At 71.1% G+C, this 56,725-nt stretch carries 50 protein-coding genes and 3 tRNA genes (2 of these 53 only partly in view); 30 read left to right on the top strand and 23 right to left on the bottom strand.

Features of this window, described 5'->3' with window-relative positions; all coding sequences use genetic code 11:
• Both rnpA and rpmH read right to left on the bottom strand, forming a co-directional pair.
• Positions 1–262, bottom strand: partial view of a ribonuclease P protein component gene (rnpA, locus tag ACIBA9_RS23990; RefSeq protein WP_362149836.1) — the 5' portion only. It extends 110 nt beyond the left edge of the window; 262 of the gene's 372 nt are visible here — the first part of the coding sequence; the start codon lies at positions 260–262; its stop codon lies off the left edge, out of view.
• 21 nt (positions 263–283) lie between these two features.
• Positions 284–421 (bottom strand): 50S ribosomal protein L34, encoded by a 138-nt coding sequence (rpmH, locus tag ACIBA9_RS23985; RefSeq protein ID WP_003975051.1) that lies wholly within the window; start codon positions 419–421, stop codon positions 284–286.
• A gap of 373 nt (positions 422–794) precedes the next feature.
• Here rpmH and dnaA point away from each other — a divergent pair, with 373 nt between their 5' ends.
• The 10 genes from dnaA (at position 795) to ACIBA9_RS23935 (ending at position 14,402) form a co-directional block, all read left to right on the top strand.
• Positions 795–2,735, top strand: a complete 1,941-nt coding sequence (gene dnaA / locus ACIBA9_RS23980; RefSeq protein ID WP_399365986.1) for a chromosomal replication initiator protein DnaA — start codon at positions 795–797, stop codon at positions 2,733–2,735.
• Positions 2,736–3,709: 974 nt separating this feature from the next.
• Positions 3,710–4,840, top strand: coding sequence for a DNA polymerase III subunit beta (gene dnaN, locus ACIBA9_RS23975; protein WP_362149838.1), 1,131 nt, complete (start codon positions 3,710–3,712; stop codon positions 4,838–4,840).
• A 188-nt stretch (positions 4,841–5,028) separates the two neighbouring features.
• Positions 5,029–5,904 carry a phosphogluconate dehydrogenase (NAD(+)-dependent, decarboxylating) gene (gene gnd / locus ACIBA9_RS23970; RefSeq protein ID WP_399365984.1) on the top strand — a complete coding sequence of 292 codons (876 nt, stop codon included), beginning with the start codon at positions 5,029–5,031 and terminating at the stop codon, positions 5,902–5,904.
• A gap of 73 nt (positions 5,905–5,977) precedes the next feature.
• Complete coding sequence (recF, locus tag ACIBA9_RS23965) at positions 5,978–7,099, top strand: DNA replication/repair protein RecF (RefSeq protein ID WP_393902186.1); 1,122 nt, start codon at positions 5,978–5,980, stop codon at positions 7,097–7,099.
• Positions 7,096–7,680, top strand: coding sequence for a DUF721 domain-containing protein (locus ACIBA9_RS23960; RefSeq protein WP_399365981.1), 585 nt, complete (start codon positions 7,096–7,098; stop codon positions 7,678–7,680). The genes recF and ACIBA9_RS23960 overlap by 4 nt, the downstream gene beginning before the upstream one ends.
• Positions 7,681–8,067: 387 nt before the next feature.
• Positions 8,068–10,149, top strand: a complete 2,082-nt coding sequence (gyrB, locus tag ACIBA9_RS23955; RefSeq protein WP_399366037.1) for a DNA topoisomerase (ATP-hydrolyzing) subunit B — start codon at positions 8,068–8,070, stop codon at positions 10,147–10,149.
• Between the two features lie 42 nt (positions 10,150–10,191).
• A complete protein-coding gene (gyrA, locus tag ACIBA9_RS23950) occupies positions 10,192–12,786 on the top strand; it encodes a DNA gyrase subunit A (RefSeq protein WP_399365979.1) in 2,595 nt (864 codons plus the stop codon).
• A gap of 18 nt (positions 12,787–12,804) precedes the next feature.
• The gene (locus tag ACIBA9_RS23945) at positions 12,805–13,527 is read left to right on the top strand and encodes a DUF3566 domain-containing protein (protein ID WP_399365977.1); all 723 of its coding nucleotides are present in this window, start codon (positions 12,805–12,807) and stop codon (positions 13,525–13,527) included.
• A 112-nt stretch (positions 13,528–13,639) separates the two neighbouring features.
• Positions 13,640–13,716 (top strand) — tRNA-Ile (locus ACIBA9_RS23940).
• A gap of 332 nt (positions 13,717–14,048) precedes the next feature.
• On the top strand, positions 14,049–14,402 hold the full coding sequence (locus ACIBA9_RS23935; protein ID WP_399365975.1) for a hypothetical protein: 354 nt from the start codon (positions 14,049–14,051) through the stop codon (positions 14,400–14,402).
• Positions 14,403–14,579: 177 nt separating this feature from the next.
• Here ACIBA9_RS23935 and ACIBA9_RS23930 read toward each other — a convergent pair whose 3' ends face one another.
• A complete protein-coding gene (locus ACIBA9_RS23930) occupies positions 14,580–18,809 on the bottom strand; it encodes an AAA family ATPase (RefSeq protein ID WP_399365973.1) in 4,230 nt (1,409 codons plus the stop codon).
• 464 nt (positions 18,810–19,273) lie between these two features.
• The gene (locus tag ACIBA9_RS23925) at positions 19,274–19,789 is read right to left on the bottom strand and encodes a hypothetical protein (protein ID WP_399365971.1); all 516 of its coding nucleotides are present in this window, start codon (positions 19,787–19,789) and stop codon (positions 19,274–19,276) included.
• A 233-nt stretch (positions 19,790–20,022) separates the two neighbouring features.
• On the opposite strand from ACIBA9_RS23925, the gene ACIBA9_RS23920 reads away from it, so the two are divergent.
• On the top strand, positions 20,023–20,487 hold the full coding sequence (locus tag ACIBA9_RS23920; protein WP_399365969.1) for a hypothetical protein: 465 nt from the start codon (positions 20,023–20,025) through the stop codon (positions 20,485–20,487).
• Between the two features lie 119 nt (positions 20,488–20,606).
• Entirely contained in the window at positions 20,607–20,795 is a 189-nt protein-coding gene (locus tag ACIBA9_RS23915; protein WP_362149850.1) for a ferredoxin, read from the top strand.
• Between the two features lie 6 nt (positions 20,796–20,801).
• Here ACIBA9_RS23915 and ACIBA9_RS23910 read toward each other — a convergent pair whose 3' ends face one another.
• The gene (locus ACIBA9_RS23910) at positions 20,802–21,563 is read right to left on the bottom strand and encodes a glycosyltransferase family 2 protein (protein WP_399365967.1); all 762 of its coding nucleotides are present in this window, start codon (positions 21,561–21,563) and stop codon (positions 20,802–20,804) included.
• A 224-nt stretch (positions 21,564–21,787) separates the two neighbouring features.
• Positions 21,788–22,138, bottom strand: coding sequence for a DUF6344 domain-containing protein (locus tag ACIBA9_RS23905; RefSeq protein WP_399365965.1), 351 nt, complete (start codon positions 22,136–22,138; stop codon positions 21,788–21,790).
• Positions 22,139–22,486: 348 nt separating this feature from the next.
• Here ACIBA9_RS23905 and ACIBA9_RS23900 point away from each other — a divergent pair, with 348 nt between their 5' ends.
• Together ACIBA9_RS23900 and ACIBA9_RS23895 are read left to right on the top strand one after the other, a co-directional pair.
• Complete coding sequence (locus ACIBA9_RS23900; protein ID WP_003999697.1) at positions 22,487–22,615, top strand: DLW-39 family protein; 129 nt, start codon at positions 22,487–22,489, stop codon at positions 22,613–22,615.
• Between the two features lie 470 nt (positions 22,616–23,085).
• Entirely contained in the window at positions 23,086–24,462 is a 1,377-nt protein-coding gene (locus ACIBA9_RS23895) for a hypothetical protein (protein ID WP_399365963.1), read from the top strand.
• Here the strand turns inward: ACIBA9_RS23895 and ACIBA9_RS23890 are convergent.
• Complete coding sequence (locus ACIBA9_RS23890) at positions 24,426–25,880, bottom strand: protein kinase (RefSeq protein WP_399365961.1); 1,455 nt, start codon at positions 25,878–25,880, stop codon at positions 24,426–24,428. The genes ACIBA9_RS23895 and ACIBA9_RS23890 overlap by 37 nt on opposite strands.
• Positions 25,881–26,083: 203 nt before the next feature.
• Positions 26,084–26,632: a DNA-binding protein gene (locus ACIBA9_RS23885; protein ID WP_362149855.1), complete on the bottom strand. Its 549-nt coding sequence runs from the start codon at positions 26,630–26,632 to the stop codon at positions 26,084–26,086.
• A gap of 183 nt (positions 26,633–26,815) precedes the next feature.
• On the opposite strand from ACIBA9_RS23885, the gene ACIBA9_RS23880 reads away from it, so the two are divergent.
• Positions 26,816–26,888: transfer RNA gene (locus ACIBA9_RS23880), tRNA-Ala, on the top strand.
• A gap of 311 nt (positions 26,889–27,199) precedes the next feature.
• Here ACIBA9_RS23880 and ACIBA9_RS23875 read toward each other — a convergent pair.
• The gene (locus ACIBA9_RS23875) at positions 27,200–27,904 is read right to left on the bottom strand and encodes a DUF5324 family protein (protein WP_399365959.1); all 705 of its coding nucleotides are present in this window, start codon (positions 27,902–27,904) and stop codon (positions 27,200–27,202) included.
• A gap of 273 nt (positions 27,905–28,177) precedes the next feature.
• Between ACIBA9_RS23875 and ACIBA9_RS23870 the strand changes: the two genes are divergently transcribed.
• The gene (locus tag ACIBA9_RS23870) at positions 28,178–28,708 is read left to right on the top strand and encodes a peptidylprolyl isomerase (protein WP_362149857.1); all 531 of its coding nucleotides are present in this window, start codon (positions 28,178–28,180) and stop codon (positions 28,706–28,708) included.
• A gap of 116 nt (positions 28,709–28,824) precedes the next feature.
• Positions 28,825–29,715 (top strand): rhomboid family intramembrane serine protease, encoded by an 891-nt coding sequence (locus tag ACIBA9_RS23865; protein ID WP_399366035.1) that lies wholly within the window; start codon positions 28,825–28,827, stop codon positions 29,713–29,715.
• 244 nt (positions 29,716–29,959) lie between these two features.
• Here the strand turns inward: ACIBA9_RS23865 and crgA are convergent, their stop codons facing one another.
• Positions 29,960–30,214 carry a cell division protein CrgA gene (gene crgA, locus ACIBA9_RS23860; protein ID WP_362149858.1) on the bottom strand — a complete coding sequence of 85 codons (255 nt, stop codon included), beginning with the start codon at positions 30,212–30,214 and terminating at the stop codon, positions 29,960–29,962.
• 153 nt (positions 30,215–30,367) lie between these two features.
• Here crgA and ACIBA9_RS23855 point away from each other — a divergent pair, with 153 nt between their 5' ends.
• The 6 genes from ACIBA9_RS23855 to ACIBA9_RS23830 all read left to right on the top strand — a co-directional run bounded on the left by ACIBA9_RS23855 (position 30,368) and on the right by ACIBA9_RS23830 (position 34,709).
• Positions 30,368–31,162 (top strand): DUF881 domain-containing protein, encoded by a 795-nt coding sequence (locus tag ACIBA9_RS23855; protein WP_399365957.1) that lies wholly within the window; start codon positions 30,368–30,370, stop codon positions 31,160–31,162.
• A 38-nt stretch (positions 31,163–31,200) separates the two neighbouring features.
• The gene (locus tag ACIBA9_RS23850) at positions 31,201–31,890 is read left to right on the top strand and encodes a class E sortase (RefSeq protein ID WP_399365955.1); all 690 of its coding nucleotides are present in this window, start codon (positions 31,201–31,203) and stop codon (positions 31,888–31,890) included.
• Between the two features lie 62 nt (positions 31,891–31,952).
• The gene (locus ACIBA9_RS23845; RefSeq protein WP_362149861.1) at positions 31,953–32,114 is read left to right on the top strand and encodes a hypothetical protein; all 162 of its coding nucleotides are present in this window, start codon (positions 31,953–31,955) and stop codon (positions 32,112–32,114) included.
• Positions 32,111–32,749: an aminodeoxychorismate/anthranilate synthase component II gene (locus ACIBA9_RS23840; RefSeq protein ID WP_362149862.1), complete on the top strand. Its 639-nt coding sequence runs from the start codon at positions 32,111–32,113 to the stop codon at positions 32,747–32,749. Before ACIBA9_RS23845 ends, ACIBA9_RS23840 begins: the two co-directional genes overlap by 4 nt.
• Complete coding sequence (locus ACIBA9_RS23835) at positions 32,746–33,930, top strand: class E sortase (protein WP_399365952.1); 1,185 nt, start codon at positions 32,746–32,748, stop codon at positions 33,928–33,930. Before ACIBA9_RS23840 ends, ACIBA9_RS23835 begins: the two co-directional genes overlap by 4 nt.
• A 26-nt stretch (positions 33,931–33,956) precedes the next feature.
• Positions 33,957–34,709, top strand: a complete 753-nt coding sequence (locus tag ACIBA9_RS23830) for a class E sortase (protein ID WP_393902515.1) — start codon at positions 33,957–33,959, stop codon at positions 34,707–34,709.
• Positions 34,710–34,779: 70 nt separating this feature from the next.
• On the opposite strand, the gene pknB is transcribed toward ACIBA9_RS23830, so the two are convergent.
• The 6 genes from pknB to ACIBA9_RS23800 all read right to left on the bottom strand — a co-directional run bounded on the left by pknB (position 34,780) and on the right by ACIBA9_RS23800 (position 43,468).
• The gene (pknB, locus tag ACIBA9_RS23825; protein ID WP_399365950.1) at positions 34,780–36,795 is read right to left on the bottom strand and encodes a Stk1 family PASTA domain-containing Ser/Thr kinase; all 2,016 of its coding nucleotides are present in this window, start codon (positions 36,793–36,795) and stop codon (positions 34,780–34,782) included.
• Between the two features lie 214 nt (positions 36,796–37,009).
• Entirely contained in the window at positions 37,010–38,485 is a 1,476-nt protein-coding gene (locus ACIBA9_RS23820; RefSeq protein WP_399365948.1) for a peptidoglycan D,D-transpeptidase FtsI family protein, read from the bottom strand.
• A 375-nt stretch (positions 38,486–38,860) separates the two neighbouring features.
• Positions 38,861–40,333, bottom strand: a complete 1,473-nt coding sequence (locus tag ACIBA9_RS23815) for an FtsW/RodA/SpoVE family cell cycle protein (RefSeq protein ID WP_399365946.1) — start codon at positions 40,331–40,333, stop codon at positions 38,861–38,863.
• Positions 40,334–40,360: 27 nt separating this feature from the next.
• On the bottom strand, positions 40,361–41,905 hold the full coding sequence (locus ACIBA9_RS23810) for a Stp1/IreP family PP2C-type Ser/Thr phosphatase (RefSeq protein ID WP_399366033.1): 1,545 nt from the start codon (positions 41,903–41,905) through the stop codon (positions 40,361–40,363).
• A 140-nt stretch (positions 41,906–42,045) separates the two neighbouring features.
• Positions 42,046–42,576: an FHA domain-containing protein gene (locus tag ACIBA9_RS23805; protein ID WP_393899364.1), complete on the bottom strand. Its 531-nt coding sequence runs from the start codon at positions 42,574–42,576 to the stop codon at positions 42,046–42,048.
• Positions 42,577–42,586: 10 nt separating this feature from the next.
• Positions 42,587–43,468 (bottom strand): DUF3662 and FHA domain-containing protein, encoded by an 882-nt coding sequence (locus ACIBA9_RS23800; RefSeq protein WP_362149869.1) that lies wholly within the window; start codon positions 43,466–43,468, stop codon positions 42,587–42,589.
• A 435-nt stretch (positions 43,469–43,903) separates the two neighbouring features.
• Between ACIBA9_RS23800 and ACIBA9_RS23795 the strand changes: the two genes are divergently transcribed.
• From ACIBA9_RS23795 to ACIBA9_RS23780, 4 genes are all read left to right on the top strand, one after another.
• Positions 43,904–43,987 (top strand) — tRNA-Leu (locus ACIBA9_RS23795).
• Positions 43,988–44,263: 276 nt separating this feature from the next.
• A complete protein-coding gene (locus ACIBA9_RS23790; RefSeq protein WP_399366031.1) occupies positions 44,264–45,751 on the top strand; it encodes a DUF2252 domain-containing protein in 1,488 nt (495 codons plus the stop codon).
• Positions 45,752–45,800: 49 nt separating this feature from the next.
• On the top strand, positions 45,801–46,634 hold the full coding sequence (locus ACIBA9_RS23785) for a hypothetical protein (RefSeq protein ID WP_393899464.1): 834 nt from the start codon (positions 45,801–45,803) through the stop codon (positions 46,632–46,634).
• Positions 46,635–46,683: 49 nt separating this feature from the next.
• Positions 46,684–47,013, top strand: a complete 330-nt coding sequence (locus ACIBA9_RS23780; protein ID WP_362150456.1) for a rhodanese-like domain-containing protein — start codon at positions 46,684–46,686, stop codon at positions 47,011–47,013.
• 20 nt (positions 47,014–47,033) lie between these two features.
• Here the strand turns inward: ACIBA9_RS23780 and ACIBA9_RS23775 are convergent, their stop codons facing one another.
• The 6 genes from ACIBA9_RS23775 to paaA form a co-directional block, all read right to left on the bottom strand.
• Positions 47,034–48,176 carry an acyl-CoA dehydrogenase family protein gene (locus ACIBA9_RS23775; protein ID WP_399365943.1) on the bottom strand — a complete coding sequence of 381 codons (1,143 nt, stop codon included), beginning with the start codon at positions 48,174–48,176 and terminating at the stop codon, positions 47,034–47,036.
• Positions 48,177–48,281: 105 nt separating this feature from the next.
• Entirely contained in the window at positions 48,282–49,346 is a 1,065-nt protein-coding gene (locus ACIBA9_RS23770; RefSeq protein ID WP_362149871.1) for a 2Fe-2S iron-sulfur cluster-binding protein, read from the bottom strand.
• Positions 49,346–49,888 carry a 1,2-phenylacetyl-CoA epoxidase subunit PaaD gene (paaD, locus tag ACIBA9_RS23765; protein WP_399365941.1) on the bottom strand — a complete coding sequence of 181 codons (543 nt, stop codon included), beginning with the start codon at positions 49,886–49,888 and terminating at the stop codon, positions 49,346–49,348. The genes ACIBA9_RS23770 and paaD overlap by 1 nt, the downstream gene beginning before the upstream one ends.
• The gene (paaC, locus tag ACIBA9_RS23760) at positions 49,882–50,598 is read right to left on the bottom strand and encodes a 1,2-phenylacetyl-CoA epoxidase subunit PaaC (RefSeq protein WP_399365939.1); all 717 of its coding nucleotides are present in this window, start codon (positions 50,596–50,598) and stop codon (positions 49,882–49,884) included. The genes paaD and paaC overlap by 7 nt, the downstream gene beginning before the upstream one ends.
• The gene (gene paaB / locus ACIBA9_RS23755) at positions 50,595–50,882 is read right to left on the bottom strand and encodes a 1,2-phenylacetyl-CoA epoxidase subunit PaaB (RefSeq protein ID WP_085565664.1); all 288 of its coding nucleotides are present in this window, start codon (positions 50,880–50,882) and stop codon (positions 50,595–50,597) included. Before paaB ends, paaC begins: the two co-directional genes overlap by 4 nt.
• Positions 50,879–51,895, bottom strand: coding sequence for a 1,2-phenylacetyl-CoA epoxidase subunit PaaA (paaA, locus tag ACIBA9_RS23750; RefSeq protein WP_399365936.1), 1,017 nt, complete (start codon positions 51,893–51,895; stop codon positions 50,879–50,881). Before paaA ends, paaB begins: the two co-directional genes overlap by 4 nt.
• Before the next feature lie 684 nt (positions 51,896–52,579).
• Here paaA and ACIBA9_RS23745 point away from each other — a divergent pair.
• Genes ACIBA9_RS23745 through ACIBA9_RS23735 form a run of 3 tightly spaced genes read left to right on the top strand, consistent with a single transcriptional unit; the run spans position 52,580 to position 55,435 of the window.
• Positions 52,580–53,464, top strand: coding sequence for a DUF5819 family protein (locus ACIBA9_RS23745; RefSeq protein ID WP_399365934.1), 885 nt, complete (start codon positions 52,580–52,582; stop codon positions 53,462–53,464).
• On the top strand, positions 53,461–54,669 hold the full coding sequence (locus tag ACIBA9_RS23740) for an HTTM domain-containing protein (protein WP_399365932.1): 1,209 nt from the start codon (positions 53,461–53,463) through the stop codon (positions 54,667–54,669). Before ACIBA9_RS23745 ends, ACIBA9_RS23740 begins: the two co-directional genes overlap by 4 nt.
• Positions 54,670–54,679: 10 nt before the next feature.
• A complete protein-coding gene (locus tag ACIBA9_RS23735) occupies positions 54,680–55,435 on the top strand; it encodes a TrmH family RNA methyltransferase (RefSeq protein ID WP_399365930.1) in 756 nt (251 codons plus the stop codon).
• Positions 55,436–55,517: 82 nt separating this feature from the next.
• Here the strand turns inward: ACIBA9_RS23735 and paaN are convergent, their stop codons facing one another.
• Positions 55,518–56,725, bottom strand: partial view of a phenylacetic acid degradation protein PaaN gene (gene paaN, locus ACIBA9_RS23730; RefSeq protein WP_399365928.1) — the 3' portion only. Its footprint extends 484 nt past the window's final position; the window shows 1,208 of its 1,692 coding nt (coding positions 485–1,692); the start codon falls outside the window, past its right edge; its stop codon occupies positions 55,518–55,520.

Genomic DNA, 56,725 nt, shown 5'->3' with positions numbered 1-56,725 from the left:
TACCGGGGGTAAAGAGGGCGACCCGGTCCCGCATCAGATGACGCAGTCTGCGCTTCACTTTGTTGCGCACGACCGCTCCACCCACAGCCTTGCTCACGACGAAACCCGCACGCGTCGGGGGAGCGCTCTCCCCAGGCGCGTGCGGGTCCGTGGAACCGCTACGAAGGTGGACGACGAGGGTCGGACGGCCTGCCCGACGACCTCGTCGCACCGCGGTCGCGAAGTCCTCGCGCCGCCTCAGCCGGTTCTCGGTGGGCAGCACGACGTCATGACCTGATCGGGATCAGGCGGACAGACGGGCGCGACCCTTGCTACGGCGGGTCGCCAGAATCGCGCGGCCGGCACGGGTACGCATACGCAGCCGGAAGCCGTGGGTCTTGGCGCGACGACGGTTGTTCGGCTGGAAGGTGCGCTTGCTCACTCGGGGGCTCCAGAAAGAATCGGTGGTGGCGGGGTGCCGTCCTGGCTGTCACCGTGCGCCCACGAGTAGCTCGCTCACGCCCGAGTGCACCGCTTCCCGATCACCTGGAAGTGACCTGTGCCCATCGGAGGCAGGCGGCAGCAGCCATCGACAACTCGACCTGGTCACGGTACGCGGGGCTACGCCATCCGGTCAAACCGGGGGTCGCCGGGAGACACTGTCCACAGGCTGGGGACAACAACTTGAACCCTACCCGCCGCGCTGACTACCGTGGCTGAACTCCGATTCGTTCCCTTATCCCCGCCCGACCCGATTTTCATCCCGACCCGTCCCCGAACCACACGTTCGTGGGACCTTCGAGAGAGCGTGCCCTGTGGCTGACGTACCTGCCGATCTTGCCGCAGTGTGGCCACGAGTACTGGAGCAGCTCCTCGGTGAGGGCCGCGGACAGGGCTTCGAGGCGAAGGACGAGCGGTGGATCCGCCGCTGTCAGCCGCTGGCGCTGGTCGCGGACACCGCCCTGCTCGCCGTACCGAACGAATTCGCGAAGAGTGTGCTGGAGGGACGCCTGGCGCCGGTCGTCAGCGAGACCCTGAGCCGCGAGTGCGGACGGCCGATCCGCATCGCGATCACCGTCGACGACTCCGCGGGCGAGCCGGCGCCCCCCGCGCAGCAGGCACCGCAGGCACCCCAGCCGCGCTACGAGGAGCCGGAACTGCCGTCCGGGCCGTACGAGGGCTACGGCCGGCACCGCGCCGGCGACCAGCAGCCGGGCGCCGAGCCCCCGTCCCGGGGCGAGCAGCCGCCCACCGCGCGCCCCGCGTACCCCTCCGAGTACCAGCGCCCCGAGCCGGGCGCCTGGCCGCGTCCGGCGCAGGACGAGTACGGCTGGCAGCAGCCGCGGCTCGGCTTCCCCGAACGCGACCCGTACGCCTCGCCGTCCTCCCAGGACTACGGCTCGGACTCCTACGGCTCGTCGTCCCAGGACTACCGCCCGCAGGGCCGGAACCGCCCGTCCTACGAGCAGCAGCGCGGTAAGTACGACCGCCCGCGCGCGGGCTACGAATCCTCCCGGCCGGACTACGACTCGGACCATTCCGAGTACGAGCCGCCCCGGGCCGAGTACGACCAGCGCGACCCGGTCCGCCGGGAGCTGCCCGAGCAGCCGGCGGGCGGCGGCTCCGCCCACCGCGCGGGCCCCGGCCGCCAGGACGGATCCGGGACGGGAGGGTCCGGGCAGCAGTCCGCGCAGCCGGCTCCGGCGGGCGGCCCGGGGGAGCCGACGGCGCGTCTGAACCCCAAGTACCTCTTCGACACGTTCGTCATCGGCGCCTCCAACCGGTTCGCGCACGCGGCCGCGGTGGCCGTCGCCGAGGCGCCCGCGAAGGCGTACAACCCCCTGTTCATCTACGGGGAGTCGGGTCTCGGCAAGACGCATCTGCTGCACGCCATCGGGCACTACGCGCGCAGCCTCTACCCCGGCACGCGCGTGCGGTACGTCAGCTCGGAGGAGTTCACCAACGAGTTCATCAACTCCATCCGCGACGGCAAGGGCGACAGCTTCCGCAAGCGCTACCGCGAGATGGACATCCTGCTCGTCGACGACATCCAGTTCCTGGCGGACAAGGAGTCGACGCAGGAGGAGTTCTTCCACACCTTCAACACGCTCCACAACGCCAACAAGCAGATCGTGCTGTCCAGCGACCGGCCGCCCAAGCAGCTGGTCACGCTGGAGGACCGGCTGCGCAACCGCTTCGAGTGGGGCCTGATCACCGACGTCCAGCCGCCCGAGCTGGAGACGCGCATCGCGATCCTGCGCAAGAAGGCGGTGCAGGAGCAGCTCAACGCCCCGCCGGAGGTGCTGGAGTTCATCGCCTCCCGAATCTCGCGGAACATCCGTGAGCTGGAGGGCGCGCTGATCCGGGTGACGGCGTTCGCCTCACTCAACCGGCAGCCGGTGGACCTGGGGCTGACCGAGATCGTGCTGAAGGACCTGATCCCCGGCGGCGAGGACAGCGCACCCGAGATCACCGCCACGGCGATCATGGCGGCCACCGCGGACTACTTCGGGCTGACGGTGGAGGACCTCTGCGGCACCTCGCGCGGGCGCGCGCTGGTCACCGCCCGGCAGATCGCCATGTACCTGTGCCGTGAGCTGACCGATCTGTCCCTGCCGAAGATCGGCGCGCAGTTCGGCGGCCGCGACCACACGACCGTCATGCACGCCGACCGCAAGATCCGCGCGCTGATGGCCGAGCGGCGGTCGATCTACAACCAGGTGACCGAGCTGACGAACCGCATCAAGAACGGCTGACGCCGGCCGCAGGTCAGCGCCGAGGCGCCCCGGGACCCCGTCCCGAGGGCGCCTCTCGGCGTTCCGGCGGGCTCCCGCCGGGCGCCCGCCGCCCTGTCCGCCCGGTCCCGACCCACCCCGGCCGGGGTGGGTCGAAGGCGCTCCCACAGCCCTTCCCACAGCCCTGTGGAGGGCGCCGCGGGGTCGGTGGAGGGTTTCCCGTTCGCCACCGAGTGTTCGATTACGTGCCGGGTTACGGCCACTCTCCACAGATTCGGCGACTTTCTTCCGTCCACATCCTGGGGACCGCGAAGTTGTCCCGAACCGTATCCACAGGGAACCTGTTCATATGACGTCCGCCCAGCTCAGCTGCCTGTGGATTCGTGGACGAACGCTCTCCACAGCCTGTGGACGAAGCGGCCGTCCACAGGCTGTGCGCGAAGTTGTCCACCGGTGACCCACAGGCTGGGGGCTGTTGTCCCCAGCGATCTCCAGCTTCTCCACATGGCTGTCCACTGTTCGGCAACCCGGCGCACCCTCTCACCGCGTCGAGTGAAAGGCGTCACACGAAGGTGCCGGCTTGGGGTGTGGGAAACGTGGGTAAACCTGGGGACGCAGCTGGGGAGAACTGCCCTTGGGCTGTGGGCGAGGTGTGCAGAACTTTCTGTTCTCCACAGACACCCCGAGTTGTCCACCGCCTCCGCCCACAGGGCCAGTGGATAAAATTTGGGCTCTGAGCTGGGAAAACGAGGTTATCCACGGTATCCACAGGCCCTACTACTACTCCCGACTAGAGAGAGCTGGGAAACCGTTTCGAAGCGGGGCCTGTGCACAACTCGCCGTCTCGAGCCCGGCTGCCCCTCGGAGCGACTTGACCCCGACGGGCACCTACTGTCAGTGCCGTGCGTCAGACTGGTCCCCGGTGTCCTGCCCTCCGCAGTGGGCGGTGACACCGAGTCGGAGGACTCGGTAGCAACAGCAGGAGGCGGCTTACGGTGAAGATCCGGGTGGAACGCGACGTACTCGCGGAGGCAGTGGCGTGGGCAGCACGCAGCCTCCCGGCCCGTCCGCCGGCGCCTGTCCTCGCCGGCCTGCTGCTGAAGGCCGAGGACGGCCAGCTGAGCCTGTCGAGCTTCGACTACGAGGTCTCCGCGCGGGTCGGCGTCGACGCCGAGGTCGACGAGGAGGGCACCGTCCTGGTCTCCGGCCGGCTGCTCGCCGACATCTCCCGCGCCCTGCCCAACCGGCCCGTGGAGATTTCCACAGACGGTGTACGGGCGACGGTGGTCTGCGGTTCCTCCCGCTTCACCCTGCACACCCTGCCTGTGGAGGAGTACCCGGCGCTGCCGCAGATGCCGGGCGCGACCGGCACCGTTCCCGGCGAGGTCTTCGCGTCGGCCGTCTCCCAGGTGGCCATCGCCGCGGGGCGCGACGACACGCTGCCGGTGCTCACCGGTGTGCGCATCGAGATCGAGGGCGACACCGTCACCCTGGCCTCCACCGACCGCTACCGCTTCGCGGTCCGCGAGTTCCTGTGGAAGCCGGAGAACCCGGACGTCTCCGCGGTCGCCCTGGTGCCCGCCAAGACGCTCCAGGACACCGCCAAGGCCCTGACGAGCGGTGACAGCGTCATCCTCGCGCTGTCCGGCTCCGGCGGCGGCGAGGGCCTGATCGGTTTCGAGGGCGCGGGCCGGCGCACGACCACGCGGCTGCTCGAGGGCGACCTCCCGAAGTACCGCACGCTGTTCCCGACCGAGTTCAACTCCGTCGCCGTGATCGAGACCGCTCCGTTCGTCGAGGCCGTCAAGCGTGTGGCCCTGGTCGCCGAGCGCAACACTCCGGTGCGGCTGAGTTTCGAGCAGGGCGTGCTGATCCTGGAGGCGGGCTCCAGCGATGACGCACAGGCTGTGGAAAGGGTCGACGCCCAGCTGGAGGGCGACGACATCTCGATCGCCTTCAACCCGACGTTCCTGCTGGACGGCCTCAGCGCGATCGACTCCCCGGTGGCGCAGCTGTCGTTCACGACGTCCACCAAGCCCGCGCTGCTCAGCGGGAAGCCGGCGGTGGACGCCGAGGCGGACGACGCGTACAAGTACCTGATCATGCCGGTGCGGCTGAGCGGCTGATCGTCCGCCACAGCGTCGGGCGGAGGGTCGGACTGCCGTCGCCCGGTGCTGTGCCGAGGGAAATCCGCAGGTCAAGGGGGCTACGTATGAGCGCGTATGCCCACAGCTGTGCGGGAGAGGGCGGGTCTAGGCTCGCCTGGGCACACCGGTGCCTCTCACGTCTCACAGCGACCTAAGGAACACAACTGATGGAGCTCGGTCTCGTCGGCCTCGGCAAGATGGGCGGCAACATGCGCGAGCGGATCCGCCGCGCGGGCCACACCGTCATCGGATACGACCGCAACGCGGACCTCGCGGACGTCCACAGCCTCGAAGAGCTGGTGGGCCGGCTCAGCGGTCCGCGCGTCGTCTGGGTGATGGTCCCGGCCGGCGAGCCCACTCAGGCGACCGTGGACGCGCTCGGCGAGCTGCTGGAGCCCGGTGACGTGGTCGTGGACGGCGGCAACTCCCGCTGGACGGACGACGAGAAGCACGCCGAGCAGCTGGCCGCCAAGGGCATAGGTTTCGTCGACTGCGGTGTCTCCGGCGGCGTCTGGGGCCTGGAGAACGGGTACGCGCTGATGTACGGCGGCGACGCCGAGGACGTCGCCAAGGTGCAGCCCGTCTTCGACGCGCTGAAGCCGGAGGGCGACTTCGGCGCGGTGCACGCCGGCAAGGTCGGCGCGGGCCACTTCGCGAAGATGGTCCACAACGGCATCGAGTACGCGATGATGCAGGCTTACGCCGAGGGCTGGGAGCTGCTGGAGAAGGTCGACTCCGTGGAGAACGTCCGCGAGGTCTTCCGCTCCTGGCAGGAGGGCACCGTCATCCGCTCCTGGCTGCTGGACCTGGCGGTGAACGCCCTCGACGAGGACGAGCACCTGGCGGACCTGCGCGGTTACGCACAGGACTCCGGCGAGGGACGCTGGACCGTGGAGGCCGCGATCGACAACGCGGTGCCGCTGCCGGCGATCACCGCGTCGCTGTTCGCGCGGTTCGCCTCCCGCCAGGACGACTCGCCGCAGATGAAGATGATCGCCGCGCTGCGCAACCAGTTCGGCGGGCACGCCGTAGAGAAGAAGTAGTCCACGGATCCACCGGGTCGCCCCCCGCGATCCACAGCCCATCACCACCCTGGGGAAGGCCGGCGAAACGACCATGCACGTCACGCATCTTTCGCTGGCCGACTTCCGCTCCTACGCCCGGGCCGAGGTCCCGCTCGACCCGGGCGTCACCGCCTTCGTCGGCCCCAACGGCCAGGGCAAGACCAACCTGGTCGAGGCCGTCGGCTACCTGGCGACCCTGGGCAGCCACCGAGTCGCCTCCGACGCCCCGCTGGTCCGGATGGGCGCCGAGCGGGCGGTGATCCGGGCGCAGGTCCGGCAGGGCGAGCGGCAGCAGCTGATCGAGCTGGAGCTGAACCCGGGCAAGGCCAACCGCGCCCGCGTGAACCGGTCCTCCCAGGTCAGGCCCAAGGACGTGCTCGGCATCGTGCGGACCGTGCTGTTCGCGCCCGAGGATCTCGCGCTGGTCAAGGGCGACCCCGGTGAGCGGCGGCGGTTCCTGGACGAGCTGATCACCGCGCGCTCCCCGCGCATGGCGGGCGTGCGCTCCGACTACGAACGCGTGCTCAAGCAGCGCAACACCCTCCTGAAGACGGCGGCGCTCGCGCGCCGGCACGGCGGCAGGTCCATGGACCTGTCCACGCTCGACGTGTGGGACCAGCACCTCGCGCGCGTGGGCGCCGAACTGCTCGCCCGCCGGCTGGACCTGATCGCCGCGCTGCAGCCGCTGGCCGACAAGGCCTACGAGCAACTGGCCCCCGGCGGCGGACCGGTCGCGCTGGAGTACAAGCCGTCCGCGCCCGGCGAGGCCCACACGCGCGAGGACCTGCACGCGCAGCTGACGGAGGCGTTGGCACAGGCGCGCAAGCAGGAGATCGAGCGGGGCGTCACGCTCGTGGGGCCGCACCGGGACGACCTGGTGCTCAGGCTCGGTCAGCTGCCCGCCAAGGGCTACGCCTCGCACGGCGAGTCCTGGTCCTACGCCCTCGCGCTGCGCCTGGCCGCCTACGACCTGCTGCGCGCCGAGGGCAACGAGCCGGTGCTGATCCTGGACGACGTCTTCGCCGAACTGGACGCCCGCCGCCGGGAGCGGCTGGCCGAGCTGGTCGCGCCGGGCGAGCAGGTACTGGTCACCGCCGCGGTGCACGAGGACGTCCCCCCGGTGCTGGCCGGGGCGCGGTACGCCGTCGCCGACGGGACGGTGGAGCGCGTATGACCGCCCCCGAACCCGGCCCGGGCCGGAAGGCGCCCGCCGGCCGCGAGGAGTCCGCGGGCAGGGAGAAGTCCGCCGCCCCGGAGCCCTCCGGTGTCGACCTCGCGCGCGTGGCGTTGCGCGCCGCGAAGGAACAGGCACGCGCGCGAGGGGACGCGGCGCGGCAGAAGAAGCAGGCGCGGCGCGGTGGCGGTCTGCGCTCCGGCGCGCGCGCCGACGGACGCGACCCCATGGCGCTCGGGTCCGCGATCAACCGTCTGATCAACGAGCGCGGCTGGGAGACCCCGGCGGCGGTCGGCGGGGTGATGGGCCGCTGGCCGCAGATCGTCGGCGAGGACCTGGCCAAGCACTGCGTGCCGCAGCGCTACGACGAGGACGAGCGCGTGCTGACCGTGCAGTGCGACTCCACGGCCTGGGCGACCCAGCTGCGCGTGCTCGCCCCCACGTTGGTGGCCCGGCTCAACGAGGATCTCGGGCACGGCACCGTGCGGCTGATCAAGGTGCTCAATCCCGGCGGTCCGGCCCGCCGCTACGGCCCTCTGCGGGCCCCCGGGAGCACCGGTCCCGGCGATACGTACGGGTGACGTACCTCACGTCGCGCAGCTGCCCGGGCGAGCCGGCGTACCCCCGGAGCGCGGGCGCGGCACGCTCCCGGATCGCGTCGGGAAGGCCATCCGACCCCCCGGTAGCCAAGGGTTGACGGCTCGAGGCGCTGAGTGCCGCTGTGAGCCGCTTGGAGCCCCCATCCGTATATCGGGACCCGGCCGAGACCGGTTGAGGGCGGCACATGAGGACTCAGGTACCCGCAAACCCCCATCGATGTCAGCGCTACCGGTAGACTGGAAGCCAATCCCGCCCCAATGTGGGGACCGCCCGGGAAAAGCTGAGCAACGCTGATCAAGGCTTACCACCGCAACATGCCGCAGCCGCTCCGGCAGCCTCCCCCCGAGGGGACCCCCCGGAGGCGGCTCGTGCTGTGCCAGAAAGGGCGCTTCGTGGCCGATTCCGGCAACCCCAACGAGAACATCCCGTCCACCGACGCCGGCGTCGGCGATGAGGCCAGCAGCACCCCCGCCGTGGCCTCCGCCTACGACGCCAGCGCCATCACCGTGCTCGAAGGGCTGGACGCGGTCCGCAAGCGGCCCGGCATGTACATCGGCTCCACCGGCGAGCGCGGTCTGCACCACCTGGTGTACGAGGTCGTCGACAACTCGGTCGACGAGGCGCTGGCCGGCCACGCGGACACCATCGACGTGACGATCCTGCCCGACGGCGGGGTGCGCGTCGTCGACAACGGCCGTGGCATCCCGGTGGGCATCGTGCCCTCGGAGGGCAAGCCGGCCCTCGAGGTCGTGCTGACCGTCCTGCACGCGGGCGGCAAGTTCGGCGGCGGCGGCTACGCCGTCTCGGGCGGTCTGCACGGCGTGGGCGTCTCCGTCGTGAACGCCCTGTCGTCCAGGGTCTCCGTCGAGGTCAGGACCGACGGCCACCGCTGGACGCAGGACTATAAGATGGGCGTCCCGACCGCGCCGCTGGCGCAGCACGAGGCGATCGAGGAGACCGGCACCTCGGTCACCTTCTGGGCCGACCCGGAGATCTTCGAGACCACCGAGTACTCCTTCGAGACGCTGTCGCGGCGCTTCCAGGAGATGGCGTTCCTCAACAAGGGCCTGACGATCAAGCTCACCGACGAGCGGGAGTCGGCCAAGGCCACCGCCGGGGCGGACGAGGCGGGTGCGGACGAGAAGGACGAGGTCAAGACCGTCACGTACCACTACGAGGGCGGCATCGTCGACTTCGTGAAGTACCTCAACTCCCGCAAGGGCGAGGCGGTGCACCCCACCGTCATCGACCTGGAGGCGGAGGACAGGGACAAGAGCCTGTCCCTCGAGGTCGCGATGCAGTGGAACAGCGGCTACAGCGAGGGCGTGTACTCCTTCGCGAACATCATCCACACGCACGAGGGCGGTACCCACGAAGAGGGCTTCCGCGCCGCGCTGACCTCGCTGATCAACAAGTACGCGCGTGACAAGAAGCTGCTGCGTGAGAAGGACGACAACCTCACCGGTGACGACATCCGCGAGGGCCTGACCGCGATCATCTCGGTCAAGCTGAGCGAGCCGCAGTTCGAGGGCCAGACCAAGACCAAGCTGGGCAACACGGAGGCCAAGACCTTCGTGCAGCGCGCGGTCTACGAGCACCTCAACGACTGGCTGGACCGCAACCCGGTCGAGGCCGCGGACATCATCCGCAAGGGCATCCAGGCGGCCACCGCGCGCGTGGCGGCCCGCAAGGCCCGCGACCTCACCCGCCGCAAGGGCCTGCTGGAGTCGGCTTCCCTGCCGGGCAAGCTGTCCGACTGCCAGTCGAACGACCCCACCAAGTGCGAGATCTTCATCGTCGAGGGTGACTCCGCCGGCGGCTCGGCCAAGTCCGGCCGCAACCCGCAGTACCAGGCGATCCTCCCGATCCGCGGCAAGATCCTCAACGTCGAGAAGGCCAGGATCGACAAGATCCTGCAGAACCAGGAGATCCAGGCGCTGATCTCCGCCTTCGGCACGGGTGTGCACGAGGACTTCGACATCGAGAAGCTCCGTTATCACAAGATCATCCTCATGGCGGATGCCGACGTCGACGGTCAGCACATCAGCACCCTGCTGCTGACCTTCCTGTTCCGCTTCATGCGGCCGCTGGTCGAGGCCGGGCACGTGTACCTCTCCCGCCCGCCGCTCTACAAGATCAAGTGGGGCCGCGACGACATCGAGTACGCGTACTCGGACCGCGAGCGCGACGCACTGATCGAGATGGGCCGCCAGCGCGGCAAGCGCGTCCGCGAGGACTCGATCCAGCGCTTCAAGGGTCTCGGCGAGATGAACGCCGAGGAACTGCGCGTGACCACCATGGACCAGGAGCACCGGGTCCTCGGCCAGGTCACGCTCGACGACGCCGCCCAGGCCGACGACCTGTTCTCGGTCCTGATGGGCGAGGACGTCGAGGCCCGCCGCGCGTTCATCCAGCGCAACGCCAAGGACGTCCGCTTCCTCGACATCTGAGTCGGTCTCAGCTGACCGCACCAGGAAGGATCTTGACCAGCAATGGCCGACGAGAACACCCCCGTGACGCCTGAAGAGGGCGGCGAACTCGCGATGCGCGTCGAGCCCGTCGGGCTCGAGACGGAGATGCAGCGCTCGTACCTGGACTACGCGATGTCCGTCATCGTGTCCCGCGCGCTGCCCGACGTCCGCGACGGACTCAAGCCCGTCCACCGCCGCGTCCTGTACGCGATGTACGACGGCGGCTACCGCCCCGAGCGCGGCTTCTACAAGTGCGCCCGTGTCGTCGGTGACGTGATGGGCAACTACCACCCGCACGGCGACTCCTCGATCTACGACGCCCTGGTGCGCCTCGCCCAGCCGTGGTCGATGCGGATGCCGCTGGTGGACTCCAACGGCAACTTCGGCTCTCCGGGCAACGACCCGGCGGCGGCGATGCGCTACACCGAGTGCAAGCTCGCGCCGCTGTCGATGGAAATGGTCCGCGACATCGACGAGGAGACCGTCGACTTCACGGACAACTACGACGGCCGCTCCCAGGAGCCGACCGTCCTGCCGGCCCGCTTCCCCAACCTGCTGATCAACGGCTCCGCCGGCATCGCGGTCGGCATGGCGACCAACATCCCGCCGCACAACCTGCGCGAGGTCGCGGCCGGCGCCCAGTGGAGCCTGGAGAACCCCGACGCCTCGCACGAGGAGCTGCTGGACGCGCTCATGGAGCGCATCAAGGGCCCCGACTTCCCGACCGGGGCGCTCGTCGTCGGCCGCAAGGGCATCGAGGAGGCGTACCGCACCGGGCGCGGCTCCATCACGATGCGCGCGGTGGTCGAGGTGGAGGAGATCCAGGGCCGCCAGTGCCTGGTCGTCACCGAGCTGCCGTACCAGGTGAACCCCGACAACCTGGCGCAGAAGATCGCCGACCTGGTGAAGGACGGCAAGGTCGGCGGCATCGCCGACGTCCGTGACGAGACCTCGTCGCGCACCGGCCAGCGCCTGGTGATCGTCCTCAAGCGGGACGCGGTCGCCAAGGTCGTCCTGAACAACCTGTACAAGCACACCGACCTGCAGACGAACTTCGGCGCCAACATGCTGGCGCTCGTCGACGGCGTGCCGCGCACCCTCTCCCTGGACGCGTTCATCCGCCACTGGGTGACGCACCAGATCGAGGTCATCGTCCGTCGGACGAAGTTCCGGCTGCGCAAGGCCGAGGAGCGCGCCCACATCCTGCGCGGTCTGCTGAAGGCCCTGGACGCCATCGACGAGGTCATCGCCCTGATCCGGCGCAGTGACACCGTCGAGATCGCGCGCGGCGGCCTGATGGACCTCCTGGAGATCGACGAGATCCAGGCCAACGCCATCCTCGAGATGCAGCTGCGCCGTCTGGCCGCCCTGGAGCGCCAGAAGATCGTCCAGGAGCACGACGAGCTCCAGGCGAAGATCAGCGAGTACAACCGGATCCTGGCCTCCCCCGAGCGCCAGCGCGGGATCGTCAGCGAGGAGCTGGCCGCGATCGTCGAGAAGTACGGCGACGACCGCAAGACCAAGCTGATCCCGTACGAGGGCGACATGTCCATCGAGGACCTGATCGCCGAAGAGGACATCGTCGTCACCGTCACGCGCGGCGGCTACGTCAAGCGCACCAAGACGGACGACTACCGGGCGCAGAAGCGTGGCGGCAAGGGCGTGCGCGGGACGAAGCTGAAGGAAGACGACATCGTCGACCACTTCTTCGTCTCCACCACGCACCACTGGCTGCTGTTCTTCACCAACAAGGGCCGGGTCTACCGGGCCAAGGCGTACGAGCTGCCCGAGGCCGGCCGGGAGGCGCGCGGCCAGCACGTGGCGAACCTGCTCGCCTTCCAGCCGGACGAGGCGATCGCCGAGATCCTCGCGATCCGCGACTACGAGGCCGTGCCGTACCTGGTGCTGGCCACCAAGTCCGGTCTGGTCAAGAAGACGCCACTGAAGGATTACGATTCGCCCCGCTCCGGCGGTGTCATCGCGATCAATCTGCGCGAGCGCGAGGACGGATCCGACGACGAGCTGATCGGCGCCGAACTCGTCTCGGCCGACGACGACCTGCTGCTGGTCAGCAGGAAGGCGCAGTCGATCCGGTTCACCGCTTCGGACGACACGCTGCGTCCGATGGGCCGCGCCACCTCCGGCGTCAAGGGGATGAGTTTCCGCGAGGGCGACGAGCTCCTCTCGATGAATGTCGTCCGACCGGGTACGTTCGTGTTCACCGCGACGGACGGCGGGTACGCCAAGCGGACCGCCGTCGACGAGTACCGCGTCCAGGGCCGCGGCGGCCTCGGTATCAAGGCCGCCAAGATCGTGGAGGACCGTGGCTCGCTCGTCGGCGCGCTGATTGTCGAGGAACACGACGAAATCCTCGCCATCACCCTGTCCGGCGGTGTGATTCGTACGCGAGTCAGCGAGGTCAGGGAGACGGGCCGTGACACCATGGGCGTTCAACTGATCAACCTGGGCAAGCGCGATGCCGTCGTCGGTATCGCACGTAACGCCGAGGCGGGACGCGAGGCGGAGGAAGTCGACGGCGACGTGGCCGTGGACGAGACCGCCGAGGATGCCGCGACCACCGGCACGGACGAGGGTGAGGCGCCCTCGGCCGAGTAGCACGAGGAGTGAGTCATCGTGAGCGGAGCCACGGGCGCCGGATCGGCCGGTACCTCCAGGGGTACGGAATCGGACGGCGGCGGCCGTGGCTCCGCCGCACGTGCGGAGAGTGCGAACGACCCGCACACGACCAATCTGAAGCCGGTGAAGGCCTCCGCGGCGGACGCCGCCGGCCCGCGGGAAACCCAGGGGGGAACTGTGACGGACACCCGAGGCCCGGCCGCGGCCGGCGAGACCCGGCCGGCGTCCGCGCTGCCCGGAGAGCGGCGCCCGGAGCAGGCCGCGGGGCCGTACCACCCGCCGCAGGCCTATCCGGCCCAGGCCGCCGGAGCGGTGCGCAGGCCGCGTACCGGGGCGCGCACCACGCCCCGGACCCGCAAGGCGCGGCTGCGGGTGGCCAAGGCCGATCCGTGGTCGGTGATGAAGGTCAGCTTCCTGCTCTCCATCGCGCTCGGCATCTGCACGATCGTCGCCTCGGCGGTGCTGTGGATGGTCATGGACGCGATGGGCGTCTTCTCCTCCGTGGGCGGCACGATCTCCGAGGCGACCGGCTCCAACGAGGCGAACGGCTTCGACCTCCAGGCCTTCCTGTCGCTCCCCCACGTCCTGATGTTCACGACGGTCATCGCGGTCATCGACGTGGTTCTGGCGACGGCGCTGGCGACGCTCGGCGCGTTCGTCTACAACCTCTCCGCGGGCTTCGTGGGCGGCATCGAGCTGACCCTCGCGGAGGACGAGTGAGGGACCGCGTGGGCCGGAGCCGACAGCCCCCCGACAACCGATTTTGGGACTGCCGTGGTCGTGCGCTAATCTTCAGGAGTCAGCGCGCGGGACATACACCGCACGGCGCGGCGGGGCTATAGCTCAGTTGGTTAGAGCGCATCCCTGATAAGGATGAGGCCACAGGTTCAAATCCTGTTAGCCCCACCAGCGAGAAGACCCCCGGTCCATCAGGACCGGGGGTCTTTTGACACCCATGGTTGACACCGACACCCACACCGACAGCGACGGTCGGCCGATGAGCGGATCTTCCAGAGGCTCGGCGAGCACGCCGATCTGGCCTCCTCCAGGGATCCGCGATGCGTTTGTCACCATTTAGGTCAATAAGATTCCTGCTTCACGGTGTGTCGACCGCACGATGAGGAAGGCGGCCCGCTCCGGGCCCCCAAAGTTGCCCGAGAGTTGCGTAGTTCGACGCAGAAAGCAGGTCAGTCATGCGCGCTGGACACCGCTTCAGTCCGTTTCGCCGCTACAGAGGTGTGGTGGCCGCCGGCCTCACCGCCCTGCCGGCTCTCCTCGCCCTGAGCACCGGTACGCCCGCTCAGGCGGCCACTTCCGATCACCAGAAGGACACCAAGCCGGTGGTCCGCTACACGCAGGTGTCCAACACCCAGACCTGTAACCCCGACGGCTTGTGCACCTTCACCGCCACCTGCCCCTCCGGGACGGTGGTCACCGGCGGCGGCGTCTCCGAAACTCCGCTGGTCAGCAGCGGTGTGTACCTCATGGAGTCCGAGCCGACCAGCAACCGCACCTGGCGAGGCACCATCCGCAACGCCAGCTCGTTCCCCGTCACGGTCACCGTCACGGCCATCTGCGCCCGCATCCCCGCCTGACTCGATCGGACGTGCTGCTGATCGATGAGTCCCGCTGAAGTGACGTAGCGCCGCGGAGCATGGAAAGGCCCGACCGCTGGCGACGGGGGATGCACCAGCGATCGGGCTATGGCCAAGGGTAACAAGGTTGGGGGGTCCGTGGGGCCAAGTCGTCGGGGAAACGCACAGGTTGGCCGATCATCGTCCGCAGGGCGGGTCGTAGGAGAGGCGCGGGAGGTACTCGTGCCACCTCTGCGCGGTCAGCACGCCCCGGGTGACCGAACAGATGTGCCGGATCGCCGCGTCCGCGTCCAGCCGCCACAGGCGAACCGTGTCGGCGCCGCTGGAGACCCCGATGACATGGCTGTTGGGGCTGAAGGTCAGGAAGTTGCCCGTCTTGGCGTTGGGGCTCATCGACTGGCCGATCGCCCTCGCCCCGGCCGGGTCGGCGACGTTCCACAGGCGGACGGTGTTGTCGCTGCCACCGCTGGCCAGGGTGCGGCCGCCCGAGCTGAACGTCAGTGACGTCACCGCCTCGCTGTGCCCGGTGAGCGGTGCGCCCAGCGCCCTCGCCCCGGCCGGGTCGGCGACGTTCCACAGGCGGACCGTGTCGTCGTCGCTGCCGCTGGCCAGGGTGCGGCCGTCCGGACTGTAGGCGAGCGCGTTCACCGGACCGGAGTGCTTGTCGAGCGGTGCGCCGACCCGGCTCGGGTGGGCCGGATCCGCCACGTTCCACAGCCGGATCGAGCTGTCCGCGCTGCCGCTGGCCATGGTGTCCCCGTCCGGGCCGAAGGCCAGGGCGTTGATATAGCCCCGGTGGCCGGTGAGCGGCTTGCCGAGGGGAACGGGGCGCGAGGGATCGGAGACGTTCCACAGCCGGATGGTGCGGTCGTCGTAGGCCGTCGCCAGGGTGCGGCCGTCCGGGCTGTACGCCAGCGCGTGGGGGCCCATGAAGCGGGTGCGCAGGGGGATCCGCGGCCCGGCGGAGACCGGATGGGCGGGGTCGGAGACGTTCCACAGGTACACGGCCTTGGTCCCCGTCAGGACGGCGAGAGTGCGGCCGTCGGGAGAGAACAGCATCGAACGCTGGTCGCCGTCCGCGTGCATGAACGGCTTGCCCAGCGGCACGGGCCGGTCGGGACGCGTCACGTTCCACAGCCGCAGCCTGCCGTCGCGCGCCGCCGTGGCCAGGACCCGGCCGTCCGGCCGGAACGCCCCGCTCCGGCCGATCATGTCCGAGGTCGGGACCGACCACAGGCGCACCTTGCCGTCGCCGCTGCCGGTGGCCAGGGTCCGTCCGTCGGGGCTGAACCCCAGGGCGTACATCTCTCCGCTGCTGCCCGCGAGCGGCTCCCCGACCTGTGACGGGGACGCCGGGTCGCTCACGTTCCACAGGCTCGCCGTGCTGTCCGCGCTCGCGGCCGCCAGCCTGCCGCCGTCCGGGCTGAACGCCACCGACCAGACGGGGCCGGTGTGGCCGGTCAGCGGCGAGCCGAGCACGGCCGCGTGGGCGGGATCGGACACGTCCCACAGCCGGATCGTGTCGTCCGCGCTGCCGCTGGCCAGGGTCTTGCCGTCGGGGCTGAAGGCCACCGAGTGCACGATGTCGGTGTGCCCCGTGAGCGCTCTGCCGACCGGCTCGGGCCGGCGGGGGTCGGTCACCCGCCACAACCGGACGGTGGTGTCGTCGCCGCCGGTCGCGAGCGTGTGCCCGTCCGGGCTGAACGCCACCGAGCGCACCGCCGCGCCGTGTCCGCGCAGTACGCCCAGCGCCTTCGGCCGGCGCGGGTTCGCCACGTTCCACAGGCGCACCGTGTGGTCCTCGCCGGCCGAGGCCAGGGTGCGGCCGTCGGGGCTGAACGCGACCAGGTAGATGGTGCCCGTGTGGCCGGTCAGGGGCCGGCCGAGCGGGACCGGGCGCGCGGGGTCGGTCACGTCCCACAGCCGGACCGTGCCGTCGTCGCCCGCGCCGGCCAGAGTGTGCCCGTCCGGGCTGAACACCGCGCTGCTCACCCAGCTGGCGGGGCCGGTCAGGGGCTTGCCCAGCGGCTCCGGGCGGTTCGGGTCGGCCACGTTCCACAGCCGGATCGTGCGGTCGTAGCTGGCCGTGGCCAGGGTCTTGCCGTCCGGGCTGAAGGAGGTGAGGTACACGGCGCCGGTGTGACCGGACAGGGGGGTGGCCAGCGGTGCGTTGACGATCGAGATCAGGCGGCTGTAGGTGTCCTCGTCGTCCGGGCGCAGATGGTGGGCGACCAGGTCGAGCTGGGCGGCCAGCGACGGATCCGTGCGCTGGACCCGGTCGGCCTCGGCGAGGACCTGGGCGAACACGGCGTCGTCGCGTTGCTGCCAGGCGATCACCGCCGAGCCGCCGGCCAGCAGGGCCAGCACCACCAGGGCCGCCACCGCGGCGCGGCTGATCCACACCGTGCGCTTGCGCAGCCGTACCGAGGCGGCCAGGAACTCCACCGCGCCACGGGTCAGATAGGTGTCCCCGGCCGACCTCGCCCAGCCGCGCGCCTGCTCCAGCCGGGAGCCGCGGTAGAGCAGCGAGTTGTCCCGGCCGGAGTTCTCCCAGGCCCGGCCGTCCTCCTCCAGCCGCTGGCGCAGCAGGTGGTCGTTGCGGTCGTCGTCGATCCAGTGCCGCAGCCGGGGCCAGGCGTGCAGCAGCGCCTCGTGGGTGATCTCCACGGTGCCCGCGTCCAGCGTCACCAGCCGGGCCCGCACGAGGGCCTCCAGGGACTCCTCGGTCTTGCCCGGGTCCGACGACTCGTCCGACAGCTGCCGCCGGGTGCCCCGCCGCCGGGTGGCCTGGGTGTCCTCGCCCAGCCGCACCAGCCGCAGCAGGAGCAGCCTGGCCGCCGTACGGGCGGCGGGGTCGAGACCGGACCAGGCGCGCTCGGCCGTCGCCGCCACCGCCCCCTGGATTCCGCCCGCCGCCCGATAACCGGCCAGCGTCAGCCGGCCGGCCTTGCGGCGCTGCCAGGTGGCCAGCAGGGCGTGGGACAGCAGCGGCAGCACGCCCGCGTCGTGCGCCCCGCGGGGACCGTCGGCGCTCACCTCGCGCACGATCAGTTCGGCGAGCCCCGGCTCCAGCTCCAGTCCCACCGCCTTGGCCGGTCCGGTCACGGCGTCCCGCAGTTCACTGCTGGTCAGCGGGCCGAGCACCATGTGCCGGTGCTGAAGGGCGTCGGCCAGGTCGCGGTAGCCGAGGCACTGCTCGTAGAAGTCGGCGCGGATGCCGAGGACGACCAGGGCGGGGGCGGTGCCGCACGAGCTCGCGGGCGAGGTGCAGGCGGCGGCCAGGAGCTGGATGAAGGTACGCCGGTCCGCCTCGTCGCCGCAGAGGGTGAACGCCTCCTCGAACTGGTCCACGATGACGACCGGCCGGGTGCCGGGGCGCGTCTCGCGGTGTGCCCACGCCGCGACCGCCTCGCGCACCGCACGGGCGAGCCGCGGGGCGTCGGAGCCGGGCGCGGCGGGATTGTCCGTCGCCTCCTGCTCGGCCTTCCGCGCGTCCTCGGCGACCGCGGCGAGATCCGGGATACGGCGGACCAGCTCACCCAGGGGATCGGCACCGGGGACGAGCTGGAGCACCGGGCCGGAGCCCTCAAGGCCGCCCTTGTCGGGGTCGTCTCCGGTGGTGCCGTCGCCGCTGGTGCCGTTTGCGGTGGAACCGTCCGTGGGGGCGGTCCCGGGGTGCTGGGCGATGCCGCTGCTCGCGGGAACGGCCGTATCGGCGGCCGACAGCGGGGTAGGCGCGGGAACGGTAGCCCGGGCGCCGAGGTCGTCGAGGGCGCCGTCGCGCAGCGCGGGGACCAGGCCGGCGTTCAGCAGGGAGGACTTCCCGGCCCCGGAGGCGCCCACCAGCATCACCAGGCCGCCCGTCCGCTCCGCCGCACGCAACTGGGCGACGAGCGCGTTCGTGCTCCGCTCCCGGCCGAAGAACCAGCGGGCGTCCTCCTGCCGGTACGGCGCCAGTCCCCGGTACGGGCAGACGCCCCCGGCGACGGGCGCGGCCTGGGCCGGTGGCCGTCGGTCCTCCTGAGCGGGCGGCGCGGGCCGGTCGCCCACCGGGTCGGCCAGCGCGCGCTCCCACAGTCGCTGCCAGTGGACGAGGTCGTACAGGCCGCCGGAGACCGGCACGGGACGCTGGCGGCGTGCCTCCGGGATCAGGATGTGCAGAACCGCCGCGAGTGCGGTGAACTGGGCCGGCACGTTCCGGGCCCGGCGCCAGTCGCTGATCCGCTGGGCGGACACCCGTACGGGACGGCCGCGCTCGTCGACCCGCTGCAGCCGTACGACCGACTCGGCCACGGACTTCAGGGGAGGATTGCCGGCCTCCTTGTACAGCAGCGCGAGGCGCTCGGCGAAAGCTGTGCGTGCCCCTGAGTCGGAACCCAAGGCCCCACCCCTTACTTCCCCCCGCATCTGGACGTCCGGACCGGAAAACTCACCTTATACGGCTGACCTGCGAAGAAGCCCTGGACCGGCGGCCGGAGCCTCCTCGGCGGGGGCGACAGATGGCAGGATCCGAACCCGGTAGCGGACTGATCACTCACCGTCTGGACAGGCCACCGGCTCGGCGCTCTCGGAGACAGCCCATGGCAGCGAACGTTCTCGGTCAACTTCCACCGCGAGCATGCGGGCCGGTCCCGCCGGAGGTGCCGGGCGGTGAGGGCGCCCACGGCTGAACCCGCGACCGCCCGCGGGAACGGCTCCCGTTCTTCGACCCGTGCCGGTGCGCCGACGTGGCGCGGGCCGACATCCCCTGTGCCGTTCGGTACCGGTCCCCACGAGGGGAGGGACCGGTGCCGGACGGGCAGGGGCTCTGCTTCTCCGCTCCGGGGCAGGGCATTCACTCGACGGCCGAGTCCGCGTGCCGGTCCAACGTGCTAGTCCGCCTCCGTGTCCGTGCCCATGCCTTCGCCCGTATCCCACCCCGCCTGGTGTGCCGTGGCGACCGCGTGGCGCTCGGCCTCCTCCGCGGCGGCGTTCAGGGCGGCGTCCCGCCCCGGCGCGCTGCCGCCGGCCGCGATCGCGGCCGCCCGCGATGCCGCCAGGGCCGCGCGCAGGGCCGTGGCGGCGGCCTCGGTCCCGTCCCGGGCGGCGGCGATCTGTGCGGCCAGGGCCGCGGTGGCGGCGGTGTTGCGGGCGCAGCGGGCGTCCGCCGCCGCGTCCGGGGCGCTCGCGCCGAGGGCGGCGAGCGACCGGGCCGACAGGCGCAGCGCGTTGGCCGCCCTGCCGGCGGGGTCCGTCGGCACGATCTCGGCCGCGTCCTCGCCGACACCGGCGTGCCGGCACGCGGCGACCGCCCGGTCGTAGGCGCTGCGGGCGCGCACGCCGTGCGCCGGGCGCGGTGCCGCCTTCCGTGCGGCGGTCGCGGCGACCGTCTCGTCCGGTCCGCTCATCCTCGGCCTCCTTGGTCCGGTTGGTCAGGTTGGTTCGGTCGGTCCGGCTCGGACTGGGCGCGGGCAGGGTGCCATGCCGCCCGAGAAGAGGCCAGAAGCGCGCGGGGACGGGTTCCTCAGGGGTCCGCAGGGCGGCGCGGGTGCGCACGGTGCATCGAGCTGGCTACCTGACGGGTCGTCAGGTACGGTCGCCGGGTCGGCCGGCGTCGGCCGTTCCCGAAGGGGTGAGTGCCATGGAGAAGCGTTCCCGGTGCCCGCGACCGCCCGGTGCTCCTCGCTGGGTCGCGATGTTCCACCAGCCCTCCCAGGACTCCTGGGCGGTGGCTGCCGAATCCCCCTACCGGGCCCCCGTGTTGTACGCCGTGGGAGACATGGCCCAGACCGTGCGGGCGCGCGGGGCCGAGGTGACGGTCGCGCTGTGGGGCCCGAAGGACGGCTCCTGGCACCTCTACGACACCCCGGCCGCCAAGGCGCCCGCCCCCGCCGCCTCGACCGGCTCGGGCGAACCGGAGAAGCTCGCCGAGCGCATGACGGACCGGCGGCACCAGGTGCTGATGGCCGGTCTGAGCAGGGCGGGCCTGTACGACCTGAGCCCCGAGGACGGCGAGGCGCTCCGGGTCCTGGCCGACCGACTCGACGAGCCGACGGCCCGCCGGGTGGCCCACTGGCTGTCCTCGGCCGGGGGCGGGGAACGGTAGCGGCAACTGTCGGTCCGGCCGGTTCAGCGGGCGTCGAGCCGGGCAGTGACGTCCTGGAAGTCACCGAGTCGACCCCGGCCGGGCAGCGTCGGCGGGGGTCGCTGACGGCTGGAGGACGTATGAAGGTCTCCGTCGACCGCGGCCAGTGCTACGGCTCCGCCGAGTGCGCGCACCGGGCGCCGGTCGTGTTCGCGTTCGAGGACGGGTACGGCGTCGTACGGCCCGGCCGCGAGGAGTGCGCCGACGACCCGCGGGTCCGCGACGCGGCGGAGATGTGCCCCTCACAGGCGATCAGGCTCACGCAGTAGCCGCTGTCACAGGTCGGCCGGGTAGGTCCACCCGAACTCCGTCAGCGCCCGGGCCCTGGCCTCCGCGACCGCCATGCGTGCCGCGCGTTCGGCGGGGTCGACATGGGCCGCCTGGCCCGTGGCCTGGCCCTCCCACTTCCGGTACAGCAGTCCGGCCTCCGCCGAGAACCAGCCGCGGCTCACCGCGTTCAGCGCCAGCAGCAGGCTTGTGTCCTCCGAGGCCGGCAGGGCCATCCAGCCGCCCAGGGCGGTCAGCAGATCCCGTCGGACGCACAGGGTCGCCGGATGGACCGGGGCGAGGAAGTCGTTCCGCTTCCAGTGGTCGAGGACCACTCCGCGGGCGAGCGGGCCCTCCTGCGGATCGCCCGGGAAGCCTGCCGTGGTGCCGTCCGGCAGCAGGTCGAGCACCCGGGACGTCGTCCAGCCCACGGTGCGGTCCGCCTCCAGCACGGCCAGGTCACGGGCGAGCGTGCCCGGGGTGAGCTGGTCGTCGGCGTCGAGGACCTTCACGTACGCCCCGCGCGTGTGCGCCAGCGCGATCGTCCTGGCGACACCGGGACCGCCCGGCCGGCCCTGGCGGAAGACCACCCGCGCGTCGTCGGCCGGCACATACGGACGGACCCGGTCCGTCTCGCCGTCCTCCTGGATCACCCACTCCCAGTCCCAGCCGTCGGCGAGCCGCTGTGCGCGCAAGGACGCGTAGGCGTCCGGCAGGAACCGGGCGGACGGTCCGTGGACAGCGGTGACAACGGTGACGCGCCGGCTCACGGCGGCACTCACCACCTTTCCGTCGGGAGGGGGTCGAGAGATCTTCCTACGAGGATGGCGTGAGCGATGTGGGCCCGTACAGCGCGAGACCCCCGGCCGAACCCGGCCGGGGGTCTTCTCCGTATCGACTGATGCGTACGCAAGTCGCCTTGTGTCGAGACGTCTGCGGTGCTGTTCGCCGTTCCTGCCGTGGTGTACCGGTGGAGCGGCGCAGGGAGCGAGGATCAGCAGTCGAGCGCCGCCGGATCCTGGTCGGGTGTGGTGAGCTCCGTGTTCTCCGCCTGGGTGTCGGTGAGGGGCCGGTGCCGGCAGCTGGGGGACTTCCCGTGGGCCTCGGCCCCGATCCGCTGCTTCATCGTGGGGGGCAGCGCCCTTGCGTGGGACCAGACCCAGCGGGGTGTCGCCGGAATCGCCGGGGCCGCGTGGTGCGTCGCGTCGGTGCGGGGGCTCTCGGGCTGGGCGGCGGCCGTCGTGGCCGTCGCTGCCGTCGCGGTGACTAGTCCGAGCGCCGTGAACAGCGCGAGGAAGGCGGTGACGATGGCGGTCCACAGCTTCATGACCTTGTTCTGGGTCATGGCCCCTCACTTTCGGGTTGGGCGATTTGCGTACTTTCCTCATGATGTGTATGAGCGGCGCGAAGTGGTGGACCTACGCTCGTGGCGCGGCGATGTTCAGATGAACACCACCCGTATGGCCGCATGGAGGCCGGAAGAGTCCGGAATCCTGGCGAAACGGCGGGAATGGGGAGCAATGTCACGGTGTGTGAGGGTGTGATCACCCTCCGATCGGAACGGTGCCGGGCCCGGCGATCGGGCCGCCGGAGGCGGGAGTTGAGCCCCCACGCAGGTCACCGATCGGTATCGGTCGGTGTGTATAGTCGGGCGCCAGAGGTCCCCTACGTCAAGGAAAGACGAGGTCGCGCGGTGAAGAAGCTGCTCCTGGTCGCACTGGCCGCCATCGGCGGGCTCCTCGTGTACCGGCAGATCCAGGCGGATCGCGCCGAGCAGGATCTGTGGACGGAGGCCACCGACTCCGTGCCCACCGGTTCGTGAGTCCCGACTCCAGAATCTGATTCCAGACTCTGACCCCCAGACTGAACAGACCCCGGCCGCCTTCGCGGTCGGGGTTTTGCGTTCCTTGGAGCGGGATGCGGGGGCGCGCGGCCGGGCGGTGACGCGTCTGGACGATCGCGGTGCGTGAGGTTGCGCAGTTGCGGGGTCGCGGTGAGTGCGTTACGCGCCGCACGGCGCCGCTCCGCGCTCGCCGGAACCGTCGGGCGCCGGGCCGGGTGCCCGACGGGCAGTGCCGGGCTTTTCGGACGGCCGAACGCGTTGCCCTGATCGCACCCGGCTGCCCGGGGCAGGATGGGCCACGGTCCGGCACGGCCGCGCGGGAGCGGCCGGGCGTGCGGTGGGCGGAGCGACGGGGGTGGCGCGTGCGACGGCGGGAACGTAGGGCGGGGTCGCGTACGGCGGGGGCGCGTGCGTGGCGTCGTGCGGCGCTGTGGCGTCCGTGGCCGCCTATGACGTTGTCGGAGAGCGGCCGGTCGGGGTGCGGGCGCTCGGGGGCCGTCCCGCGGGGGCCGCGCGTCGCCGTCGTCGCCGTCGTCCTGCTGGGCCTGTGCGCCCTGCTCCCCGTGCCGACGGGGACAGCAGCCGCCGCCGACACGCGTCCCGGGTCGTACGACTTCGCGCCGGGCGACCGTGCCGTGGCGGGCGCGGCGGACACCTCGAAGGCCGGGCGACTGGACCCCGGGCACACCTACCGAAGCTCCCTGCCGAGGAACGGCAGGCTGTACTACCGCCTCCGCCTCACCGCCCCCGACACGGCATACGTCCCCGTCACCGCCGTACCGCCCGCGAACGCCACCGTCTCCTCCACCGACGGCATCCGTGTGTCCGTCCGGGACGGCGACGGCACGCCCTGCTCCTTCGCTTCCGCTCGCTTCGGCGCCGGACAGAGCCCCCGCCCGGTCACGGCTCTGGCGCAACGGGAGGCCGGCAAGGCGCTGTGCCAGGGGGCGGGGACCTACTACCTGCTCGTCGAACGCCTCGACACGCAAGGTTCCGGCGCGGCGGGCCCCACGGACACGGGGGCCCAGGCACAGCGCTGGGACCTGGAGATCGCGCCCGCCACGGAGCCCCGCCCGGCCCGGACCGGTCCCACGACCGCGCCGCGGGCATGGGACTCCGCCACGCCGGAGCCGCCGGCCGGAGAGCCCCGCGCCCGATCCGGCGGTGCCGGCTTCGCCTCGGCCGAGCCGGTGGGCCAGGGGGTCTGGCGGACGGCTCTCGTGCCGGGTGAGACCCGTTTCTACAAGGTGCCGCTGGACTGGGGCCGCCGAATCCACGCCACCGCCGAACTGGGCGCTTCCCCCGGCCGTGGCTATGTCGGCGGCGCCTTGACGCTCGCCCTGCACAATCCCGCGCGCGGTTGCGTCGACGACGCCGCCCTCGGCTACACCGGCGTCCGCAAGTCCATCGCCCTGGAGCCACTCCCGCCGGTCGAGTACGCCAATCGCTACGCCGCCCCCGCCGGGGTCTCCTCCGTCCGCTTCGCCGGCGAGTACTACCTGGTCCTGCACCTCAGCGAGAAGATGGCCCCTCTCTTCGGGCAGGGGCCGTTCGACGTGACGCTGCGGGTCGGCGTGGACGGGCGGGCGCACGCCGGGCCGGACTACACCGGTCCCACCGAGCCGGCGGACCTCTTCACCGTCACGGCGGAGGGCCGGGAGACGGCACGCACCGCAGCGGCCGGTGAGCCGGACGACACGACGACGAGGCTGGTCGCGGTCGGCGGCATCGGCCTGGGCACCGCCCTGCTGCTGGCGCTCGGTGGCTGGACGGTGGCGGCCCGGCGGGCTCAGAGGCGGGTCAGCGCCCAGAAGCCCACCGCATAACAGGCCAGCGCCAGCAGCAGGACCGGGACGACGATCTTCGCGGGCGGCCCGGGACGGCGCTTCGCGCGGCGCGCCCGGTGGCCCCGCGCGGGAGACGGCGAAGAGAACGGCGGGGCGGGGGGCGGTAGTGGGGCCTGCGGGTCGCGAGTGGTGTAGGAGGCGGTGGAGGAGCCGGACGCGGTGGAGGCGTCGCGGTGCCGCCCCGGCTCCGAGAGCGCGTACGTCGGTTCGGTGAGGGGCTGTTCCGGAATCCGAGGCGCGGGTCCCGACGTCCGGGGCGCGTGCTCCGGGGTGGCGGGTGCACTCGGGGGGACCTGGGGCCAGGCGCGCGGATCGGAACCCAAGCTCCCCTGGGGCGGGGGGAGTCGGAAGCTTCCGGTGTCCGACATGGAACCGGTGCCGGTGCGGGATCCCGTGCGGGTGCCGGGGTGGCTCGTACCGGCGCCGGCACCAGGGACGAAGTCGGGGCCGGAGACGGAGGCCGGGTCGGGGCCGGAGTCGGGGTCGGGTGCGGGCGTCCGCACTCCCGAGGCTCTCCTCAGGGGCCCGTCGGGGCCGAACCCGGGTGGCAGGGGGCCGACTTGGTCGAAGATCTCGATCAACTCGTCGTCGGGCCCGGGTTCCGGCAGGAGTTCCGCCGCGCAGGCGAGCGCCTTGCGCGCACCCGTGGCGGTACGGAAGCGGGCCGCCGGGTCGGGTTGCAGCAGCGAGGCGACGACCTGCCACAGCGGCTCGGGTATGCCCTTGGGAGCCCCCGGGGTGCCGTGCTCCGCGAAATACCGCACCAGTTCCTTCGCGTCGGGCTTCGCGCCTTCCAGGAGGTACAGGGCGACCAGGCCGACGGCGAACAGGTCGGCGGGGAAGTCGGGTTCGGCGCCGAGCATCTGCTCCGGGGCCAGGTAACCGGGCGTGCCCACCACGAGGTTGGTCTCGGTCAGCCGGGCCTCGCCGAGCCGCATGGCGATGCCGAAGTCGGACAGCCGCAGCCGAGGCCGGCCCGTACCGGTGGCTTCCAGGAGGATGTTGGCGGGTTTGATGTCCCGGTGGACGACGCCCTCCGCGTGGACCGCGGCGAGACCGGACAGCAACTGGTCGAGCAGTGTGCACACGAAGACCGGGGGGAGGGGGCCGTAGTCCCCGACGAGGTGGACCAGCGAGCCGCCGGTGACCAGGTCCATGGTGAACAGGACCTTGTCGTCGTCGGCGGCCCAGCTCGCGGGGGCGAGGACATGGGGGTGGTCGATGCGCAGCGCCTGCTCCCGCACGAAGCGCAGCAGGGAGTGGGCGTCCCGCTGCTGGAGCACCTTGGCGGCCGCGTAACGGCGTCGACGGTGGTCCCAGGCCCGCCATACGGCGCCCACGCCACCGCGTCCGATCGGATCGGCCAGCTCGTACCGGCCGGCGAAGACCTCACCCATGACAGTCCCCCGCTCCTCCCCGCTCCCCCTGGCCCCCGCTCCCCCTGGCCCCTCGTCTCCCCTCTACCCGCGTGTCCCCCCTCGTTCCCCTCCCGCCCCCGTGGGCTCCGCTCCCCGTCGCCGTGTCCGGGCGGCCGCCCCCCGTGGCGGCTGTTTCCCGGTATCCGCCTCCGGTGCCTCTTCCGGGGAGCCGGGCGGCGGGGTCAGTTCTGGTGGGACTGGTAGTGCGTGACGGCGTCGGAGGTGCGGCCGGCGCCGTAGACGCGCAGGAACTCGGACAGCTCCGGATGGGTCGGGGCGAGGGCGTTGGCGGCGTCGATGATGTCGCCGGCGGCGGCCACCGAGCGCAGCAGCGACTGGATCTCGCGGACCACCCGCTTGACCGTGGGCGCCCCGGAACCACTCGTGGTCTGGGTGGTGTTGTTGAGCACGGAGCCCCCCTGCGACTTCTTGATCTCTTCCATGCGCTCGGTCGCCTCGGCCGCGCTGACGCTGCCGTCCGCCGCCTGGGCCGCCAGTTCCTGCAGCAGCTGCACCCGCTGGACCACGGCGGGGTTGCCGATCTTCGCGCGCTGGCCGCTCATCAGCTGGGACAGCATCGGAGCGGACAGCCCCAGGACCCCCGCCAGCCGGGCCTGGTTGAGCCCGAGATCGTCGATGAGCTTACGGAAGAGCGCCCCCAACGGCTCCCCGTACCAGTTCCGCTGCAGCTCCCGCGCTCTGGCGGTGGCTTCCTGCTGTGCGGCGTCCATTGCGTCTCCCCATCGCTTCCCCTGAAAAAGCGTGGTTCGCTGTAGCGAACCACGTCGAGCATCTTACGGAGAGTGGTCATACAGGGGGACCCCCAATCTTTTTGCGGGATACGGGGGGTGACCCGGTACTCTGGTCTGCGGCAGTCGCCGGAACACGATTCCTCCGGCCGACCGCTGCTTCCCGGGGCCTTAGCTCAGTTGGTAGAGCGCCGTCTTTGCATGGCGGATGTCAGGGGTTCGACTCCCCTAGGCTCCACAACCGAAGAGCCCCCTGACCTGCGTCAACCGCGGTCGGGGGGCTCTTTTGTGTTCTGGCCGTCGGGGCGCTGGCCGGCGCAGTGGTCTTCGAACTCGCCCTGGGGCAGGTGCTGTTGCACCGGGTTTCCACCGCCCCTCACCGGCGCCGTGAAAAAGCCCTCCCGCCTGCCCGGAAGCAGGTGGGAGGGCTGGCGAGGGCAGGCCTCCCGGCTTTGGCGAGGCATGCCTCACTTCGCCGTCGGCGGCCGGAGGCGCGTCGGCGGGCGGGCCGTGACGGCGGGGGCCGCGGCCGGAGTGAGGAGGGTCCGCTCAGGGCTGGTCGTCGCGGTTCGCGGCCTCCTCGTCGGCCTGCTTGGCCTCCACGTCCGGGTCGAGGACCGAGGCGGCTCCGCTGCCGTCCACGGCGCCGAGACGGCCCGTCTCGGGCACCTCGGTCGCCGCCGGCGGCTCGACCAGCCAGTCGGGGTTTGCCTGCTTGTCCCACCACTTCCAGGCCGCGAAGGCACCGCCGGCCAGCACGGTCAGCAGGCCCAGCACCTTCACGGTCCGGCCGGTCCTGGAGCGCCGCGCGTTCTTCCGGGCGAGCTTCTGGATCTGCTGGGCGGAGACCTGACCGCGCAGCGCGACCAGGGCGGCGGCGCCGCGCGCGGCGGCCTCGTCCGCCACCGGTGACGCGACGGCCACGGCGTGTTCGATCTTCGGGCGCGAGTAATCGGCGGCCTGCCGAGCGGCCTTTCGGGTGCGAAGGGCGGCTTCCTGCGCGGCGAGGTCCACCTTCGGCGGCACATGCGCGCGGGCGTGCTCCAGACGCGGGGCGAGCCGGGCGTCGTACTGCTCGCGGGCCTGTTCGGCGGCCTGCGAGACCACGGGCGCCAGCCGTACGCGTGCCTCTTGCGCGTAGTACGCGGCACGCTCCTTGGCCGTGTCGGCGTAGGGCGCCACCACTTCCGCGGCGTGCAGCACGCTGTCCTTCGCCGAGCCGGTCGCGGCGCGCACGCTGTCGATGCGGGTCACGGGTTTCCTCCTCCTCGGTGGCGTACGGTAATTCGACTTTCCACCCTTTTACGGATCATGCCTGTCAACAGTCCGGGCGGCATTCGAGGACGGGCATATGGGTGCCGATCGCGCCCCTCGGGCTCGATCACGGGTAACGGAAGCTCGCTGTCGACCCTGCCACGGATCGTCCTCGCGCGCCGCTTTCCCGGCATAAGTCGTGGCCGTAGGGCGACGTCGGGACCCGGCCGTGCGAGGATCGGGTAGTCACAGAAAGACAACGGAAGGCAGATCGTGGCTGAGCAGCTTTACGCCACCCTGAAGACCAACCACGGCGACATCGAGGTCCGGCTGTTCCCGAACCACGCGCCCGTCACGGTCAGGAACTTTGTCGAGCTGGCCCAGGGCGAGCGCGAGTGGACCAACCCGAGCACCGGTCAGAAGACCAAGGACCGCCTCTACGACGGCACGGTCTTCCACCGTGTCATCAGCGGTTTCATGATCCAGGGCGGCGACCCGCTGGGTAACGGCACCGGTGGCCCCGGCTACCAGTTCGAGGACGAGTTCCACCCGGACCTGTCCTTCAACAAGCCGTACCTGCTGGCCATGGCCAACGCCGGCCCGCGCACCAACGGCTCGCAGTTCTTCATCACCGTCTCCCCGACCGCGTGGCTGACCGGCAAGCACACCATCTTCGGCGAGGTCACCGACCCGGCCGGCCAGAAGGTCGTCGACGCCATCGCGGGCGTCCCCACCGGCCGAAACGACCGTCCGGCCCAGGACGTCGTCATCGAGTCGGTCGTCGTCGAGAAGCGTGAGGGCTGAGCCCACCGCTTCCCGAGGACTCCCACAGGGAACCAAACGCCCCGCTCGTCCGTAAGGATGAGCGGGGCGGGGTGTTTGCCGCAGGCAGTGCCATGACGAGCAAGGGGATCGATCCGATGGACCAGGCCGCCGACAGCGGCAGCGCGCGGGACGCGCGGAGCCTGCCCGGGTGCTACCGGCACCCGGACCGCGAGACCGGCGTGCGCTGCACCCGCTGCGAACGCCCCATCTGCCCCGAGTGCATGGTCAGCGCCTCGGTCGGCTTCCAGTGCCCCGACTGCGTGCGCGGCGGCTCCGGCGCGGGACCGGCTCCGGCCGCCGCCCGCCCCCGTACGGTCGCGGGCGGCGCGGTGACGTCCGACCCCCGCCTGCTCACCAAGATCCTCATCGGGATCAACATCGCGGTGTTCATCGCCATCCAGGCCGACAGCTCGCTCGTCGAGCATCTGGTCCTCTACGGCGCCTGGCCGCCGAAGCCGTTCGCGCCGACCTCGGGAGTCGCCGGGGGCGAGTGGTACCGCTTCGTGACGTCGATGTTCGCGCACCAGGAGTACTGGCACATCGGCTTCAACATGCTGAGCCTGTGGTGGATCGGCGGTCCGCTGGAGGCGGCCCTCGGCCGGGCCCGCTATCTGGCCGTCTACGTCGTGTCCGGGCTGGCTGGCGGGGCGCTGACCTATCTGCTCGCCGCGCCCTCACAGGCCTCGCTCGGCGCCTCCGGCGCGATCTTCGGTCTCTTCGGGGCCACCGCCGTGCTGATGCGCCGCCTCAACTACGACATGCGGCCGGTCATCGCGCTGCTGGTGATCAACCTGATCATCACCTTCGGGTTCGGCAACATCGCGTGGCAGGCGCACATCGGCGGGCTGGTCGCCGGCGTCGTGACCGGGTACGGGATGGTCCACGCGCCGCGCCGCAGACGGGCGCTGGTCCAGTACGGCACCTGTGCGCTCGTCCTGGTGGTCGCGGTGGTCCTCGCGCTGGTCAGGACCGTTCAGCTCACCTGACACCCCACCGTTGTCCACAGCGTGTGCCGGATCTTGTGCACGCTGTGGCCACACAGCTGTGCCCGCCGTCGCTCGAATGTGTTTCCGCAGGTCAGGCCGGTGCGAATGCGTGTGCGGGAACCGATAGGGCAGTCACACCGGCGTCAACCGCCGATGAGTTATCCACAGATCGTAGTCTTTTCCCCAGGAGGGTGTGGATACATCTACGGCCTGTGGATAACTCAGTGGATAGCCGTGGGCAGAACTACTTCCACTGCGTGGAGACACCGAAGCCGGCGGCGATGAAGCCGAAGCCGACCACGATGTTCCAGTTGTCCAGCGCGTCGATGGGCAGCGAACCGTCGGTCACATAGAAGACGACGATCCAGGCCAGGCCGATGAGGAACATCGCCAGCATGACGGGTGCGACCCAGGAACGGTTGGTCAGCCTGATGGCCTGCGCCTGCTTGGCCGCGGGCGGCGTGTAGTCGGCCTTCTTGCGGATACGTGACTTCGGCACGAGGGTCTCTCCTGTCGAGCGCGCTGCGTGGCCGCGCAGGTAACTGGGTCGGGCTCGGGGCAGCGTACAAGGGGCCAACATGACGACTCTGTGTGCTCCCCCGGGCGTCCGTTAGCGTAGTGCTTCCGCGGCGCCGAAGGAGATAAGGGTACGTTGAGCAATTCTGCCGACTCCCCAGGGACGGGATCAACGGGTTCCGGACCCGGCCCCGGTCGTGGACCGCGTGTCCGGCCGGTGCGCCTGCTCACGGCGGCGGTCTTCGCCCTCGCCGGGCTCATCTTCTTCACCAGCTTCGACACCGCCAAGGGTACGGACATCCGGCAGGACGGCTCCCTGCTCAAGCTCTCCGACCTGATCCAGCAGCGCAGCCGCAAGAACAAGGAGCTGGACGAGTCCAACGCGACCCTGCGCGGCAAGGTCGACTCGCTCGCCGAGAACGACGACGGCAGCAGCAAGGCCCAGGACCAGAAGCTCGCCGGCCTCGAGTCGAGCGCCGGAACCGACAGGCTGACCGGCAAGGCGATCTCCGTCACACTGAACGACGCCCCGCCCAACGCCACCGCCAAGCTTCCCGGCTATCCCGAGCCGCAGCCCGACTACCTGGTCATCCACCAGCAGGACCTCCAGGCAGTGGTGAACGCTCTCTGGCAGGGCGGTGCCAAGGGCATCAAGGTCATGGACCAGCGGCTGATCTCCACCAGCGCCGTGCGCTGCGTCGGCAACACCCTGATCCTCCAGGGCCGCGTCTACTCCCCGCCCTACAAGATCACGGCGATCGGGGACCCCGGAAAGCTGCAGCAGGCGCTCGCGGCGAGCAAGGCGATCCAGACCTACATGGTCTACGTCAACGTCTACGGCCTCGGCTGGAAAGTCACCGAGGACGGGACGGTGACTCTTCCGGGTTACTCGGGCACAGTGGATCTGCACTACGCGAAGCCGGTGGAGTAGCCGGGCAAGCAGCGAGGGTCCCCTGTCAGGAGCCGCCGGTGCGCGTGATCGTCAAGGCCGTCAGCGAACTGTGCATCACCGTCGGCACCCTGATCGTGCTCTTCGTCGCCTACCTGCTGTTCTGGACGGGTGTGCGGGCCGACAGTGCCATGAGCGACCAGATCGACCGGCTGCACCGGCAGTGGTCGACGGGTGACGCCCGACCCGAGGACGCCACCGGCGAGCGGACGGTGACCGTGCGGGCTCCCGGGCCGTACCACCCCGGCAGGGCCTTCGCGATCATGTACGTCCCGCGGCTCGGTTTCACGTGGAACAAGCCCGTGCTGGAGGGCACCGGCACGGACGTGCTGCGCAGGGGGCTTGCCCACTACACCGGCACGGCCCGGCTCGGGCAGGAGGGCAACTTCGCGGTCGCCGGCCACCGGCGCACGTACGGAGACCCCTTCAAGGACTTCCCCCGGCTGCGCAGGGGTGACGCGGTGGTGCTCACGGACGGCACGACCTGGTTCACGTATCGGATCGACAAAGGGCCTTACAAAACCGTGCCGACGGACGTTGAGGTGATCGACCCTGTGCCACGTAAATCCGGGTACACGCGTCCGGGCCGGTATCTGACGCTGACCACGTGCGATCCGGAATGGGGGCACAGTCACCGGCTGATCGTCTGGGCGCACCTGGACTCCACGCGGCCCGTGGAGACAGGCGAACCGGAGGCTCTGCGCCGTTAGTCTGGTGACGTACGGCGTGGGTGTGGTGCCGTAGGGACACGGAAGGGACGGCAAGGGACGGCATGTACGGCTGGATCTGGCGGCATCTGCCGGGCAACGTGTGGGCGAAGGCCCTCCTCTCGCTCGTACTGGTTCTGGCCGTGGTCTACGTCCTCTTCCAGTACGTCTTCCCGTGGGCCGAGCCGCTCCTGCCCTTCAACGATGTGACGGTGGACAACCAGTGAGTGCGCGGATTCTCGTCGTCGACAACTACGACAGCTTCGTCTTCAACCTCGTGCAGTACCTGTACCAGCTGGGCGCCGAGTGCGAGGTGCTGCGCAACGACGAGGTGTCGACGGCGCACGCCCAGGACGGCTTCGACGGCGTACTGCTCTCGCCCGGCCCCGGCACCCCCGAGGAGGCGGGCGTCTGCGTGGACATGGTCCGCCACTGCGCCGCCACCGGCGTCCCGGTCTTCGGCGTGTGCCTCGGCATGCAGTCGATGCAGGTGGCGTACGGCGGTGTGGTGGACCGGGCGCCGGAGCTGCTGCACGGCAAGACCTCGCCGGTCGAGCACACGGGCCGGGGCGTCTTCGCGGGCCTGCCCTCGCCTTTCACGGCGACCCGGTACCACTCCCTGGCCGCCGAGCCGGCCACGGTCCCGGCCGAGCTGGAGGTGACCGCCCGCACGCACGACGGGATCATCATGGGCCTGCGCCACCGGGAACTCCCGGTCGAGGGTGTGCAGTTCCATCCCGAGTCGGTGCTGACCGAGCACGGCCACCGGATGCTGGCCAACTGGCTTCAGGAGTGCGGCGACCAGGGTGCCGTGGCGAGGTCGGCGGGGCTCGCCCCGGTGGTGGGCAGGGCCACGGCGTGACCGCGCTGCGCCCCGAGCGCGAGGACTTGTACGGGCAGAGCCCGTACGAGTCCCGGGGCGGTGCGCCACGCCCCACTCGGGGTGCGGGCCGCCACGCCGGACGCCGGGACGATCCGCCGACCGCACCGATGCCGGCCGTGGAGCCGCTGCCCGGCCCCGGGCCCGCTCCGACGTCCGGTGCCTTCCCCCCGGGCGGTGCCTTTCCCGCGGGCGGCTCCTTCCCGGGCGCCGACGACGAGACGATGGCGCTGCGGATCCCGGGACCCGCGCACCGCGGCCCCGAACGCGATCCCCAAGGCGCCTCTGCGGCCTCCGCCGGCCCTTCCGCCACCGGAATCACGCCGGGCGGCCGCGCGGCCCGCAGAAAGGCCGCCAAGCGGCGTGGTGGCCGCCACGGCGGGCACCGCGAGCCGGCACCGCCGTCGGGTGGCGCGCCCGCCGCGCCCGCTTCGGCGGCCGGGCGGCCGCTGTCCCGGGTGGAGGCCCGGCGCCGGGCGCGGCAGCGCAAACCGGGCCCGGCCGTCCTGGCGAGCCGGGCGATCGGCGAGGTGTTCATCACCACCGGCGTGCTGATGCTGCTCTTCGTCACCTACCAGCTGTGGTGGACCAACGTTCGCGCCCACGCCCAGGCGGGCAGTGAGGCGCACCAGCTCCAGGACGACTGGGCCAGCGGCAAGCGCAACCCCGGGGTCTTCGCGCCGGGGCAGGGCTTCGCCATCCTGCACATCCCCAAGCTGGACGTGGTCGCGCCGATCGCGGAGGGCGTCAGCAACGAGAAGGTGCTCGACAAGGGCATGGTCGGGCACTACGGCGAGGGCCCGCTGAAGACGGCGATGCCCGACGCCAGGACCGGCAACTTCGGGCTCGCGGCGCACCGCAACACGCACGGCGAACCGTTCCGGTACATCAACCGGCTCACGCACGGCGACGCGGTCGTGGTCGAGACGCAGGACAAGTACTTCGTCTACCAGGTGACCTCGACGCTCCCGGTGACACCGCCGTCCAACACCAGCGTGCTGAACCCTGTCCCCCGGGGCTCGGGCTTCACCGGCCCCGGCCGCTACATCACCCTCACCACCTGTACGCCGGAGTTCACCAGCAAGTACCGGCTGATCGTCTGGGGCAAGATGGTCGAGGAACGCCCGCGCAGCAAGGGCAAGCCGGACGCGCTCATCGAGTAGGGCGCATCGAGTAAGGCAGAGGAACTGTGGCAGCGACCGCCGACGAGACCGAAGAACACACGGACGCGTCCGACCCGGAGCCCGCCCCGCGCCGGCGTCCCGGCCGGATCGCGCTGACGGTCAGCGTCTTCGGTGAACTCCTCATCACAGCGGGCCTGTTGCTCGCCCTGTTCGTCGTCTACTCGCTGTGGTGGACGAACGTCATAGCGGACCGCAAGGCCGACCGGGAGGCCGACCGGGTCCGCGACCACTGGGCCGCCGCCCCCGACTCCGCGCCCGGCGCGCTGGACACCAAGGACGGCATCGGCTTCCTGCACGTGCCGGCCATGCGCAACGGCGAGGTGCTGGTCGAGAAGGGCACCGACACCGATGTCCTGAACGACGGCGTGGCCGGCTACTACACCGACCCGGCCAAGGCCACGCTGCCCATGTCCGGCAAGAAGGGCAACTTCACCCTCGCCGCCCACCGGGACGGCCACGGCGCGAAGTTCCACAACATCGACAAGCTGAGGAAAGGCGACCCGATCGTCTTCGAGACGAAGGACGACTGGTACGTCTACCGGGTCTACTCCGTCCTCCCCGAGACCTCGAAGTACGACGTCAGGGTCCTCTCGCAGATCCCCGAGGAGTCCGGCAGGAAGAAGGCCGGCCACTACATCACGCTGACGACCTGCACCCCGGTCTACACGAGCCGCTATCGCTACGTGGTCTGGGGCGAACTGGTCCGGGTGCAGAAGGTGGACGGCAAGCGGACCCCGCCGAAGGAACTGCGCGGCTGAACCGCGGCTCGAAGGACAAAAAGGCCCCCGGCGTCGAGGACGCCGGGGGCCTTTCGCCGTCGGTGACGCGTCAGCCGTTGATGCCGCCGAAGATGCCGCCGCCCCCGTTGCCGCCATTACCGCCGTTGCCGCCGTTGCCGCCACCGCCGCCGAAGTCGACGGTGGTCAGGACGATCTGGGCGGTGCCCGGGTCGGCCTGGGTGCCCTGCTGCGGGTTCTGGCTGAGCACGCGCGCGTTGTCGTCGCTCGCGCCGTTGACCTGGATGTTGTTGAAACCCTTGTCCTGCAGGATCTTCCGGGCGTCCTTCAGGGTCTGACCCTGGACGTTCGGCACGTCGGTCTGCGTGGGCTGGGTGACCTTGCCGACGTTGACCGTCACGTTGGTGTTCTTGGCGACCTGCTGGCCCGCCGCCGGGTTGGTCGACAGGACCTTGCCGTCGTCGTCCGGGTTGGTGGTGGCGGTGTCGTTGCAGGCGGCCACCAGACCCAGCCCCTGCAGCTCGGCCTTGGCCTCGTCACAGGACTTGCCGACCAGGTCGCCCGGGATGCTCACCTTCTCCTCCGCCTTGGCGACGGTGAGGGTGATCGTGGAGCCCTTCTGCCGGCTCGTGCCGCCCTCCGGGTTCTGGGACAGGACCACGTCGGGCGTCTGCGGGGAGACCTGGGTCTTCTTCTCGACGACGAAGCCCTTCTCCTTGAGCTGTGCCTCGGCCTGGGCGAACTGGGCGCCCCGCACGTCCGGCACGTCGATCTTCGGAGCGCCCTTGGAGACCACCAGGTCGACGGTGGAGTTCTTGGCCACCTTCGTCGCGGCGTCCGGGTTCTGCTTGCACACCCGGCCCGCGGGCTGGTCGTCGCAGGGAGCCTTGGTGATCGACACCTTCAGGTCGACGTTGGCGGCCATCTTCTCGGCCGTCTTCTGCGGCTGGCCGACGAAGGAGGGCACCGACACCTTGCCGTCGCCCGTGTTGGCGCCGCTGAACGCCCACTTGCCGATCAGGATCGCGCCGATCAGGACCAGGATGCCCGCGACCACGAGGAGGATCGTGGAGGTACTGGACTTTCTCTGCTGCTGGCGCCGGCGGTCGGGGCGGTCGTCGTAGCCGTATCCGCCGTCGTCCGGGTTCATCGGCGGGAGCATGCTGGTCGCCCCCGCGCCGCCGTCCGAGCGCAGGGCCGTGGTCGCCTGGTCGTCGGGGTAACCGCCGTAGCCCACCGCGCCCATGGCGGCCGTCGCGGCGACCGGCTGGCCGTCGAGACAGGCCTCGATGTCGGCGCGCATCTCGTCGGCCGACTGGTAGCGGTAGTTCGGGTCCTTGACCAGAGCCTTCAGGACGATGGCGTCCATCTCGGGGGTGATCTCGGGGTCGAAGACCGACGGCGACTGCGGTTCCTCGCGGACGTGCTGGTAGGCCACGGCCACGGGGGAGTCGCCCACGAACGGCGGGCGGACCGTCAGCAGCTCGTACAGCAGGCAACCGGTCGAGTACAGGTCCGAGCGGGCGTCGACCTGCTCGCCCTTCGCCTGCTCCGGCGAGAGGTACTGGGCCGTGCCGATGACCGCCGCCGTCTGCGTCATCGTCATACCGGAGTCGCCCATCGCACGGGCGATACCGAAGTCCATCACCTTGACCTGGCCGTTGCGCGTCAGCATGACGTTCGCCGGCTTGATGTCGCGGTGGACGATGCCGCTGCGATGGGCGTACTCCAGGCCCTGGAGGATGCCGATGGTCATCTCCATCGCGCGCTCGGGCAGCAGCTTGCGCCCGGAGTGCAGCAGCTCACGGAGCGTGGAGCCGTCGACGTACTCCATGACGATGTACGGGATGGAGACCCCGTCGATGTAGTCCTCGCCCGTGTCGTAGACCGCGACGATCGCGGGATGGTTGAGCGAGGCGGCCGACTGGGCCTCCCGGCGGAACCGGGCCTGGAAGGACGGGTCGCGCGCGAGGTCCGCGCGCAGCGTCTTCACCGCCACGGTGCGACCGAGCCGGGTGTCATGCGCGAGGTAGACCTCCGCCATGCCACCACGGCCGAGCACCTGGCCCAGCTCGTACCGGCCGCCGAGGCGACGCGGCTCTTCCATAGCTACCTACCAGCCCTCTCCGTCGGTCTCGGCCGGCACATCCGTATGCGTCCGAGGCTGCCGTCCGGGCCTACGGTACCCGGCTCGCTTTGTATGACCTGGCCAAGCCCGGAACCCGATACAGGACCGGTATCGCAACGTGCATCGATGTGAAAAGGATGTGAGCGGGTTCACTACGGTGAGCCGGTTGTCTCACGTCCGTGGGCCGACGGTCTCACTTCTTGCCCTTGACGACCGCCTCCATCACGCTCTTCGCGATCGGCGCGGCCAGGCCGCCACCGGAGATGTCGTCACGGTTGGCGTTCTCGTCCTCGACCACCACGGCCACGGCGACCGGCGAGCTGCCGTCGGGCATCTTGGCGTAGGAGACGAACCACGCGTACGGGTTGGCGCTGTTCGCCACACCGTGCTGGGCGGTACCGGTCTTGCCGCCGACGACGACGCCGTTGATCTGCGCGTTCTTGCCCGTGCCGTCCTTGACGACCGTCTCCATCATCGACTGCAGGATCTGCGCGTTCGCGGGCGTCAGCGGCCGGCTCATCTCCTCCGGCTGGGTCTTGGCGACCGGGTCCACGTTGGAGGACTGCAGCGTGTCGACCATGTACGGCTTCATCAGCTTGCCGTCGTTGGCGACCGCCGAGGCGACCATGGCCATCTGCAGCGGGGTGGCGGCGGTGTTGAACTGGCCGATGGAGGACAGCGCGGTCTGCGACGGGTTCATGTTGTCGGAGAACACCGAGGCGTTGGAGCGGGTCGGGGTGAACTGCTCGGAGTCGAAGCCGAACTTCTTCGCCTCGGCGAGCATCTTGTCGTTGCCGAGGTCGGCGCCGATCTTGCCGAACACGGAGTTGCAGGACCAGCGGAGCGCCTCACGCATGGTGGCGTTCTCGCAGGGGATGTTGCCCTCGTTCTTCAACTGCGTGGTGGTGCCCGGCATGGTCCACGGCAGCGGCGACCTGGTCTTCTCGTCGGCCGACTTGTACAGCCCGTTCTCCAGCGCGGCCGCCGCGGTGACCACCTTGAAGGTGGAGCCCGGCGGGTAGGTCTCGCGCAGCGCCCGGTTCAGCATCGGGTCGGCGGGGTTGTTCTTCTTCTGCAGCTTGTCCCAGGCCTTGCCGTCGGCGTCGGTGTTGCCCGCGAAGGACGAGGGGTCGTACGACGGGTACGAGGCAAGCGCGAGGATCTTGCCAGTGGACGGCTCCAAGGCCACGACGGCGCCCTTGCCGCCCTGGCGCTGCAGACCGCCGTACGCCGCCTTCTGCGCGGCGGCGCTGAGAGTCGTGACGACGTTGCCGCCCTGCTGCTCCTTACCGGTGATCATGTCCAGCGTCTTGCGGAAGAACAGCCGGTCGTCGTTGCCGGTGAGAATGCCGTCGTCGATCTTCTCCAGGAAGCTGCCGTCGAAGGCCTGGGAGGAGTACCCGGTGACCGGCGCCCACATGGGCCCGTTCTTGTACGTCCGCTTGTACTTGAAGTCGCCGTGCTTGGCCTCGACCGAGCCGGTTATCGGCTCGCCGTCGACGACGATGTCGCCCCGCGGGTGCGCGTAGCGCTCGATGGTCACACGGCGGTTGTTCGGATCGGCGCGCAGTTTGTCGGCCTGGGCGTACTGCAGCCAGTTGTCACGGATCAACAACGCCAGGACGAGGAGTCCGCAGAAAATGGCGATGCGGCGCAATGGCTTGTTCACGTCCGGCCTTTCCACAAGCTAACAGGGGCGCCTGTTGCTTCAGTCTCTCGGTGCCGATGGTGCTGGCGCTCATCTTGGCCGCCCACAGTCTAGAGGCAGTGGCTGTGCTCACCGGGCGGGGCTGTGGATAACGACTGCCCCATAGACGTACCGGAGGTATGAGCGGTTCCGGAAGCTGTCCCCTCGTCCGGGAGCCGGCACTTCACCGCGGCGCCGAGTACGGCGGCCGCCCCCACCGCGACGGGGCTTGCCCTGCGAACCCATGTGAAGCATGACGTCCCCCACTGTGCCGAGCGTCCCTAAGTCTGGGACGCCGATGATCGTCAATGGCTCCAGCGGGCGGCAACCGGAAAACGATCTTGATGGGAGTGGTCGTCACGGGCCGGCGGGGCTGGTTCCACCGGGGCGGACCACCTGGGTCATCTCCGCATCGGGGCTGGCAGCGGGCGTCGGTGCCGGGCGGCGGGCGGTGTCGCTGATGCGGATCAGGATGCCGATCAGCGCCCAGTTGGCCAGCACGGAGGAACCGCCCGAGGCCAGGAACGGCATCGTCATACCGGTCAGCGGGATGAGACCCATGACACCGCCGGCGACCACGAAGACCTGGAGGGCGAAGGCGCCGGACAGGCCGATGGCGAGCAGCTTGCCGAAGGGGTCGCGGGCCGCGAGGGCGGTGCGCACGCCGCGCTCCACGATCAGGCCGTAGATCAGCAGGATCGCCATGATGCCCGCGAGGCCGAGCTCCTCGCCGAAGGTCGCGAGGACGAAGTCGGAGTTGGCGGCGAACTTGATTAGGTCCGAGTGGCCCTGTCCCCAGCCGGTGCCGAGGGTGCCGCCGGAGCCGAACGCCCACAGGGACTGCTGGAGCTGGTCGGAGTGGAGGATGCCGTCGTGGGTGACCTGACGGCTGAGCTGGTACTCGCGCATCGGGTCGAGCCAGGCCTGCACACGCGTCTGGATGTGCGGCTCGAAGCTCGCCACGCCGACCGCGCCGACCGCGGACATCAGCAGACCGAAGACGATCCAGCTGGTCCGCTCGGTGGCGACGTACAGCATGATGACGAACATTCCGAAGAACAGCAGCGAGGTGCCCAGGTCGGTCTCGAAGACGAGGATGAGGATCGAGATCGCCCAGACGACCACGATCGGGCCGAGGTCGCGGCCACGCGGCAGGTACAGGCCCATGAAGCGGCGGCTGGCCAGGGCCAGGGCGTCGCGCTTCACCATCAGGTAGCCGGCGAAGAAGATCGCCAGGATGATCTTGGCGAACTCACCGGGCTGCAGCGAGCCGAGACCGGGGATCCTGATCCAGATCTTCGCGCCGTAGATGTTGGCGCCGAGGCCCGGCACCAGCGGCAGGATCAGCAGGACCAGCGCGCCGAACATCGAGATGTAGGTGTAGCGCTGCAGGACGCGGTGGTCCTTCAGGAAGATCAGCACCACGGCGAACACGGCGATGGCCAGGGCGGTGTAGAGCAGCTGGCGGGGCGCGGCGGCGGAGAAGTGGGGCAGTGACTGGAGCAGCTTCGACTGGTCGAGCCGCCAGATGACCACCAGACCGAGCCCGTTGAGCAGGGTCGCCAGCGGCAGCAGCAGCGGGTCGGCGTACGGCGCGAACTTGCGCACCGCGAGGTGGGCGACGCCGGCCAGCAGCGCGAGGCCGAGGCCGTAGCTCAGCAGACCGGTGGGCACCTGGTCGTCGATGGCCAGGCCCACGTTGGCGTAGGCGAACACCGGGATGACCACGGCGAAGACCAGCAGGGCCAGCTCGGTGTTGCGGCGACTGGGTGCGCCGATCGCCCCGATCGTGGACGTGTGGTGCGTCGGCGAATTGGAAGTACTGCTCATCGTGTGACAGGGCCTCTCACGGCGTGCCTACTGCGTGCCGCACTGATTGACGACCTTCTGCTCATCCTCGGAGAGGCTCGGGCCGGGGTGGGGAGTGGCGGTCGCGGACGGTTTCGGAGACATCGAGGGCGAGCCCTTCGGCTTCGACGTCCCCGACGGGTTCGGCGACGGTGATGCCTTGGACGTGAAGGAGGCACGGGTGGTTCCCGTCGCTCCCGCGGTGACGCCCCGGCCCGTCTTGGAGGGCTTCCCACTGGGGACGGCCGCGCGCTCCGCCTGCTTCCGGCATGCCGAGGCCTGCACGGACAGCGCCTCGATCTTCGTCCGGGCCTGCTGGAGGCCGTCCGCCGTGATCGTGTTCTTGACCTGCTTCTGCTGGTAGGGCGGCAGGTACTTGAGTTCGATCTCGGGGTGGTCGGTGTCCACCTTCGACAGCGAGACCCAGGCCAGATCCTGGCTGATCCCCCGGTACAGCGCCACGTGCTCGCCGTTGGCGCCGACGTAGTACTGCGTCTGCGTCCAGCGGTAGCCGCCGTACAGACCGCCGCCGATGACGGCGAGGGCGAGAACGCCGTAGAAGGATCTCTTCAGCCACCTGCGCCGGGGGCGCGGCTTGGTGAAGTCGCCGTCGGCGTAGTCGTCGAAGCTGCCGTCGGGCTCGTACCCGGCGGAGCCACCGGAGCCGGGCGGTCCGAACTCGCCGCCCCCGTGGCCCTGGCGGCCCAGGTGGGAGGCGCGACCGGCCGGGGTCTGCATGATGCCGTTGTCGTGCAGGTGGTGCTGGTTCTCGGCGACGGCGCCGACCACGACCGGCTGGTCGGACAGCTGCCCGGCGAGGGTGTCACCGGTGTCCAGGTCGAGGACGTCGGCGACGATGACGGTGATGTTGTCGGGGCCGCCGCCGCGCAGCGCGAGCTGGATCAGCTCCTGCACGGTCTCCTGCGGACCCTGGTAGCTGGCGAGGGTCTCCTCCATCGTCTGGTGGGAGACGACGCCGGACAGGCCGTCGGAGCAGATCAGATAGCGGTCGCCGGCCCGGACCTCGCGGATCGACAGGTCCGGCTCGACGTGCTCGCCACTGCCGAGGGCGCGCATCAGCAGGGAGCGCTGCGGATGGGTGGTGGCCTCTTCCTCGGTGATCCGGCCCTCGTCGACCAGCCGCTGCACCCAGGTGTGGTCCTGCGTGATCTGCGTCAGCACACCGTCACGCAGGAGATACGCGCGGGAGTCGCCGACGTGTACGAGGCCGAGCCGCTGACCGGTCCACAGCAGGGCGGTGAGCGTCGTGCCCATGCCCTCCAGCTGGGGGTCCTCCTCGACCATGGCGCGCAGCTGGTCGTTGGCGCGCTGCACCGCCTGGCCGAGCGAGGTGAGGATGTCGGAGCCGGGCACGTCGTCGTCGAGCGTGACCAGGGTGGAGATGACCTCGGAGGAGGCGACCTCACCGGCCGCCTGGCCGCCCATGCCGTCGGCGATGGCGAGCAGGCGGGGGCCGGCGTAACCGGAGTCCTCGTTGCCCTCCCGGATCATGCCCTTGTGCGATCCGGCGGCAAAGCGCAGTGACAGACTCATGCGCACCTCGCCCGTCGGCTCCGGGTACAGCCGGTCGTGTCGAGCCACACTGCCCACCCTCCGGTCGGGAGCGCGCCGGAGACCGGGTGGCGGCCTGCCGCTGCGTGCTCGCTCCGCTCGCGCTCACTCATGACGTAGTACTACTTCCGCAGCTCGATGACGGTCTTGCCGATGCGGATCGGCGCGCCCGGCGAGATCGGCGTGGGAGTCGTCAGCCGGGACCGGTCCAGATAGGTGCCGTTGGTGGAGCCGAGATCCTCGACGATCCACTGCCCGTCCCGGTCCGGGTAGATCCTGGCATGACGGCTGGAGGCGTAGTCGTCGTCCAGCACGATCGTGGAGTCGTGCGCCCGGCCCAGCGTGATCGTCTGGCCTTGCAGCGCGACCGTGGTGCCGGTGAGGGTGCCTTCTGTCACGACCAGCTTGGTGGGGGCGTTGCGCCGCTGTCGGCCGCCGCCCTGCTGGCCGCGCTGCGGCGGGGGCGCGGCCTGCTGCCGGGGAGTCTGCTGCCGGCCGGCCTGCTGCTGGCGGCCCGCCTCCCGGCGCGCGCCGCGCTGCGTGACACGCGTGCCGAACAGGTCGCTCCGGATGACCTGCACGGCCACGATCACGAACAGCCACAGTACGGCCAGGAAACCCAACCGCATGACCGTGAGGGTCAGCTCTGACATTGCCCCCGCTTCACCCTTCGGCTTGCCTATAGATAACGGTGGTGCTGCCCACGACGATCCGCGAGCCGTCGCGGAGCGTAGCGCGGGTGGTGTGCTGTCCGTCCACCACGATGCCGTTGGTGGAGCCGAGGTCCTGGATCGTCGAGGGCGTTCCGGTCCTGATCTCGCAGTGCCGGCGCGAGACGCCGGGGTCGTCGATCCGCACGTCGGCCTCGGTGCTGCGGCCCATCACCAGCGTCGCGTGGGAGATCTGGTGGCGGGTGCCGTTGATCTCGATCCAGTAGCGGGTGCGCGCGCCGCTCATCGGGGGAGCCGCGGGCCGCTGGGTGGCGGGCTGCGGGTAGCCGTAGCCGCCGGGCCGGGTGCCGGGCGGCGGCGCGGACGGCATCGGCGGCGGGGCGGCGGGGGCGGCCGGCGGGTATCCGTAGCCGCCGGGGGCGCCCGGTCCGGGACGGCCGCCGGGCGGCGGGCCCGCGGGGGCCTGCGGCGCGGCCTGTGGGCCCGCCTGCTGGCTGCTGGAGGAGGCGAGGGTGCGCGAGCGCACCCGGTACAGGCCGGTGTCGAGGTCGTCGGCCTTCTCCAGGTTGACCTTGATCGGCCCCATGAAGGTGTAGCGCTGCTGCTTGGCGTAGTCGCGCACCATCCCGGCCAGCTCGTCGCCGAGCTGCCCGGAGTAGGGGCTGAGCCGCTCGAAGTCCGGCGTGCTCAGCTCCACGATGAAGTCGTTCGGTACGACGGTGCGGTCACGGTTCCAGATGGTCGCGTTGTTGTCGCACTCCCGCTGGAGCGCACCGGCGATCTCCACGGGCTGGACCTCGGACTTGAAGACCTTGGCGAAGGTGCCGTTCACCAGGCCTTCGAGACGCTGCTCGAACTTCTTCAGGACTCCCATGGGGCACCTCCTCCGTCCCTGCCGTTTCCTTGCCCTGCTGTCTGCATCCGGCTTGCCGGGTACCGCTGATCCTGCCCGGCCGGCCGGTCCTGCTCGTTCCGCTCGCTGATCGTATCTACGCGCCCGGCAATCAGCCGGTTCCCCCAGCGGCTCCCCTTCGAACTCCTGGTACGCGTCCTGCTGCCATGGATCGTAGAGGGGGGCGAAGTCCAGTGTCCCGCACCTCGGTGTGAGCCCGGCCCTCCTCCCGGGGAGATGGCCCGGACCGGTACGAGGTTGATACGTGAACAGGCACTCCTTGAAACCTGTACCCGCGCGGTGGGGCGGGTCCGCGGGGCCCGGAAGGGATGTGAACCCACCCCGTACGGCGTGCTAATGTTCTGCATGTCGGAAGGGGCCAGCCCGAGAGGGCAGGGATCGGAAGACACACCCAATGCGCGGGTGGCGGAATAGGCAGACGCGCTGGATTCAGGTTCCAGTGCCCGAAAGGGCGTGGGGGTTCAACTCCCCCCTCGCGCACAGAGAAACCGGAAACGGGTCTCGCCGGTGACGAAAGTCACGGCGGGGCCCGTTTCTCGTTGTACCCGCGACTGTGAGGGATCGCACAGGCGGGAGCGGGGGACTGTCGGCCCTGCCGGTGAGCTAAGTCACTGACGGCACGGGCACGGGCGGGGTCGTGGGCGCCTGTGTCGTGGCCGTGGCGGCCGGCGCGGGGGCGACGCCGTGGGGCCGGCGGTGAGTTGTCCACAGGGTCTGACGCGTTTCGGCCACCGGCGGTACGGTCTGTGCCAGTTGATGTTCGTCCGGGCGCCTGTTCGAGGGCGTACGGGGAGTGCGGGGGAGGCGGTCGTGGTGACCGGAACCGGTGGGGGAGCGGCGGACACCGTCGGCCAGGAGATACGTCGGTTGCCCCGGATGCGCGGATTCGCCCGGTGGCCGGCGCAGGGCTCCCCCAAGGCGGAGGGCAAGGCGCTCCGCGCGCGCGTGCCGCGTGCCGCGCACCGCGCCCTGGACCTGGACGCCGGCCGTCCCGACGCGGTGAGCGCGGTCGAGGAGTCCAACGCCGGCCGCATACCCGAGCTGACGCCGATCAGGGTCGGCCGGATGGCGGCCACCCCCTTCGCCTTCCTGCGCGGGTCGGCCGGGCTCATGGCCTACGACCTGGCCCGCACGCCCATGACCGGGATCGGCGCCCAGCTGTGCGGTGACGCCCACGCGGCCAACTTCGGTCTCTACGGCGACGCCCGCGGTGGCCTGGTCATCGACCTCAACGACTTCGACGAGACCGTGCACGGCCCCTGGGAGTGGGACCTCAAGCGGCTCGCGGCCTCGCTGGTGCTCGCCGGGCGGGAGGCCGGCGCCGACGAGGACACCTGCCGTGCGGCGGCCCAGGACACGGCCGGCGCCTATCGGCGCACCATGCGGCTGCTGGCCAAGCTGCCCGTGCTGGACGCCTGGAACGCGATCGCCGACGAGGAACTGGTCTCCCACACCGACGCCCACGACCTGCTCGGCACCTTGCAGCGGGTCTCGGAGAAGGCCCGGGCCAACACCAGCGGCCGGTTCGCGGCGAAGGCGACCGAGGAGGTGGCGGACGGCGGGCGCCGGTTCGTGGACGCCCCGCCGGTGCTGCGCAGGATCCCGGACGCCGAGGCCGCAGCGGTCGCCGGCGCCCTGGAGGAGTACGTGCACACCCTCGGTGAGGACCGTCACCCCCTCCTCGCCAGGCACGCGGTGCACGACGCGGCCTTCCGGGTGGTCGGCACCGGCAGCGTCGGTACCCGCTCCTACGTAGTGCTGCTCCTCGACCATCGTGAGCAGCCGCTGGTCCTGCAGGTGAAGGAGGCCCGCCCCTCGGCACTGGTCCCGCACCTGGTCACGGCCGGTTTCGAGGCGCCGACCGAGGGTCACGAGGGCCGCCGGGTGGTCCTCGGACAGAAGCGGATGCAGGTGGTCAGCGACATCCTGCTGGGCTGGACCACGGTCGACGGGCGCCCCTTCCAGGTGCGGCAGTTCCGCAACCGCAAGGGCAGCGTCGATCCGGCCGCCCTCGCCGCCGACCAGGTCGACGACTACGGCCGTATGACCGGCGCCCTGCTGGCCCGCGCCCACGCGCACAGCGCCGACCCGCGGCTGATCGCCGGCTACTGCGGCAAGAACGAGGAACTGGACGAGGCGATGGCCGACTTCGCGGTCGCCTACGCCGACCGCACCGAGGCGGATCACGCGGAACTGGTCGCGGGCGTCAGGGCGGGGCGGATCGCGGCCGAGCTCGGCGTCTGAGCGGGAGGCCGAGGAGAGGGGTGTGCGGGCGGCGGCCCTGCCGGTCGCCATGGTGGCCTACGCTGGTCGCGTGACGACCCCGGAAGCCGATCAGTCCCAGGCACCGCGGCCCGAGGAGCGGCTCGAACAGGCCGTCCGGGCCGCCGAGCAGGCGTTGATCGAGTTCGAGATCGCGGTGGAGACCTTCCGCGTCGAAGTCGAGAACTTCTCCCGGCTGCACGAGCAGCGGCTCGGCCCGCTCTACAGCCGCATCGAGGAGCTGGACGCCGAGATCGCGGAGGCGAAGGCCGCCCGCACCGGTGACCCCGAGGATGTTCTCCGCGCCGAGGAGGCCCGGGCCCGGGTGCTGCCGATCCCCGGCGTCGAGGAGCTGCTGCACGGCTGGATGGACGGCGAGGGCCTGTACCCGGAGGCCGCCGCCATGCTCACCGACCAGGCGGTGCGGCCCCCGCAGCGGGTACGGCCCAGCGACGAGGCCCGCAAGCTCTTCCGCGAGCTGGCCCGCAAGGCCCACCCCGATCTGGCGCAGGAGGAAGAGGAGCGGCAGCGGCGCGAGGAGTTCATCACGCGCGTGAACGCCGCCTACGCCCGTGGCGACGAGACCCTCCTCAGGGAACTGGCCGAGGAGTGGGCGGCCGGGCCCGTGCCTCCCGAGCGCAGTCCGAGCCCCGCCGAGGAGCTGTACGCCCGCCTCGAATGGCTCTCCCAGCGCAAGGAGATGCTCACCTTCGTCGCCCGCGAGCTGGAGGACGGCGCCATCGCCGGCATGCTCCGCCTCGCCCCCGACGACCCCGACGGGCTGCTGGAGGAGATCGCCGACCGGCTGCGCGCCGACATCGCCCAGCGCGAGGCCGACCTGGCGCACCTGCGAGGACAGGACTGAGCCACCCCCCGCTTCGGGTAGCGTCGGAGACATGAACTTCGGAGCTGGTGTGCCCACGGTCGGGATCACGGACCTCAAGGACGGTGACTTCCTGCTCGACGTCCGCGAGGACGACGAGTGGCAGGCGGGTCACGCCGAGGGTGCGCTGCACATCCCCATCAGCGAGTTCGTGGCCCGCTACGGCGAGCTGACCGAGGCCGCCCCGCAGGACGGCCGGGTCCACGTCATCTGCCGTTCCGGCGGTCGCTCGGCCCAGGTCACCATGTATCTGGTGCAGCAGGGCATCGACGCGGTGAACGTCGACGGCGGTATGCAGGTCTGGCAGGCCGCCGGCCGTTCGGTGATCACGGACGACGGCAAGCCGGGCTTCGTGCTGTAGCCGGCCCGCGCGGGTCCGCCTCAGCCGAGCGGATGCGCCGCCAGCAGATCCCCGAGCCGCTCCTCGTAGGCCGCCGCCGGGCCGAGCGCCAGCTCCAGGTGCTTGGCCCAGGCGTGGTACCGGTGCAGTGAGTAGTCGGTGTCGGCACCGAATCCGCCGTGCAGATGCTGGGCGGTCTGCACCACCCGGCGCACGCCCTCCGCGGCCCAGATCTTCGCCACCGCGACATCACCGTCGGCCGGCAGCGCGCCCGGGGCGCCGGTGGCGATCCGCCACGCGGCCTGCCACAGGGTGGCCTCCATGGCCCGCAGGTCGATGTACCGGTCCGCCGCCTGCACGGCCACCGCCTGGAAGGTCGCGATCGGGTACCCGAACTGCTCCCGCTTCCCGGTGTACTCACTGGTCATCCGCAGCACCCGCTCGCCGAGGCCGAGCGCCAGCGCGCAGGTGCCGGTCGCCAGCAGCGCGCGCAGCCACTCCCACGCTCCCTCGGCCTCGATGACGTCCACCGCGTCGATCCGCGCGGACGTCAGCCGCAGTTCCGCCAGGCGCTCCCCGCTGGTGGACACCTGCTCGGCGAGGGCCACGCCCTGCCCCCCGCGCGGCACGAGCGCCAGCACCGTCCGGTCGGCGGCGCCGTCCTCGACGTGGGCCGGTACGACGACGAGGTCCGCGTCGTACGCCCACGCCACCGCCGTCTGCACCCCGTCCAGCACCCAGACCGGGCCGTCCCGCCGCGCGGTCACGGCCTGTTCGGCCGCGTCGTGGCCGGTGCGCCCGTTCGCCGCGACGGTCAGCACCAGCTCCCCTCGTCCGGCCGGCCCCAGCAGTCGCCCCGCCGACTCGCCATCGGCATAGGCCTGTACGGCCGCCGCGGCGGCGCTGTGCTCCAGCAGCGGCACCCGTGCGAGAACGTGCGCGGACTCGCGCAGCACCAGACACAGGGCGATCGCGTCGAGACCCGCCCCGCCGTGCGCCTCGTCGAGGAGCAGGCTCAGCAGGTCCGCGCCGGCGAGGTGGGCCCACACCTCCCGGTCGAAACCCTCGGCCACGGCACCGGTGGTGAGCGCCGGGCTGGGCACCGCGTCCGGTGCGACTCCGGCGAACACCCCCCGCGCCGCCTCGGCCGCCGCCAGCTGCTCTTCGGTGAAGGTGAAGTCCACGGCCTGTCCTCCCGGATATCCGGTCGTCCGACGGGGGTCCGTCGGTCGGGCTGTGCGCCTGACGGGCCGTCAAGATAGAACAGGTTCTAGAAGAAGGGAACGGGGTCAGCGGTCGAAGTCCAGCTCCACCTTCTCCGTCACCGGGTGCGACTGACAGGCCAGCACATATCCGGCCTCCGTCTCCTCCGTCTCCAGGGCGAAGTTGCGGTCCATCCGGACCTCGCCCGACACCAGGAAGGCCCGGCAGGTCCCGCAGACCCCGCCCTTGCAGGCGTAGGGGGCGTCGGGGCGGTTGCGCAGGACCGTCTCCAGCAGGGACTCCCCCTCGCGCACGGGCCAGCTGCCGCCCCGTCCGTCGAGCCGGGCGGTGACGGTGCTGTGCGCGGGGGCCGCGAGGACGGCTGCCGACGGCGATCCCGCGTCCACGTGGAAGATCTCCTGGTGGATCCGGTCGCGGCCCACGCCCAGTGCGCGCAGTGCCTCCTCGGCGCCCCGCACCAGCCCGTAGGGCCCGCACAGGAACCAACCCGCCACCCGCTCCACCGGCAGCAGCGCGGGCAGCAGTCCCGAGAGCCGCTCCCGGTCGAGCCGGCCGGAGGGCAGGCCCGCCTGCTGTTCCTCCCGGGAGAGCACGGTCACCAGCTGAAGCCGCTCCGGGTAGCGGTCCTTCAGGTCGGCGACTTCCTCCAGGAACATCGTCGAGGCGGCCGTGCGGTCACCGCGTATCAGGCAGAACCGGGCCGTGGGCTCCCGCTTCAGCAGCGTCGAGACGATGGACAGCACCGGGGTGATGCCACTGCCGCCGACGATCGCCGCGTACAGCCCCGGTGCGGGCTGGAGGGTGAAGCGGCCGGCCGGGGTCATCACCTCCAGCTCGTCACCGACGTTGATCTCCTTCAGCGCGAAGGTGGAGAAGGCGCCGCCCTCGACCAGCCGCACACCCACCCGCAGCACGCTCGGTCCGTCACCGGCCGGGTCGGGGGCCGCGGAGCAGATCGAGTAGGTGCGCCGGACCTCCGTGCCGTCGACCCGGCGGCGCAGCGCGAGGTGCTGGCCGGGTGCGTGCCGGTACTCCTCGCGCAGCTCGGGCGGGACGGTGAGGGTGAGGGCGACGGAATCGTCGGTGAGCCGGTCGACCGCGGCCACCGGGAGCGGGTGGAAGCGCGCCATCACAACTCCTTGAAGTGGTCGAACGGTTCACGGCAGGCCAGGCAGCGGCGCAGCGCCTTGCACGCGGTGGAGGAGAACCGGCTCAGCAGCTCGGTGTCGGCGGACCCGCAGTGCGGACAGCGGACGGGCTCGGTCTCCGGGTCCCGTGCCTGCGCGCTCCGGGTCCTGATCGGGCCGAGGGCCAGGGAGACCGGGCCGGAGGCGTGGCTCGCGCGTGGGGGAGCGATGCCGAACTCCCGCAGCTTCCGGCGGCCTTCGGGTGTGATGTCGTCGGTCGACCAGGCGGGCGCGAGCACCTTGCGGACGGTGACCTCGCGTATGCCGTGGCCGTGCAGGACCCGCTCGATGTCGAGGGTCATCGCCTCTATGGCCGGGCAGCCGGTGTACGTCGGCGTCAGGTCGACCTCGACCCTGTCCGGGCCGCCCACGCGGACCGCGCGCACCACGCCCAGCTCCCGGAGGGTGAGGACGGGCAGTTCGGGGTCGGGAACCGAGCCGGCCAGCTCCAGCAGTTCCGCCTCCAGGGCGGTGGTGGTCACCATGACGCCCCCGGGTGACTGCGGTGCAGATGCTGCATCTCGGCGAGCATCCGCCCGAACGGCTCTGTGTGCAGACCCTGCCGACCGGCGCCCGCGGCCCAGGCCCCGGTGCGCGGGCCCTCGGGGAGGGTGAGGGTGGCTCGGCCGAGCACGTCCCGGACCGACTCCAGCCAACGCTCCGCGAGGAGCGGCCAGTCGGCGTCCACGCCCTCCACCGGCTGGAACATCTCCCCGGTGAACCGCCACAGCGTGTCGCAGGCCCGCTGCATCCGCCCGCGGCTGGTCTCGGTGCCGTCGCCGAGCCGCAGCGTCCATTGCTCGGCGTGGTCGCGGTGGTAGGCGACCTCCTTGACGGCTTTGGCGGCGAGCGGGGCGAACGGGCCCTCGCCGGAGGCCAGTTCGGCGTAGAGGAGGTGCTGATAGGTGGAGAAGTACAGCTGGCGGACGATGGTGTGGGCGAAGTCGCCGTTCGGCTGCTCGACCAACTGGAGGTTGCGGAAGGCCCGCTCCTCGCGTAGGTAGGCCAGCTCGTCCTCGTCGCCCGCCATGGACAGCAGCAGGCGGGCCTGGCCGAGCAGATCGAGGGCGATGTTGGCGAGAGCGACCTCCTCCTCCAGGACGGGGGCGTGTCCGGCCCACTCGCCGAGGCGGTGGGAGAGCACCAGGGCGTCGTCGCCGAGGGCGAGCGCGGCCGCGGGGACGATGGCGGTCACAGGTGCTTCACCCCTTCCGGGATCTCGTAGAAGGTCGGGTGCCGGTAGGGCTTGTCGGCGGCCGGCTCGAAGAACGGGTCCTTCTCGTCCGGCGAGGAAGCGGTGATGGATGCGGCCGGGACGACCCAGATCGAGACGCCCTCGCCGCGCCGGGTGTAGAGGTCGCGGGCGTTGCGCAGGGCCAGCTCCGCGTCGGGTGCGTGCAGACTGCCGGCGTGGGTGTGGGAGAGGCCCCGCCGGGAGCGGACGAAGACCTCCCACAGGGGCCAGTCGGTGGTGCTCATGCGCGCTCCGCTCCCGTCTCACCGGTGCTGCCGGTGTGCTTGGCCGCGTAGGCGGCGGCCGCTTCCCTTACCCATGCGCCCTCGTCGTGGGCGCGCCTGCGCTGGGTGATGCGCTCTTCGTTGCACGGGCCGTTGCCCTTGAGGACCTCCCGGAACTCCGTCCAGTCGATCGGACCGAAGTCGTGCCGGCCCCGCTCCTCGTTCCACCTCAGCTCCGGGTCGGGCAGGGTGAGGCCCAGGGACTCGGCCTGGGGGACGCAGATGTCGACGAAGCGCTGGCGCAGCTCGTCGTTGGAGTGGCGCTTGATCTTCCACTCCATGGACTGCGCGGAGTGCTGGGACTCGTCGTCGGGCGGGCCGAACATCATCAGCGATGGCCACCACCAGCGGTCCACCGCGTCCTGGGCCATCGCGTGCTGCTCGGGGGTGCCCTTGCTCAGGGCCAGCAGCAGCTCGTAGCCCTGGCGCTGGTGGAAGGACTCCTCCTTGCAGATCCGCACCATGGCGCGCGCGTACGGGCCGTAGGAGCAGCGGCACAGGGGGACCTGGTTGGTGATCGCGGCGCCGTCCACCAGCCAGCCGATCGCGCCGACGTCGGCCCAGGTCAGGGTCGGGTAGTTGAAGATCGAGGAGTACTTCTGACGGCCGCTGTGCAGCTTGTCCAGCAGTTCGTCGCGCCCGGTGCCGAGGGTCTCGGCCGCGCTGTACAGGTACAGGCCGTGACCCGCCTCGTCCTGCACCTTGGCCATCAGGATGGCCTTGCGGCGCAACGAGGGTGCCCGAGTGATCCAGTTGGCCTCCGGCTGCATGCCGATGATCTCGGAATGCGCGTGCTGCGCGATCTGCCGGACCAGGGTCGCGCGGTAGGCGTCGGGCATCCAGTCCCGAGGTTCGATGCGCTCCTCGGCGGCCACGGCCGCGTCGAAGGCGCGCTGGTAGACCTCCGTGTCGACGGTGTCCGGCGCGCCGTCCTCCTGCGTGCGGGCCGTACGCTGCGCGGCTGCTGTGGCCATGCGGTCCCCCTGACCTCGGGCTCTGCGGTGGGCTGTGTCCCGACCGATCGTTCGGTCCGTGCGATATCAATGGTGTGCCGGGCCGGCGGAGGGTGTCAACCGCTGTGGAAAACTCCGCGGGCCGCCTGTGGACAACGCGCCGCCGGACAGGCCCGGAGAGCCGCCCGAGACCGCCGGGGGACGGGCGAGGTCCGTGTCCAGGACGTACCGGGCGGCGTACCGCGTGGTGAGGGCCACGGCACCCGGCCCGTACCCGGGGCTGCGCCCGGTGCCCCCGGCTGAGTACCGTTCCGTGCGGGCGCCGGTGGCGCTCGTGCGCCGTGGGGCGTCCGTGACAGGAGCCGCCCACCGGGCTGACCCACACAGCCGAAGCGATCAGCTGAACGAATGAGCCGAAACGGGGGACGGGGCGAGATGGACGCGTACGACGAGGACTCGGGGGCCCGGCAGGGCCCGGGTGCCTTCGAGCCCTTGGAGCCGCCCACGCCGCGTACGTCACCCGAGCCGGGTGAGCCGGGTGAGATGCCCGAGTCGCCCGTGCGGGGTAAGCCGTCCGAGCGGGGTGGGTCCTCCGAGCGGGGTGGGGCCTCTGAGGGGGAGAAGTCCTCCGAGCGAGGTGGGTCCTCCGAGCGGGGTGGGGCCTCCGAGAGGGGTGGGTCCTCCGAGCGAGGTGAGTCCTCCGAGGTGGATGAGTCCTCCGAGCCCGGTGCGCTGTCCGCGCCTGGTGAGTCGCCCAAGTCGTCGCAGTCGTCCCCGTCGTCCCCGTCGTTCAAGGCGACCGGACCGTCCGTGCCGCCCCGGTCGCCCCAGGTGTCCTGGCCGTCCCTGCCGGCGCAGTCGGGTGTCGGGGAGCGGTCGTCCGGGGAGGACCGGCCGCCTCAGCCGGGGTCGGCGGTCGCCGCGGCCCCGGCGACTCCCCCTCTCACCGGGATAGCCGCTCTCTCCACCCGCTATCGGATCGGCGCCGCGCTGGCCCTCGCTGCGGTCGCCGTGGGCGCCTGTGTGCATCTGCTGATGGTGTTCCTCAGCCTCGCTCCCGCGAACACCGTGACGAAGCAGCACGGCAAGGCGATCGAGCAGTGGATCTACCCGGAGTTCGAACAGAACTGGAAACTGTTCGCCCCGAACCCGCTCCAGCAGAACATCGCCGTCCAGGTGCGCGCCGAGGTGCGGATGAAGGACGGCGCACTGCGCACCACCGGCTGGAACGACCTCTCCGCCCAGGACGGCGCCGCGATCAGGAGCAATCCCGTGCCCAGCCACACCCAGCAGAACGAACTGCGCCGGGCCTGGGACTTCTTCGTCTCCACGCACGGCTCCGACAACCGCCCCGTGGCCCTGCGCGGCGCCCTGTCCGAGCAGTACCTGCGCCGGATCGTGGTGATGCGGCTCTACCGGGACGATCCGACCAGCAAGGAGGGCGTCATTCAGCGCGTGCAGGTCCGCTCCAGCACCACCAGTGTGCAGCCGCCGAAGTGGAGCCGTGAGCGGGTGTCCGACAAGCCCGTCTACCGCCTGCTGCCCTGGTGGGCCGTGACGGCCGACGAGGCCGCCGGAGGTGTCCGGTGAACCGTCTCCCGCTGATCCTCTCGGGCGGTGTCGCCCGCGTCACCGGGGCCGCCCTCGGGCCGTACCAGAGCGCCGTCATCCGGATCGGCTTCGCCGGGACCTGGCTGCTGTTCCTGCTCCGGGAGTTTGTGCACCGCCAGGAGCTGTACGGCCCCTCCGGTCCCTGGGGCTGGCAGCTCGCCAAGGACCTGACCGCCGACAACCAGGCCTTCTCGGCGCTGCTGTGGTCGGACGGCCGGGCCTGGTTCGAGTGCTTCTACGTGCTGGCGATCCTGGCCACCGCGGCGCTGCTGCTCGGCTGGCGCACCCGCACCGCTTCGGTGCTGTTCATGGTGGGCGTCCTGTCACTGCAGAACCGCAGCGTCTTCATGGGCGACGGCGGCGACAACGTGCTGCACCTGATGTCCTTCTATCTGCTGTTCACGCGCTGCGGGCAGGTGTGGTCGCTCGACGCGCGGCGGACCGCACGCGAGGAGGCGGCACGCGCGCGTGGGGAACGGGTTCCCGCCGACCGGGTGGGGCCGGTGCTGTGGGCGGTGTTCGGCCTGGCGCTGATCACCGTGACGGTGACCGGCCGGTTCGACAACGGCTGGCTGATCCCGGCGCTGCTGTGGACGATATGGGTGGTGCTCGGCGCGTGGGGCCTCGCCGAACGCCGGGCACGGTCGTCCGAGCCGCGGGCACTGCTGGACGTGGTCGCCAACGTCCTGCACAACGGCGCGCTGTTCGTGATCATGGCAGAGGCCTGTCTGATCTACGCCACGGCCGGCTGGTACAAGATCCAGGGCTCGCGCTGGCAGGACGGCACCGCCGTCTACTACCCGCTCCATCTGAACTACTTCTCGCCCTGGCCCGGTCTGGCCGAGCTGATGTCCTCGAGCGGCACCATCATGATGGCCGTGACCTACGGGACGGTCATGGTGCAGGTCGCCTTCCCGTTCACCCTGTTCAACCGGCGGGTCAAGAACGTCCTGCTGGTGCTGATGATGATCGAGCACGCAGCGATCGCGGTCGTCCTCGGGCTGCCGTTCTTCTCGCTGGCGATGATCGCCGCCGACGCCGTGTTCCTGCCGACCTCGTTCCTGCGCCGGCTGGGCGGTCTGGCGGCACGCGCGCGTGGCCGGGTCGTCGAGCGCACGGCCCGCGGTGTGCCGGCGCCGCGTACGCCGCGGGAGAACTCTTCCGGCCGGGTGGGCGCCGCGTAGGGTTCACGGCATGACCGACCCGCTGACCCGCTGGCGTGAGCACGCCGGGACCGCCGTGCTGCTCGACGGTTTCCACGCCCTCAAGCACGCGCTGCGCTTCGGGGCGCGGGTGCCGGTGGCGGTCTGCACCGACCGGCGGGCGGCGCTCGTCCTCGCCGAGGAACTGGCCGGGGACGTACGGGAGGCGCTGGACGCGCTGCTGGCGGAGGTGACCGAGGAGACGTACGCGTCCCTCGTGCCCCGGCCGCATCCGACGGGGGTGGCCGCGCTCGCCGTACGGCCGTCCCGCGAGGACAATCTGCGGGTGCTGGCCGGCACGCCCCGCACCTCCCCTGTCGTGGTGCTCGACGACCCGCGCAACCTCGGCAACGCCGGGGCAGTGATCCGGCTGGCCGCCGGTTTCGGGGCGACCGGGGTGGTGACGACGGGAACGCTCGATCCCTGGCATCCCACGGTGGTGCGCGGCGGTGCGGGACTGCACTTCGCGACCGCCGTGGAGCGGCTCGGCGTCGACGAGCTGCCCACCGGGCCGCTGTTCGCCCTCGACCCGGAGGGCGAGGACATCCGGGGCGTCAAGCTGCCCGACGACGCCGTGCTGGCGTTCGGCTCGGAGCGCAGCGGACTGTCGGCGCAGCTGCGCGCGCGTGCCGACCATCTGCTGCGGCTGCCGATGCGCCCCCAGGTCTCCAGCTACAACCTCGCCACGAGCGTGGCGATGACGCTGTACCACTGGAGTGCCGGCGGGGGCGCTCCCTCGGTGTCCTAGGGGCCTGCCTATCGGATCTTGCCGGGGTCGCGCAGGCCGTGCGGCGCGCCCGATCCCGGCCGGCCTGATCCGAGAGAAGGCCCTAGGCGTCCCGGCGGACCTCCACCACACGGAAGCGGTTCGCCACGAAGGCGCCGTCGGTGAGGGCCGCGTTCGCCGCCGGGTTGCCGCCCGAGCCGTGGAAGTCGGAGAAGGCGGCGGTCTGGTTCACGTACACCCCGCCGGTCAGGTTGAGCGACAGCTGGGCGGCCTCCTCCAGGCAGACCTCCTCGACGGCCCGCTCGACCTCGGTGTCGGTGCTGTAGGCGCCGACCGTCATCGCGCCCTTCTCGCGGACCGTGCGGCGCAGCAGCTCCAGCGCGTCGGTCACCGAGTCGACCGCGACGGCGAAGGAGACGGGGCCGAAGCACTCGCTCATGTAGGCGGCCTCGTCGTCCGGCTTGGCGCCGTCCAGCTTGACGATGACGGGGGTGCGGACGACCGCGCCCGGGAACTCCGGGTTCTCGATCTCGCGGGAGGCCAGGGCGACCTCGCCGAGGCCGGTGGCGGCCTCCAGACGGGCCTTGACGTCGGGGTTGACGATCGCGCCGAGCAGGGCGTTGGCGCGCGCGTCGTCGCCGAGGAGGCCGTCGACCGCGCTGGCGAGGTCGGCGGTGACCTCGTCGAAGGTCTTGGGGCCCGCCTCGGTGCGGATGCCGTCGCGGGGGATCAGCAGGTTCTGCGGGGTGGTGCACATCTGGCCGCTGTACAGGGACAGCGAGAACGCCAGGTTGGACAGCATGCCCTTGTAGTCGGCCGTGGAGTGCACGAGCACCGTGTTGACGCCGGCCTTCTCCGTGTAGACCTGCGCCTGGCGGGCGTTGGCCTCCAGCCAGTCGCCGAAGGCCGTCGAGCCGGTGTAGTCGATGATCCTGATCTCGGGGCGGGTGGCGAGGGCCTTGGCGATGCCCTCGCCGGGTCGCTCGGCGGCCAGCGCCACCAGGTTCGGGTCGAAGCCGGCCTCGGCGAGCACGTCCCGGGCGATCTGCACGGTCAGCGCGAGCGGCAGCACCGCGCGCGGGTGCGGCTTGACCAGCACCGCGTTGCCGGTGGCCAGGGAGGCGAAGAGGCCGGGGTAGCCGTTCCAGGTCGGGAAGGTGTTGCAGCCGATGACCAGGCCGATGCCGCGCGGCACCGGCGTGAAGCGCTTGACGAGGGCCAGCGGGTCCCGCTTGCCCTGGGGCTTGGACCACTCGGCCGTGTCGGGCGTGCGGGTCTGCTCCGCGTACGCGTACGCCACCGCTTCCAGGC

Origin of the sequence: Streptomyces sp. NPDC051452, assembly GCF_044454765.1 — a bacterium.
Taxonomy (GTDB): Bacteria; Actinomycetota; Actinomycetes; order Streptomycetales; family Streptomycetaceae; genus Streptomyces.
The sequence above is the reverse complement of the archived record's forward strand: the minus strand, read 5'-3'. Positions and strand labels throughout refer to the sequence as shown.

Excerpts from the sequence above, each read along its gene's own strand:
- ACIBA9_RS23905 (WP_399365965.1), bottom strand. The coding sequence starts at position 22,138 with ATGACCCAGAACAAGGTCATGAAGCTGTGGACCGCCATCGTCACCGCC.
- ACIBA9_RS23890 (WP_399365961.1), bottom strand. The coding sequence starts at position 25,880 with ATGGGTGAGGTCTTCGCCGGCCGGTACGAGCTGGCCGATCCGATCGGA.
- ACIBA9_RS23930 (WP_399365973.1), bottom strand. The coding sequence starts at position 18,809 with ATGCGGGGGGAAGTAAGGGGTGGGGCCTTGGGTTCCGACTCAGGGGCA.
- ACIBA9_RS23925 (WP_399365971.1), bottom strand. The coding sequence starts at position 19,789 with ATGAGCGGACCGGACGAGACGGTCGCCGCGACCGCCGCACGGAAGGCG.
- ACIBA9_RS23920 (WP_399365969.1), top strand. The coding sequence starts at position 20,023 with ATGGAGAAGCGTTCCCGGTGCCCGCGACCGCCCGGTGCTCCTCGCTGG.
- ACIBA9_RS23790 (WP_399366031.1), top strand. The coding sequence starts at position 44,264 with ATGTTCGTCCGGGCGCCTGTTCGAGGGCGTACGGGGAGTGCGGGGGAG.
- paaA (WP_399365936.1), bottom strand. The coding sequence starts at position 51,895 with ATGGCCACAGCAGCCGCGCAGCGTACGGCCCGCACGCAGGAGGACGGC.
- recF (WP_393902186.1), top strand. The coding sequence starts at position 5,978 with ATGCACGTCACGCATCTTTCGCTGGCCGACTTCCGCTCCTACGCCCGG.
- ACIBA9_RS23845 (WP_362149861.1), top strand. The coding sequence starts at position 31,953 with ATGTACGGCTGGATCTGGCGGCATCTGCCGGGCAACGTGTGGGCGAAG.
- ACIBA9_RS23805 (WP_393899364.1), bottom strand. The coding sequence starts at position 42,576 with ATGTCAGAGCTGACCCTCACGGTCATGCGGTTGGGTTTCCTGGCCGTA.
- ACIBA9_RS23810 (WP_399366033.1), bottom strand. The coding sequence starts at position 41,905 with ATGAGTCTGTCACTGCGCTTTGCCGCCGGATCGCACAAGGGCATGATC.
- gnd (WP_399365984.1), top strand. The coding sequence starts at position 5,029 with ATGGAGCTCGGTCTCGTCGGCCTCGGCAAGATGGGCGGCAACATGCGC.
- ACIBA9_RS23895 (WP_399365963.1), top strand. The coding sequence starts at position 23,086 with ATGACGTTGTCGGAGAGCGGCCGGTCGGGGTGCGGGCGCTCGGGGGCC.
- ACIBA9_RS23800 (WP_362149869.1), bottom strand. The coding sequence starts at position 43,468 with ATGGGAGTCCTGAAGAAGTTCGAGCAGCGTCTCGAAGGCCTGGTGAAC.
- gyrA (WP_399365979.1), top strand. The coding sequence starts at position 10,192 with ATGGCCGACGAGAACACCCCCGTGACGCCTGAAGAGGGCGGCGAACTC.
- ACIBA9_RS23815 (WP_399365946.1), bottom strand. The coding sequence starts at position 40,333 with ATGAGCAGTACTTCCAATTCGCCGACGCACCACACGTCCACGATCGGG.
- pknB (WP_399365950.1), bottom strand. The coding sequence starts at position 36,795 with ATGGAAGAGCCGCGTCGCCTCGGCGGCCGGTACGAGCTGGGCCAGGTG.
- ACIBA9_RS23865 (WP_399366035.1), top strand. The coding sequence starts at position 28,825 with ATGGACCAGGCCGCCGACAGCGGCAGCGCGCGGGACGCGCGGAGCCTG.
- ACIBA9_RS23960 (WP_399365981.1), top strand. The coding sequence starts at position 7,096 with ATGACCGCCCCCGAACCCGGCCCGGGCCGGAAGGCGCCCGCCGGCCGC.
- ACIBA9_RS23885 (WP_362149855.1), bottom strand. The coding sequence starts at position 26,632 with ATGGACGCCGCACAGCAGGAAGCCACCGCCAGAGCGCGGGAGCTGCAG.
- paaB (WP_085565664.1), bottom strand. The coding sequence starts at position 50,882 with ATGAGCACCACCGACTGGCCCCTGTGGGAGGTCTTCGTCCGCTCCCGG.
- ACIBA9_RS23770 (WP_362149871.1), bottom strand. The coding sequence starts at position 49,346 with ATGGCGCGCTTCCACCCGCTCCCGGTGGCCGCGGTCGACCGGCTCACC.
- ACIBA9_RS23785 (WP_393899464.1), top strand. The coding sequence starts at position 45,801 with ATGGTGGCCTACGCTGGTCGCGTGACGACCCCGGAAGCCGATCAGTCC.
- paaD (WP_399365941.1), bottom strand. The coding sequence starts at position 49,888 with ATGGTGACCACCACCGCCCTGGAGGCGGAACTGCTGGAGCTGGCCGGC.
- ACIBA9_RS23735 (WP_399365930.1), top strand. The coding sequence starts at position 54,680 with ATGACCGACCCGCTGACCCGCTGGCGTGAGCACGCCGGGACCGCCGTG.
- ACIBA9_RS23915 (WP_362149850.1), top strand. The coding sequence starts at position 20,607 with ATGAAGGTCTCCGTCGACCGCGGCCAGTGCTACGGCTCCGCCGAGTGC.